Here is a 57,671-nt window from a genome sequence, read left to right on the forward strand (position 1 = left end):
GAGCTGGCAACGGTTGGCGCATTAGCGGCTACTCCGGGTGTTGAGGCACAACTGCTATCGCATACACGAGCAAGCATGCGGGTCGGCCTGACGGCATCACAGCTGCGCCAGCTTGCACAGGATCTGCGCGAACATGGCGAAAATGATGCTGCTTTACGCGCTGAAAAGGCGCTGCAACAGGCGCTCGCAAACAATTAGGAGTTGATTATGGAGCATGATCCCAACCGCAGAATGTTGATCACCGCGCTTGCCGGGCTCACGCTGGCGAACGTCTCCCTGGTATCAGCTGCTACCAAAAACGCAAACGTGCAGGGTAAAAGCCGTATGCTGGTGGCGTACTTTTCCCGCAGCGGTAACACTCAGGTGATTGCGGGTGTCATTCACCGCAGCCTGAACACCGATATGTTTAAAATCGAACCAGCCACACCTTATCCCGAAGACTATTTTCAGACCGTTGAACAGGCGAAAAATGAGCGTGAGCGGGGAGTAAAACCGGCATTAAAAAATAGCGTCGCAGATATCTCACGCTATGAGACCGTGTATTTAGGCTTTCCCATCTGGGGAACCAGCGTGCCGCCGGTAGTACAAACGTTTCTCAGCAGCCATAACCTTGCGGGCAAATTACTCATTCCCTTCATTACTCACGGCGGCTACGGTAAAGGGGACAGCGACGACATCCTCGCAAGTTTGGCCGCAACCGCCCGCCGGGAAAAACCACTGGTCATTGAATGCGATCAGGAGCGAAGAACCACAGAAACTGTCACCAGTTGGTTAGAAACCATACGCGGCTAATCGTCCGCATTCATGAGTTTGCCAAATAAGGGCAATCAGGGGTACTAAATAATTAACGCTGACAACTCAGATATGATTGAACGGCAAACATAAAAGAGGATGTATTCTTGAAGACGATCTTAAAAACGCTGGCCATTTGCGTGATGGCGGGTGGCCTGGTGGCTCAGTCGGTATATGCCGAGCCACTGGTTATTCAGGAACAAGGAAGCTTTTCCGCTGGCGGTACTATTATCACCGCACCAGGGAAATTTGACGCGAAAAAGCCGCTGGATTCTGCTGGCCAAACTTATCATGGCGATCATGCATCTGTGTTCTACCAAATCCCGGAAAATCCCCATAAATACCCTATTGTCATGCTGCACGGCGCAGGTCAGTTCTCCCGTACGTGGGAAAGCACTCCGGATGGTCGCGAAGGGTTCCAGAACATATTCCTGCGTCGTGGCTTCTCAACCTATCTTGTCGATCAGCCACGCCGGGGCAGCGCCGGGCGCACTACTGTAGAAGGTACTGTTTCGCCAAAACCCGATGAGCAGATGTGGTTTAACCAGTTCCGCGTAGGCGTGTGGCCAGAGCAGTTTAAAGGCGTTCAGTTCTCTCACGACAAAGAAGCGCTGAATCAGTACTTCCGTCAGATGACCCCGAATACCGGGCCGTTTGATATCAATGTTATCTCTGATGCGATGTCCGCCGTAGTGGACAAATCCGGCCCGGCTATCCTCTTCACCCACTCTCAGGGTGGCGGAGCGGGCTGGTATACGGCGATGAAAAACGACAAGATCAAAGCCATTGTCGCCTTCGAGCCTGGCAGCAGCTTTGTCTTCCCGGAAAAAGAACTCCCTGCCCCTATGCCAAGTGCGTTCGACACGCTGAAGGGTGAGCCTGTTCCGGTGGAGCAGTTTATGGCACTGACCAAAATCCCGATTCTGATTATTTACGGCGATAACATACCGGATAAACCTGTCGCCATGCCTGCGCAGGACAGCTGGCGCGTACGTCTGGCGATGGCTCGTGAGTGGCGTGACGTGGTGAACAAGCATGGCGGGGATGTGACTGTGACGCATCTGCCAGAGGTAGGGATCAAAGGTAATACCCACTTCCCGTTCTCTGATTTGAATAATGTGCAGATTGCTGATTTGGTGAGTAAATTCCTGAAGGAGAAAAATCTGCAGTAGGACGAGATAATAGCGAGCCTTCATTATTGAAGGCTCAATACAAAAACCATCTTTATAAAAAAAATAAAGTGGGCAAATCTGGCTGAAAAGCGTTGAATGTGACGGTCTGCTTCGCACATAAAGCAGACCGCCAGCCCCAAATTAATGAATACATCTAATAAACCCTAGCTAATTACTCCATCTAATCGAATAAATCACTCTGCGTTATGCTTTTCCTGGACAACAGTTGAAGGATAAAGACATGCAAACAGTAAAACTGAACAACGGTATTGAAATGCCCCTGCTGGGCTTTGGTGTCTTCCAGATGACGGACGCCGCAGAATGCGAGCGTGCCGTTATTGATGCCATTGAAATCGGTTATCGCCTGATTGATACCGCCGCGGCCTACCAGAACGAAACCCCGGTCGGGAACGCACTGAAACAGACCGGTATCGCCCGTAACGAACTCTTTGTAACAACCAAACTTTGGCTGCACGATACCCATTACGAAGGTGCTAAAGCACAGTTCGAACGCTCTCTGAATCGGCTGCAACTTGATTACGTTGACCTGTACCTGATTCACCAGCCTTACGGTGATGTTCATGGTGCCTGGCGTGCCATGGAAGAATTGCTGCAGGCAGGCAAAATTCGCGCCATTGGCGTCAGCAACTTCCATCCAGACAGACTGGCCGATCTTATCGCCTTCAACAAGGTTGCCCCTGCGGTAAACCAGATTGAAGTTAACCCCTTCAACCAGCAGCTGCATGCCGTTCCATGGAATCAAAGCCGTGGTATTCAGCCGGAAGCCTGGGCACCGTTTGCTGAGGGTAAAAATGGCCTGTTCCAGCATCCCGTGTTAACGGCAATTGGTCAGAAGTACGGCAAAAGCGTGGGCCAGGTTGTACTGCGTTGGATCTTCCAGCGAGGCATCGTTTCTCTGGCCAAATCGGTGCGAAAAGAACGAATGGAAGAGAACATCAACATTCTCGATTTTGAACTCAGTCCTGAGGATATGTTGCAGATTGCCGCCCTTGATACCGCAACCAGCGCCTTCTTCTCTCACCGCGACCCGGCGAGGGTGGAATGGCTGACTGGTCGCAAACTTGACGTTTAAACCGCGATAAAAGAGGTATTCATTCAATGCAAAAACGTTATCTGGGTAAATCCGGACTCGAAGTCTCCGCTCTTGGACTCGGTTGCATGGGGCTCAGTCACGGCTACGGCCCGGCGACCAATACCCGTCAGGCTATCGAACTCATTCGTGCTGCGGTTGAACGTGGCGTCACGTTCTTCGATACCGCCGAAGTGTATGGCCCCTTCCTTAATGAAGAGGTTGTCGGCGAAGCCTTAAAGCCCTTTCGCGACCGCGTGGTTATCGCCACCAAATTTGGTTTTACCTTCGGCGATGACAACAAGCAGCAGATTTTAAACAGCCGTCCGGAGCATATCCGTGAAGCCGTTGAAGGATCATTACGCCGTCTTAAAACAGACGTTATTGATCTGCTGTATCAGCACCGCGTCGATCCAGATGTGCCTGTTGAGGATGTTGCGGGGACGGTGAAAGATCTGATTGCAGAAGGCAAAGTTAAACATTTCGGTCTGTCCGAAGCTGGCGCACAAACCATTCGTCGTGCGCATGCTGTACAACCGGTCACTGCGCTGCAAAGCGAATACTCCATGTGGTGGCGCGAGCCTGAGCAGGAGATCCTGCCGTTGCTGGAGGAGCTGGGCATTGGTTTTGTCCCCTTCAGCCCATTAGGTAAAGGTTTCCTGACGGGGTCGATTAAACCAGGAACGACGTTTGGCAAGGATGATTACCGCAGCACAGTACCGCGTTTCGCCGCGCAAGCGATTGAAGCCAATGAAAAGCTGGTCTCTTTATTAGGTGAACTGGCTGCAGGGAAAGGTGTGACGTCTGCACAAATCGCACTGGCATGGCTGCTGGCACAAAAGCCGTGGATTGTTCCTATTCCGGGCACCACCAAACTGCACCGGCTGGAAGAAAACCTAGGCTCAGCCGACATCATGCTTTCGCAGGATGACTCGCAGCAGATAACCCAGGCGCTTGAAACGATTAAAATCGTCGGCGAACGTTACTCTCCTGAGCATCAGGCTCGCACAGGCCGTTAATACCCGGACGGGTCCGCTGCGATTGGCGGACCCTTTATTCCTGGTAGCGAAGTGCATCGATCATCAGCGCAAAAGCGGGCGGATGCTGCTCACGGCTGGGGTAGTAAAGATAATATCCGGGGAAAGACGGACACCAGTCCTGCAGAACCTGAATAAGCTCTCCTGACTTTATATAATCCTGCACCCTTTCTTCAGGTATACAGGCGATGCCAAAACCGGATAAAGCAGCATCAATCCTTTCCGCCTGCAGATTAAAAGTTACCTGCCCTTCCACTCTGACCCGTAACGGTTTCCCATCCTTCTCAAACTCCCAGTGGTAAAGTCCACCGGCAGTCGGCAGGCGCATATTGATACACCGATGGTTTTGTAGCTCGTGCGGTGTTTCGGGTACGGGGCTAGCGGCAAAATAGGACGGTGCTCCCACCACTGCCATTCGCATTTCCGGTCCAATCCTCACCGCGATCATATCCTTATCCACGCTTTCGCCCAGACGGATCCCGGCATTAAAACGCCCCTCAACAATATCGACAAAGCCGTTATCAACCACCAGTTCGAGATTAATTTCCGGATATTCCCTGAGGAAGGGTTTTAACTTCGGCCAAACCAAACTTCGCGCGGCATGCTCCCCGGCAGATAAACGGATATTGCCGGAGGCTGTACCGTTTAGTTGAACAAGCGATTCCAGCTCCTGTTCAAGATCGTCAATACGAGGTTCAAGGCAGGCAATAATCCTCTCACCGGCCTCTGTAGGGGCTACGCTTCGGGTCGTGCGGGTCAGAAGGCGGATGTTTAGTCTTTCCTCAAGTGCCTTCATCGCATGGCTGAGTGCAGACTGAGAAACACCCAGTTTGCCCGCCGCTTTGGTAAAACTTCGCTCCCTTGCCACCACAAGAAAGATTTGCAGTTCGTTGAAGTTTTCTTTGAGCATCGGCGATTTCCTTTTGGAGGTATTCCCTTCACCGCACACTCATGAAGGGTGTTCATAGACACAATCATTTTAGCCTCATTAATGACAATAATGATAATTGATATTCTGACTGTATCGAAAATAAGTCTGAATTATCAGAAGGTTTATCATGAGAATACTCGTTGCTGGGGCGACAGGAAGCATTGGCCTTCATGTCATAAATACCGCGATTGAAATGGGCCATCAGCCCGTAGCGCTCGTCAGAAATAAGCGCAAAGTAAAATTGCTTCCTCGTGGAGCGGATGTTTTTTACGGCGATGTTTCAATGCCTGAAACACTCACCGATTTGCCGAAAAATATTGATGCCATCATCTTCACTCTCGGTTCTGATTGCCTGGGTCGTATTGGTGCCAGAGCGATAGATTACGGCGGTGTGCGTAACATTTTACGAATATTCAAGAATACGCCTGTTCGCATCGGCTTAATGACCACGATTGGTGTGACTGAACGGCTCAGCACTTTGAATCAACGCACTAACGTTCATGACTGGAAAAGACGTTCCGAACGTCTGATCAGGGCGAGTGGTCATCCCTATACCATCGTCAGGCCCGGCTGGTTTGATTACAACAATGATGATGAGCACAGAATCGTTATGCTTCAGGGAGATCGTCGCCATGCGGGAACACCGGAAGATGGTGTGATATCCCGGGAGCAAATCGCCCAGGTTCTGGTCAGTGCCCTGACCAACGATGCGGCAAAAAATAAAACGTTTGAGCTGGTCGCTGAGCGAGGGGAAGCACAACTGGATTTTACACCTCTCTTTACGGACTTGCAGGCAGATAACCCTCAAAAAAATGATGGGGTTTTAGATTTGAACAACATGCCTTTCAGTGAAGAACCTGAGTGCATTATTAACGAGCTAAATCTGTTTTCGATACGCGTAAAATCCATCTAACCTGATCGTGTTCACGTGGTGTTAGTCCCAGATTAATTCAGTCAATAAAAGTATGACACTGACTACGTTAGAATGGGGCCTCCATCACATCATTACACTACGGTTCTCGTCGTCGATGGCGCCTTCATGCTATGTGAATAAACCGCGGCATTCGCACCGGAGAAGCAAAGCCGCAAAATGTGTTACTGCTTGTCGTTGTTGACGGTGTAGCGCAGCCAGACAGTGCCACCTTGACCAACTTCAGCGCTTTTCAGGGCAAACTCAACAGGGGCATGATCGGGCAGATAGTCGGATTTCGCGAACAGGGTGACCGAATCGTTCTCGCCATCGGCCAATGGTGCGATCACTAGGCTGAGTTCATCCACAACACCTGCCTGCAGGAACGACCAGTTGATGAAGCCGCCGCCAGAAAGCATAAGTGTCTCGATCTTGAAAAGGGATTTCAGTTTTTCTACGGTCAATCTGCAATCCAGATGATCCTTGCCCGCGATGATGTAGGATATTTTCATCTCACGAAGGAAGGCGCGATAGGCATTGCTCGCTCTTTCCGTCAGGACCTCGATGACGTGCGCGGGTGGGCGATCCTCGTATTGCAATGTATTGGTTTCCCAGCCGATTCTCCCCGAGGCATCGACCGAAATGTTGTGCATCCGTGCGTCGCTCACCGCACCGTAGTCGCCTTCCGGCACGGCGGCCGCACCGATGTTTTCCCAGATTGAAGGATGGCGCGATGAATCTGAGTCATCCTTACGCCTTCCCGCGAGGCCCTGGAAGGTGTGACAGTTGAATACTCAGAGATTCAGACCGGAGATCAGATTACTCATCAGTGTGCGTCACTGATTTTGAAAAACGACGACGCACCACCACGAAAAATACCGGCACGAAGAAGATCGCGAGCAGCGTGGCGGAAATCATCCCGCCCATCACGCCGGTACCGACGGCATTCTGTGCGCCGGAACCCGCACCGTTGCTGATCGCCAGCGGCAGAACCCCGAGAATAAACGCCAGTGAGGTCATCAGGATCGGGCGTAAACGCATCCGCACCGCCTCCAGCGTCGCTTCAATCAGCGGCTTGCCTTCTTTAAGCATCAGATCGTTGGCGAACTCGACGATCAGGATGGCGTTTTTGGCCGCCAGCCCGATTGTGGTCAGCAGCCCGACCACGAAGTACACGTCATTATTCAGCCCGCGCAGGCTGGTCGCCAGTAACGCACCGACCACGCCCAGCGGCACCACCAGCATGACCGAGAACGGGATCGACCAGCTCTCATACAATGCCGCCAGACAGAGGAAAACCACCACCAGCGAAATGGCATACAGCGCCGGTGCCTGTTCGCCGCTCATGCGTTCCTGATAGGACATCCCCGTCCAGTCATGGCTGATACCCGCTGGCAGTTGCGTCGCCAGTTCTTCCATCAGCGCCATCGCTTCGCCCGAGCTTTTCCCCGGTGCAGGTTGACCCAGGATCTCCAGAGAAGACAGGCCGTTATAGCGCTCCAGACGCGGTGAACCGTAAACCCATTTTGCGGTGGAGAAGCTGGCGAACGGTACCATTTTGCCGTTAGTGGCACGCACGAACCAGTCGTTGAGATCGTCGGGCATCATGCGGTACTGCGCATCGCTCATCACATAAACTTTCTTGACGCGGCCATTATCGACGAAGTCGTTAACATAACTGCCGCCCCACGCAGCGGACAGCGTTGTGTTGATATCCGCCAGTGACAGCCCCAGCGCTTTGGCTTTTTCCTGATCGATGGTCACTTTGTACTGTGGCGTATCTTCCATGCCGTTCGCACGCACTGCCATCAGCACGTCAGGATGCTGAGCCGCCAGCGCCAGCAGTTGGTTACGCGCTTCCAGCAGTTTCTCGTGCCCCAGATTGCCCCGGTCGATCAGCTCAAAATCAAAACCGGTGGCGTTACCGAGCGCGATAATCGGCGGCAGATTAAAGGCCACGACGGTGCCGTCGATGATTTTTGAAAACGTCGCATTGGCACGCTGCACAATCGCGGTGACTTTGTTGTCATCCCCTGGCCGCTCGCTCCAGTCTTTCAGGCCGACAAAGGCAATGCCGACGTTCTGCCCGCGTCCGGCAAATCCGTAACCGTTGACCGTCAGAACGTTAGCCACGTTGCTTTTTTCGTCATGCAGATAGTGATCGGTAATGGTATCGAGCACTTTCTGCGTCCGTTCCTGCGTTGCACCGGCCGGTAAAATGGCCTGAGTTGCCAGTACGCCCTGATCTTCTTCCGGCAGAAAAGACGTCGGCAGATGAACAAACATCGCCACCATGCCCGCGACGATCAGCAGATAAATCACGATATAGCGTCCGGAGCTTTGTAAAATCCGCGCGACCGAAGACGTGTAATGCTGCGTACTCTGGTCAAACTTGCGGTTGAACCAGCCAAAGAATCCGGTGGTTTTGCCGTGTTCGCCTTTTGTAACAGGTTTGAGCAACGTGACGCACAGCGCAGGCGTGAGGATCAGTGCAACAAACACCGACAGCGCCATTGCTGACACGATAGTGATGGAGAACTGACGGTAGATAACGCCGGTTGTGCCGCCGAAGAATGCCATTGGCACAAACACCGCCGAGAGCACCAGTGCAATGCCGACCAGCGCGCCCTGGATCTGCTCCATTGATTTACGCGTCGCCGCTTTTGGCGACAGCCCCTCCTCGGCCATTACGCGCTCGACGTTCTCCACCACCACAATGGCGTCATCAACCAGCAGGCCGATGGCCAGCACCATGCCAAACATGGTCAGGGTGTTGATGGTAAAACCACAGGCCGCCAGAATGCCGAAGGTGCCCAGCAGTACTACCGGTACGGCGATCGTCGGGATCAGCGTTGCGCGGAAGTTTTGCAGGAACAGGAACATCACCAGAAACACCAGCACAATGGCTTCGAACAGCGTTTTCACCACCTCATTAATCGAGATTTTGATAAACGGCGTCGTGTCGTACGGATACACCACCTGCAGGCCGTCCGGGAAGAACGGGCGCAGCTGTTCCAGTTCGGTGCGCACAGCCGCCGCGGTATCAAGCGCGTTAGCCCCGGTTGCCAGCTGGATCCCCAATGCTGATGCCGGTTGTCCGTTGATTTTCACCACAAACTGATAATCCTCACCGCCGCGCTCAATACGGGCGACATCATGCAACCGCACCTGAGAACCGTCGGCGTTCACTTTCAGCAAAATATCGCCGAATTCATCCGGTGAAATCAGGCGGGTTTGCGCAATCAGGGAAGCATTGAGCTGCTGCCCCGGCACCGGCGGTGCTCCGCCAATCTGCCCGGCGGCCACCTGCGCATTCTGGGTGTTCAGCTCGGCGATGACATCCACCGGCGTGAGCTGGAAATTGTTCAGCTTGTTCGGATCCAGCCAGATGCGCATAGCGTACTGCGAGCCGAAAATCTGCGTATCGCCGACGCCGTCAATGCGGCTAATCGGATCTTTGATATTCGAGCCCACGTAATCCGAAATATCCTGCTGAGTCATCGTGCCGTTGCTGTTCACAAAACCGACCACCATCATGAAGGTGCTGGACGATTTTCTGACGGTGATCCCCTGCTGCTGAACTTCAGAAGGCAACAGCGGCGTGGCAAGCTGCAATTTATTCTGCACCTGAACCTGCGCGATATCCGCATCGGTGCCGGTTTTGAACGACAGCGTGAGCTGCAACGTGCCCGAAGAGTCGCTGGTCGATGACATATACATCAGGCCATCGAGGCCATTCATGTTTTGTTCGATGACCTGCGTTACCGAGTTCTGCAAAGTCGTCGCATCCGCGCCGGGATACTGCGCGCGGATCTGCACCGCCGGGGGCGCAACGCTTGGATATTGTTCAACCGGCAGATTGAGGATGGAAATCGCGCCAGCGAGCATCACAATGATGGCAATCACCCAGGCAAAGATGGGGCGATCGATAAAGAATTTAGACATATTTCAGCGTTCCCTGATTAAGACTTTGCTGGCTGCTCATGAGGCTCGACGGCCTCTCCCGGCTTGATTTTCTGTACACCTGATACCACCACGCGATCGCCCGCCGACAGACCGGACAGCACCTGCCATTGGTCATCAAGCGCTTTGCCGGTGGTGATGTTTTTCAGCGCCACTTTGTTATCTGCACCGACCACCAGTGCGGTCGCCTCACCGCGTGGATTGCGGGTGACGGCCACCTGCGGCACCAACAATGCGGTCGGAATAACGCCCTCATCCAGCCGCGCACGGACAAACATGCCGGGCAGTAAACGGTGCTGAGGATTGGGGATCACCGCGCGCAGGGTAATAGAACCCGTGGTTTCATCGACGGTGACATCGGAGAATTCCAGCGCGCCTTTTGGCGCATAAACGCTGCCGTCAGAGAGCATCACGGTCACCTCGGCTTTACCGGCGGTTTGTTTAATTTCGCCGTCCGACATCGCCTGACGCAGGCGCAGGAATTCCTCCCCCGATTGGGTAACATCGACATACATTTGATCCAGCTGCTGAACGGTCGTCAGCGAGGAAGTCTGCGCGTTTTGCACCAGCGCCCCTTCTGTCACCGAAGAGCGTCCGATCCGCCCGGCAATCGGCGACGTGACGGTGGTGTATTGCAGATTAATACGGGCTAATTTCACCGCTGCTTTGGCTGCGACGACCGCGGCCTGAGCCTGTTGGGCAGTGGCCTGCGCCTGATCGAAATCCTGCTGGCTGATGTAATGCGTGCCGGTCAGCGTGCGGTAACGATTCACCGTGGTTACTGCGATCCGCGCGCTGGCCTCGGCTTGTGCGAGGTTTCCCAAAGCGCTGTCCAGAACGGCCTGATACGGCGCGGGGTCAATCTGGTACAGCGCCTGCCCTGCATTCACGTCGCTGCCTTCGGTGAATAACCGTTTTTGAATAATCCCGGACACCTGCGGACGCACCTCGGCAATACGCAGCGCAGACGTTCTTCCCGGTAATTCAGAGGTCATCTTCAGCGGCGCAGTGGTGAGTTTTATGACGTTAACGTCGGTTAATTTTTGCTGCGCAGAGGCGGTATTTCCGCTCTCATCACACCCGGTTAATACCCAACTCCCAGATAACAGACAAAAGGCTGCCAAAGGCTTTAAAAGCCCTAAATGATTCATGAATTCCCACCTCAAATAACAACGTAATGATTAATGCAAAAAAGCGCCCAATAAAAACTCAACATAATTACGCCGGATGTGACTGATGCATTCTCCTGTAGGCCTGTGGCGGTAAGCTGTATTTCCGGGAAAAAGTTCGCGAAAAAGACTGCTGTGAGTCATATCCGTATTTATATGAAATATCGACCACCGGATTTTTAGTATGAAGAAGCTCATCTGCGGCCAGCGCCAGCTTACGGTCACGGATATAATTCCCCAGCGTGTGGCCTGTCTCCTGCTGAAACATCCTCTGCAAGTGCCATTTGGAATAGCCGGATTTTTCAGCGACATCCCGAATTTTTAACGGCTTGTCGATATTTTCATCAATCCAGCCAATCAGAGAGTCAATAACATCTTTGTGCATCACAAGATACCTCTTGAAATAAAGTATTTGGTGCGCGATTCGAAATGGGATCACACGTGATTAACAATAAAATAACGACAGTCTGCACAACGGCAAGTGAACTGAAATCAGTGATAAGGAATGGCTAAGAGTAAAAGCGACAGAGTAGTCCAGAATCTTATACTGTGAGAATAGCATTCGTGAAAGGTCGTTATAAGGTCATGAATTACGGATGCCTTTATGAGTAAAATTCATTAATAAACCCAGCTCATAAAAATTACCCCATCAGCACCTGAGCGCTTGAGGTTTTTTCAACATATATCGGCGGTGCTTCTTCTTGCGCTAACGCATGTGTTAACGCGAATTCGTCCAACAGAATGCTGGATAGCAGTACGGAATTATTTAATATAAGCATCCAAATTATTCCCTTTAAATGTCAAAAATCACCCTGCTCTCAGTGCAAATAAAATCTTACCGGAGTCATCATGACAACAAGCTGACAACCTGCTGACAGTGCTGTCAGGAAAGGCTGTGGATATTTATTTTAATGCAAAGAAATGTATATTTTTGATTTATGACAATGATGTCATTTAACTGTCAGGCTCTGGTCAGGGTCAGCGGAATATACTTTCCTTGGTAGCCAAACATGGCTACTCATCGTGACCGTTAATACTTAAAAATTGAGGTGGATAATATGAAAGCAACTAAAATTGTCATAGCAGCAGCGCTAACCGGGCTTTTCTCTTTTAGTTCGCTGGCAGCAACTCAGGTTAGTTCAACTGAGGGTCTTACCAAGCTGGGAAGCGTATCAGCATCAGGCCCTACAACGCTTTCAGGGCTGGAAAAGAAATTAGCGAAAAAGGCAGACGAGGCCGGTGCAACGTCCTATAAAATAGTATCAGCGGGTGGAGAAAATAAACTCCATGGCGTGGCGATTATTTACAATTAATATGGATAACTCGATACAGGGTGTCATCCCCTGCTATGACCTGTTACTCTGACAATATTGTCAGAGTAACACCGAACGTATTGATGGCATTATTATTTCCAGAAACATTATCGTTAGTCTGGTTGGTCGCAAAGACCTCTCCTCGGTGCATTAACGCCACCGTTCGCACAATCGACGGCCTAAGCCCGTGATGTGTGTCACTTTGTGTACGCGAAGAGTCCACCCGATAGAAGCGTTCAAATAGCCGTGACAAATGTGTCTGCTCTATTAATTCCCTAACGTTGGCGACGGTGACCATCGGCATATGCTTCTCCTGCCTGAGCCTCACGGTCTGTGCCGTGCATGACGGGCGCTGTTTTCAAGCAGATTCGCCATAACGGTGAAACAGACGCCGCCCAATACGCTCCCTATTACCATGATATTCAGTTTTTTTCTGAAAAATGACAGTTCAAAGTACTCGGCAGTTCTCAGCGCTTCTTCATACAGGGACGCTTTAGTCAGCTGGGTCGCTGTTTTCCTACCTGTGTGTGAGAAGGAACGGCATGTCATTAACAATTGGTGTCATGCGTGCCAGTTCTTCTAGGTTGGGCTCGAGCAGACCTTCCAGTTCACTCCTTCCATGCCACAGGATAATCCCAGGTGTGCCGAATCAGATTGGGCTACGGGGTGTGGGGTAGTGATGTTATGAACGAAGTCCATCAACCCATTAGCACTGCGCATTTAAGAAGTAAACTTCCATTCAGCCCTTTGCGGGCTCACGCATAATAACGGCCAGGGCATCGCCGTTATTATTGATGCGCTATTTCCAGAGAAATGGCCCAAGGCAAATCAGCTTTGCGCAGGCAAATTCAAAAGACGACGTAATTCCGGCGCATTGGTGTTAGCCCTGAAGCCCGGCCCGCCTCGCTGGAAACGGGTCGCATCGGCCAGTTTACCGACCACCACGGGAATACAACCGGCATCAGTCACCAGTTGAACCGCGACCTGCACGGCTTTCGGGTCATCACCTGCAATCGGCACGCCAAGTTTGTTGCTGGTTCTGGCCGCAGAAGCCTCTACTGCTGTGGCATCGACAGCACTGAATGCGCGTATCACATTGGCCCCTGACAGATATTTAGCGGTTGTGACAGCATCCCCTTTGGCGTGGGCTTCCTGCGTCAGAGCATCAGAAGAAGACGCCGAAGAGTTGCAGGCATCGAGCACCACTTTGCCGCGAATTAACTCTGCCAGCTCACGTCCAAGTTGCGGAAGTGCAGCATACGGCACGGCGAATAACAGCACATCTCCAAATTCTGCTGCCTCGCGGATGGTGCCCACCGACGCGCGCTCGCCAAGTTTGCTGGTCATACTTTTTAATTCTTCCGGATGACGTGATGAAAACATGACCTCATGTCCGGCTTTTACCCAGACACTGCCCACCGTGCCACCCAGCCAGCCCGCGCCGATCACACCAATACGTTTGGGGCTGAAGGTCGGGTTTAGCGCGTCGGCCATGGCAGTGAATGAGATCATACCGTTCAGTAAACTGACGGAAACCATCGCTCCCGCTGCGCCAAGAACAGAACGTCGTGAGAATTTCATCTTAAATTTCCTCTGCTGAAAGTTGAGAACGGTTTCTACTGCCCAGCCACAGGCTGAGCATCAGCCACAATGCCGAAAGCGGCACGGCGACCAGAGATACGCCCGTCATGCTCAGGCCCAGCGCCGCCAGCCCGGCGTAACTCCACCCGGCGACCTGATCACCGATGCGGTATACCACCGTATCGATAAAATTTTTGGCTTTGTATCGATCTTCACGCGGCACCCGGGTGAACAAAACCTCCCGCGCTGGCCGTGCAAGACCAAAATTACTGACACGACGCGCCACCTGTATCACCACAAATACCGCCACCGTCGGCCATGCGGCCAAACAAGTAAATCCTGCAAGGCTGATGAATGGCAATGAACACAGCGTGGTCCCCACACCCAGCCAGCCGATCAATCTGCCGGTTAAAAACAATTGAAGCGCGAGCGTGAGGCTGTTGACCCAAAAATCAATCCCCGCGAAGAAAGCAATGCGTGCAGCGCTGTCAGAAAAAGCATTTTCAGCAATCGCTGCCTGCTGAAAATACAAAAAAGTGGACGTCATACTGTAAAGCAGCATAAATCCGGCAATTCCCATCAAACGCGGTGAGCGAAAGGTATGAGTCATTCCGCTGAATATTCCACCGCCGAGAGCCTGATTATCGGCTTCCCGTTGCAAAGGACTGTGGAACACATCGCTGTGACGGGCAAGCCCGCGTGATGCCCTTACTGCAACTTCAAGCAGGCCAACAGCAATCAGCAACAACCCTTGCTGACCGATAAACTCCACCAGACTAAGAGTCAGCACAGAACCGGCAATGCCTCCCAGCGTCGCACCGGCGGCCAGAACGCCAAACAAACGCTTTCCCTGCTCCTGCTCGAAAACGTCGACAACAAATGACCAGAACACCGATACTACAAAGAGGTTAAAGACCGAGACCCAGATGAAAAACGCTCGACCCACCCAGACAAGCTGCGCCCCGGTGGCGACGGTCATCAATGCTATAAACGCCAGCAGATTGAGCATAAAGAAACGGTAGGTTACGGTGATAAATCGCTCGCGTGACCAGCGACGCACTGCAGCGGCAAACAGCGGATTAATTGCCAGCATCGCAAGCAACGTCCCGGTAAATAGCCACGGCAGATGTCTTACGCCACCCGCAACTCCCAGCTCATCACGTACCGGTCGCAATACGTAATAGGCCAGAAATAGTGAGAAAATATATAATCCCGCCCAGACCAGCGCCCTTCCTTCTCCGCGGTGTACATTTAACAGACGCATCAGAATATTTCCCGGGTGCGACTCCTGAGCCTGCGTTTCCGTGTTGCTTGTCGGCATGATGTTTTCTTCTGGAAGCCATCGGACACCCTACTGGCTGGCGACTGACGTTTAAATCCTAATGAGTCAAGAATTTAGCCGGAAGCGGCGCGGAGAGTAAGCCCCTGAGTGAGGATAAGCTTATGAACACCACTCATTAATCAAAAGGGTATGCCCGCATGTTTTTAAGGATGGTTAGCTTTTTCGGACCGCCTCATATCGCTTCTGCGCGTGCAGTTCCTGCAAAAATGGGCCAGTGATATTCCCTAACTGTTCTTGAGCGTTGACATATCTATGACGAAGCAGTATTTCACAGAGCCCGCCTCAAGACGGTGGTAGGCTGCTTTTATATCCTTAATATCAATAACTTCCACATCTTAAGTAATGTTGTGTTTGCCACAAAAATCAAGCATCTCTTGCATTTCAGCAATCCCGCCAATCAGCGAGCCGGAAAGGCTACGGCCACCGAAAATAAGGCTATAGGCAGAAATATCATTTTTCTCGGCCGACGCGCCGACGAGGGTGAGATTTCCTTCCGGATGCAGGAGGTTCAGATAAAGATTTAAGTCATGGGGGCTGAAACTGTATCGAGAATAAAATCGAATGTGTTGATATGCGATTGCATTTCTTCTGCATTATATGACACAAGCACTTCATGTGCTCCAACGCGTAAGGCATCTTCTTTTTTCTTCGGTGATGTCGTAAAAAGAACGACGTGAGCACCCAGGGCACGGGCAAACTTTACCCCCATGTGACCTAATCCTCCCAGCCCAACAATACCCACTTTTTGCCCCGGACCTACTTTCCAGCGGCGGATCGGTGAATAGGCTTTGATACCTGCACACACAAGCGGAGCCACACCGGCAAGGTCTAGTTTTCCAGGCACTCGCAGAACGAATCGCTCGTTAACAACAATACTTTTCGCATAGCCTCCGTATGTAACGGGCGTGGTAAGATATTCATCCGGACCATTATAAGTAAGCACTTTTGTCGGAGAGTATTGCTCACGGTTCGCACGACAATGAGGACACTTGGGGTCAGCATCGACCAGGCAGCCTACAGCAACAATATCGCCTATTTTATACTGACAGACGGAAGCACCGACGGATGCCACACGGCCGACAATTTCATGCCCCGGGACTATCGGGTAAACCGTAGGCATCGCACTTCCAAATTCATCGCGGACATGGTGAATGTCAGAATGGCATACACCACAAAACAAAATATCAATCTGTACGTCATGCTCACCGGGAGTTCGTCGTGGAATTGCCAGAGGTGAAAGCGGGGAGCAGGTCAGTAGATTGCCCAGCTTTATTAGCGCTGCAACTGCTTCTCTTGTCCCTTTGGATATCTCAAATTGGACAAAGTTACCGGTTTTCTGTTGCAACACCGTTGCTCTACTTTAAACAGAACTGCCATATGCAACATCTGATATTTTGAGTTTAATCAGATCACAGCCCCGTAGCTTAATGACCAAAGCTAGATCGCGTGTTTTACATTCCGGCTCAAGTCTAATCCGGATCTCCCAGATATGAGATATCTGAAGTGGCCTTTTTTGACAGATGATACGGCCTTTGTTCCACGGTGACGTTTTCATACTCAAATCTCCTGGAATGTGGGAGATTTGAGTATGGTTGTACCTCAAGAGCGAAGAGCAGAAATTGTAGCCCACTGACCCTGATCTGGAATGCAGTTGCGCTTCTTAATTTGCAGAGAAAATGTTCGGAAAAAAGTTGTATGGAAGGGGTATTCGGCTCGGCTTTTCACGCTATTAAGTAAGTTGATTAACAGGCGTTCGTCGAACACCAAAAACAACAGTAAAGAAAAGCAGACCTATGCTGGTGAGTGCAAAACCCGCCCATATTGCTGAAATAAGTCCCAATCCCGCGTTAATCGTCGCCCCTCCGATAGAGGCACCGAGCGCATTGGCAACGTTAAATGCTGCCATATTCATCGCGCCCATCAATGTCGGTGCTTCAGGAGCCATATGCATCATTCTGACCGGGATAGTGGGCACCGCTATCATCAACGTAGCCCCAACAAAAAATAACGTTAACATCAATATCAAGGGTATCTGGCCATATAAAGCCATAGTGGCCAACATAAGTAGTGTGAATGCAAAACCTAACAACATTCCTTTAAATTCATATCGATCAGCAAGAATACCGCCCAATGGGTTACCCACCGCCATACCCAGACCAAAAACAGCTAGCCCTACAGGAATAAACGTTGGTGAAAGGTTGGCTAAATCAGTGATATACGGACCAATAAAGGTATAAACGGAAAACGTACTGGCCACGCAAAGTGACGCTATGATCATCATGGCCCAAATTTTCCACTTTAGGAAAGCGGTTAGCTCGCGGGAAACGGGATTACCATCCAATGCTGGCGTTTTGGGTAACCAGACAAACATGCAACCTAGAGCCAAAATATTATAGATGGCAAAGCCCGAATAGGCTGTTCGCCATCCGAAATATTGCCCAACCAGCGTACCCATTGGTGCACCAATGATAGTCGCGAGTGTCATGCCCGATACAACGATAGCAAATGCTTTACCTGCACGTGCTTGCCCCACAATATGTGTAGCGACAACGGCACCGGCACCAAAAAAAACTCCTTGAGGCAATCCACTGATGAAGCGACCGATGCTCAATGTTTCCAGACTGTATGCAGCTGAAGAAATAATGTTACCGACGGCTAACACCAACATCAATACCAGCAGTAGTGAACGCCGGTTGATACGTGCCGCAGCTAATGTAAGTAATGGAGCACCGACAACAACACCGATTGCGTAAGCAGTAATGGCCTGTGTCGCATCGGATATATTGATAGAGAGATCAACTGAAAATAAGGGGAGAACACCCATGCTAGAAAATTCAGACGTGCCTATACCAAATGCACCAACAGCAAGGGAAACAAGAGCAAGTTTGTCGTGCTTCAAATTTTTCATAGTTACCAGATAATATAGCAAGCAATCTATATTTTAAAAAATGTGCCGAAGTAAAAACCCTCCGACACAAAGTGCGATTATTTAAGCGTGCTCATATCGATAACAAATCGATATTTAACATCCCCTTTTTCAAGGCGTTCAAAAGCTTCATTAACTTTATCTGCATCGATAATTTCCACATCAGCAGTGATTTTGTGATGAGCACAAAACTCCAGCATCTCCTGTGTCTCTTTAATTCCACCAATATTGGAACCGGCGAAACTACGACGACCTTTAATAACGTTAAATGCCCCAATGGAAATTGGCTCTACAGGTAAACCGACTAATACCACTGCACCATCAATAGCCAGTAATTTTAAATAGGCATTGACGTCATGTGTTGCAGAGACCGTATCAATAATTAAATCGATTTTACCGGCATGGGCCTTCATCTGCTCAGCATCGCTCGTCAGAATAGCTTCATGCGCACCCAAACGTTGGGCATCTTCAACTTTTTCCGGAGATGTTGTCAGTACCACAACGTGTGCGCCCATGGCTTTAGCAATGCGGATGGCAACATGACCAAGACCGCCAATACCCAAAATTCCCACCACTTTACCTGGACCTGCCTGCCAATGCTTTAAGGGCGAGTACACGGTAATGCCGGCACACAGAAGCGGTGCTGCGGCGGCCATATCATCAAAATTAGGCATATTAAGCATGTAGTTTTCGCGGCAGACATAAGTCTGAGAAAACCCGCCGTAAGTCATACCGCCGAGATGCTTATCCGGTGTGTTGAAAGAAAGCGTGGTACCGTTATCACAAAACTGTTCCAGATCGCGGGCGCAGGCTGGGCATTCACCGCAGGAATCGACAATACAACCCACCGCAGCGTGATCGCCCACTTTGAATTTGGTGACATTAGCACCGACAGCAGTAACCTTGCCAACGATTTCATGTCCTGGCACCACCGGATAATGGGTTCCGCCAAAATCATTTTTAATTTGATGCAGATCGGAGTGACAGATGCCGCAATAGAGAATTTTCATTTCTACATCATCTGGCAGCAATCCACGACGTTTGATAGTGACTTTTTTTAGTGGGTTAGTTGATGAGTCAGTGCCCAATGCTTTGATGTTTGTATACATTACTTAGCTCCAATTTTGATGATTAATGCCTGCTTCACGAGAGAGTAAATCGAGAGGGCTAATTCAGAATCCACACGCGAACGGCAAATTTCCAACGAGGGTTAATTAAGATTACAACCCCAATTATGGTGCGTATAGTGCTTAATCCGGCTTACAGAATTCTCAATTATGATATAATCGGTGAGGACAATTTAAGACACTTCAAACAATAATCGGGATGCTCGATAAATTGGATGCCCTGAAAATACTTTGTGTTGCTGCTGAAACCTTAAGGCTTCGTGAAACCACACTGCGGTTCGGTATTGCGCCACAAATAGTCACCCGTGGCATTGCAGAACTGGAAAAGCAACTGGGTGAAATGTTGTTCCAGAGAAATACCCACCACATGAAACTTACCCCGTTTGGTGAACAATTCTGGCCGCAAGCGGAGCAACTTTTGGCAGACAGTGATTAACTATTTCAGCAAGTAAAGACGAAACACTCAGGCGATATTTCTGGTGTCGTGCGCATCAGATTGCCGCCCTTTTTAGAAAATAATGAAATTGTCGTCAACTTGTTACATCAGATAGTTGATTATCCTCAGCTATATGTTGAATGGCGTGTCACGGATGAGCACCTAAACATTATTGACGAGCAAATCGATATTGGCGTAAGGGTTGCATCGTTCCTGATAACAGGTTCATTGTCAGGATAATACGTCCCGTGGTAGTTAACGTTGTTGCATCACCTGATTTAATACAACGATGTTCTTTACCCATAGATCTGAAAGATTTGCTAAAAAACTTCCCGCTCAGTGTTTTACGTAATAGTAATACTGGCCACGTGTGGCCATGGCAGTTTGCTGATGGTCTACACTTCTTTCCAAAATAACCCTTGTTTATCGCTTCTGATGTAGCCAGAGAATTAAGCGCAGTACTTGCAGTGCCGAACCTTCTGTCAATTAGCTGACATCACCGTAAGACAGTATGTTAGACGAGGAAAATTGATCACTGTATTAACTGAAAATGATGCCAAACTTTGGCTTTAGACCACATAAACCCGTATTGCCGAAGCGTGTCTGTTTTTTTGACCTTCTCACCAAAATTATGCAAGAGATATTCAAAGAAAGTTAACAGAATGCTTAAGGGCGACTAATGTCGATGCTTTTATGAATATATTGGTTGTCTGTCGTAGAAATTTTGCAAATATAATCCGCGAAACTGAGGCGAGAGACAGAACGCTCCTTAAATGGCTCGACTTTGTGCGTAATATCATAATCAACCGTGTTAGCGTTGGTGAACCAACCCGGCCGTAATATTGTGTAGTCTAAACCAGAGCGGCTGAATCTCGATAGGGATCAAGAATACTTTGGTAACTCTCATCCGGCACTTTATCATAAATCCCCATTGAACTGATAAAAATCAGCCTTTTATACCACCATATGCATCGCTTTTAAAATACTCAGTGTCTGGTTTTTCATGTCACCGGCCAGATTTGTATAAACAACGTCGATACCTTGTAACGTATTAATTAAAGAGGATGTATCTTCCACATCGCCTTCTATAATACTGATGCAATCACTTATTTCGTGTTTCAGGCGATTTGCGCGATGCAAATATAATGTCAGTTCAGCATCACTATTTTCAATCAGATACCAAGTAGCAACTCGGGCCAGCTATCCGGCGGTGCCCAAGATAAGAATTTTTGTCATTAATTTTATATTCGATGTTTAAGGAGGATTTACTCCTCCTTAAATTTATATTCGATGAATGAGCATTAACCTGGCGTCTGAAGTTTACCCGCGCGCATCGCAGCAATGACGCCACCGTCGATGAGCAAATCACTACCGGTAATAAATCCGGCATCGGTACCGAGCAAGAATGACGCAGTTACCGCAATTTCTTCAGGAGGTGCCATTCGTTTTATTGGCGATGCCTCGACCATTGCGCGGTAGATATCACCGATTTCTGAATTAAGTTCATGTAGAGCCAGCGGCGTGACGATGATACCTGGACTGATGGAGTTAACTCGGGCACCTTTATCGCCCCACGTAATAGCAGAAGCTTGTACTCTCAAATGGTTAGCACGCTTCGCCATCATATAGGCCACCAGGGTATTAGGAATGGCATCTGGTTGTAAAAATGGTAGATTGAGTAATTCTTCCGTTGGTGTGTAAGCCAACGCATGATCTTGCTCAGGTGTTAACGCTGGCATCATATGCCCTGCCATACTGGAAATAATCAGCCCCGCACCGCCCGGCGCAATAACTTTTTCAAACTCTTCAAATACAACGGCTGCGCCATACAAATCAACTTCCAGCACTTTTTCGACCGGAGCCATATTCGGCGACAGGCCCGCCGTATTGACGACCTGCATCACATTGCCCAGCGATGCTGCGTAAACGGCCAGTGACGCAACGGAAGTCCGGGAGGCGACATCCACAGGACAGGTTTGAACGTGATATCCCGCATCGCTCAATTGCTTAGCCGCATTTTGCATTGTGTGTTCGTTGAAATCAGCTAACAGCACGGTTTTGCCGAAGCCCTGACGCCGTGCGATAGCCATGCCGATACCGCCAGCACCAATGATAACCACGATATCTTTAGACATTTTAAACTCCAGAATTTTGTAGAGTGCTAACACTTGAGGTGAATCTTCATGTGCGTGTACCACCGGTTATACTTCATGTGTTTCCAGCGATGATGAAAGTTTATCTTGGCTGCATTCAGATGATAAGATGCTTAATAATTAATGCACCTATATCTGGAATTTATTAATGCTGCGTGATGAACTCGGCGATCTGGCTGCCTTTTTAGTGGTTGCTGAGGAGCGTAGTTTTACTCGTGCTGCCGCTCGCCTCTCCACTTCTCAACCTTCGTTAAGCCAGACAGTGCGACGTCTTGAGGAGCGATTAGGCGTGCGGTTGTTAATTAGGAATACACGCAACGTTTCCGTCACCGAAGCGGGCGAGCAACTGGTCAATACACTGCGTCCCGCGTTAAGCGATATCAATAACCGTTTACAAGCCTTGAGCCAGTTTCGCGAAAAGCCAGCCGGACTGGTACGAGTCACTACCGGTCAACACGCGGCAGATACTCTTATTTGGCCTGCGGTAGCAGAAACATTGCACGCCTATCCGGATATCAAAATCGAGTTATCACTGGATTCATCACTGACCGATATCGTCAGTGAACGTTTTGATGCAGGTATCAGGCTCGGTGAACAGATTGCACAGGATATGATAGCACTACGTATCGGCCCCGATATTCGTATGGCGGTGGTGTGCTCGCCAGATTACCTGGCAAAAAATCCCTTGCCTCAGACGCCACAGGATTTAACCCGACATTCATGCATCAATATGCGCATGCCAAGCGCTGGCGGAATTTACCCATGGGAGTTTAGTCAGGGGGAGCGAGAGCTTCATGTGCGGGTCGACGGGCAATTTATTGTTAATAATATTGTAGCCGCAGCAAAAGCCGCTGAAGAAGGTCTCGGGTTGGCTATTGTGATGGAGGATCAAGTGATTACGCAAATTGCAGAAGGAAGACTCATACGCGTGCTGGATGATTGGTGTCAGCCTTTCCGTGGCTATCATATTTACTATCCAAGCCGTCGCTTACTTTCACCGGCCTTTCAAACGTTTCTGCAAACATTGAGGCAACGCTACGCGGCGCTAACTACTGAAGGGCACTGAATACCTTCCATTATTTAGCGCTGAATGCTTATTTTACTGGCTTGAGATCGCCGTACCAATATGACGTTGTTACACCATCATCCATCAGGAAATCACTGCCTGTAATAAAGCTGCCTTCCGGTCCCATAAGCAGTGCAGCTACAGCAGCGACTTCACCCGGTGATCCGCCACGCCCAACAGGAGAGCGCTCCAGCATATTTCGGTAGCCCGCACCGCGTGGCCCTGAGAGTTCATCATTAGCCAACGGGATGTAAATAATACCCAGACTAATAGTATTAAAGCGTGCACAACGTTTTCCTCATTTCAGGGCTTCAGCCATGACACGCAGCGCATTACCACGTTTAGAATACTGGTACGCGAGCAATGAATCAGTGATGTGGTTTTTTTGCAGGAATGGCAGGTCAAGGAGTTCTTCGCTCGGCGTTGTCGCCAGCGCTTCATTTTACTCAACAGAAAGCGGTGGCAAACGAAGCCCAGAATGAGAGGCGATCACAACTCCCGATCTGTCCTTTGCGATAAACTGACCAAATTCTTACAGTACTACTGGCCGTACCTTACAGGTCAACTTGCATAATGGTTTCGGGCGAAGCCTGTGAAGGTGATGATCCCCTCCCAATATCGGTGCCAGGATAAATCAGAGATCCGGGCCTGTTTGCAGGCTTCGGACAAATTCTTCCGGAATCTGGTTATTTAACGAAGAATGTGGCCGGTACTGGTTATATTCCTGCCCCTAGGGGAGTGTTTATCATGCCGGAATTCTGTTTCTGAATGGAGCAGGATTTTTGGTCAGTGTCATAATATAAAGCTGTTCAGATAACCTGCCATTCAATTAAAACCCCACAAATTTCATAAAATATTTTCATATAGTTACTGAAGGTGCTTAATAAATAAAAATTGTAAGATAATTAAATTATTCTCTCTTAGCTAACTCCTGCTTATACACACTTCAATCGATAAGAATGTCCACTTCGCTGACATTCTTATGCTCTGAATTATGTCTGCTTCTAGCATTTAGCCGTCTATCAGATCTGACTATCCTGTAAATGATTCTCTGTAGCTGTCACTTCTGGAACAGTGTGCTCCATTCCTTTTTCTAATCGCTATATTCCGAGATACTCGAAGATCCTTATCTTCATTTTATATAAGTCTGAAACCGCTTCTGTGTTCCGATATTGACATCTCGAACGTCGACGCGCGCAATGTTATCCGCCTGCCCGCCTTTTACTTAGATCATTTTTTTTAATGAAAAGCGTAGCGGCAGAAGCAGAAAGGTGCTTATCATAATGCGTGTACTGCACGCAGTACTCATCCATAAAACCAGGGGTAGAATTCAGTTCTTTCAAATTTTTTGTAATTTTGTAATGTCTTCAAACACTACTTGGATTTACGATTTTTGCAACTATCCTATTCAAAGCGAACAACATGATAGGAGAGGATATTATGTTAAAAAATTAAGAAAGATGAGGTGACAAAGTGATGAAAACTATCACCTCAGTATTTTATAATGGAAAATATTTCGAACTAAGTTAGATGGACTTTCTTCTCCAAATATAGTTCCCTCTGTTTTTTATTTTGAAAAAAAGCAATGGTAAAATCCAAGCGAGTAATACTAAAGGCACAGCTGAAACTATAGACAAGTAAAATAATTTAGTATTTTGGTATAGAAATAAGATTAAGACACCTGAAATAAAAGTTAGAGCGATTTGTAAATATAGGATTAACTTCCTCGTAGCTCTGTCAATATAGGTGGTAATTAACTCAGCTCCACAATAGGAGCATGTGGTACTATTTTCCTTTAAAATACAATTACAGAATCCACATGCATAATTATCATCAACAGGATTACTTTTCACTTAAGCCTCTCACTCTTTTTTTTCGCTGTGTGTAATTTTTCTAAATTATCGATGCTTTTAACTAGTTATATTTATTCCCGAGTACTTTACATAATTACTTTTGGAAATTGCAAGATATTTTTTTGCAATTCATTATGGGCCGTGTAAGATTTTTTTACTTTTTTGACTGTGATGATTTAGTCTAGGATGATTCTTATTATTACAAACTTACATTCTATCCTTGTGATCCCTTCCCAATATCGGTGCTAGGATAAATCCGAGGTCTGGGCCTGTTTGCAGGATTCGGACAAATTCTGCCGGAGTCTGGTTATTTAGCGAGGAATGTTGCCGGTACAGGTTATATTACTGCCGCCAGTGCTCGATCTTATCCTAAGCATCTTCCAGTGACAGAAACCAGTGCACGTTCAGACATTCATCACGCAGGCTGCCGTTAAATGACTCAACCAGGGCGTTATCTGTGGGCTTTCCGGGGTGTGAGAAGTCCATCGTTACCCGGTTTTCAAACACACAGCGATCCAGCGTTTTCGAGATAAATTCGCTGCCGTTTTACGTCTGTAGCCGCTGTGGTACACGCTGCTGTGTCTGCCTGATCCGTTCCATCACGGCGACCACATCGTCACCGCGAAGTCCATGGACTACCTCGATCGCCACGCATTATCGACTACAGTTAGGGCAAGGAACCGGCGTCCGTTGAACAGATTATCAGCAACGAAATCCATGACCCAGCACTGATCCATAGCGGTCACGGCCGAGCAGATACGCCTGTGCCTGGCCGTCACATGCCGCAGCTGGCGTTTTGACCGCAGGTTCAGCCCTTCCAGACAGTAAATCCGATGGGTTTTCTTGTGGTTAGCCAGCCAGCCATCGCGCCGCAGCTGGTATTCGACCGCCTCGCGTTTCTGCACCGGCCTCAGAACTTTTTTCGGATGACGTCCTGCAGCATTTCCTTGTCCAGACTGAGATCGGCGACCAGCCGTTTCAGGCGGTGATTCTCTTCCTCCAGTTGGCGCAGTTCCGTCACGCCCATGCCGCCAAACTTCTTCTTCCAATTGTAAAAAGTAGCCTCAGAAATCCCCATCGTTCTGCACATTTCCTCCACCCGAGTGCCGGTTTCGGCCTGTTTAAGGGCAAAGGCTATCTGTTCTTCGGTATAGCGGGTCTTTTTCATGGTTGATATGCCTCTCAGTGAGATGAAAGAAAGACCGGATACTTCAGTTTAGACTGGCACTGTTTTCAGTGAGGAGATTACATTATGAGTTATGAGTTATGAGTTATGTAATCACAATTCATATTGCATTGGTATGAATTATGATTGCAATCCAAACCACCAAATAAAAGTAATAATTAACACTTCATAATTAATTGTTATTGCTTGCACTCTGAATGAACCATATATAGAGGAAATCGCCTTTCCCCCTCCCACTTGTTTTTTACAAAGATGCAGCAACTGAGAGTTTCGTACTACTTATACAACAAGAAGTGTGAAGTAATATTTATTATTTAACGGCATGTTACCTTGCTTGTTATGTCTTAACTTGCGACAAGAAAAAATCATACTTAACATTTCACAAATAAGATTTAAGCTGTGAGCGAACAACACTAAGTACTAGTATGAATTAGCACTTAGCACTTAGCATCTAATAATTGTTAAATCCACTGAGTAATTGACCCGATATCTTGGGTCTGAGAATGAACCCAAAACGTTGCGAACAATCGATGAAAGTTGGGGAGGGGAGTAGTGAGGAATAAGGTGGCTAAGTATATTTATGATAACGGTGAAAACGGCATTCGTAGCATCCTGGTAACCAATGCCGCTTAATATCAAACCTTTTTAAGGTAAGTATCCAGAGCATCACGGATGATTGCACTTACGCTTTTAGGGCTAATACCACTACGCTTATTATGCAAGGCAAGATCTTCAATCTCACGCAGCGTGTTCTGAGGTAAAGAAATTGTTGTCCTGGTCAGAATTTCCTGCGCAGGTTCAGTAAAAACTTTCTCATCACCATAAGGGCGGTCAGCAAGTCGGTTGGCCAGTGCATCTGCTTCAGCTTCAGTAACGACACGTCGATTTGAAAAAGGGGTTTTTTTTAGGGCCATTAAAATACCTCATTCATTAACGCCAGAACTTCTGCTTTGGCTTTTTCGTTAGATGTTTCGAGCACAGATTTACCTTCTGACATCACATCGCGGTAAACCTTTCGGTAACACGCAGTGGCAATAAGAGGAATAAGCCCTTCAAACTCACGCACATATTCAAGGAACTCATGTCGTTCATTGCCCTGCAGCAATGGGTTAGTAGTCGCCATACTCTGATAGCAATAGGCCTTTAGCTCAGGGTTCAAATCGCGCATGCTTTCCAACTGTTGTTGCAATTCTACCATAGTATCCAGGTCTAACTGTGAACACTGGTGAGGTGCAATTATTTGGTGTGCAACCGTCCCCCCTGTGATCAGCTCGCGGCTGTTGCGTCCGGCGACGTCAACGATCACATGAGCAAATTTCTCATCCAGGCTTCTCAGCGTTTGAGAAATGTTATCTCGCTTCTCAATCAAGGTAATGGATGGAGTGATCCCTGCAGCTTCACGCTCCGCATACCACCTTGAAGCGGAACGCTGAACGTCAGCATCGACGAGACAAACGTCCTCCCCACGAAGAGCAAGGCCAACCGCCAGATTGATGGCCGTTGTTGTTTTGGCAGCCCCGCCTTTATTGCATCCAATTATCGTGATCATTTGTCACCTGTGATATCGAAAGTAGTATTTCCTACATCATAACCCATAAAAGATATATGTGAAGTATTATCGAATAATTATCATGTGTGAAGTATTACTTTTCAATGGAATTTGTAACCCTATAAACAACAGTTACGGCGTAAATATTGAACTCAGTTTATTTTTAGTCTTTATAAACAGATGCTTAACAAAAAATGAATTGTCATTTTTAGCACTAACCGCCTACTGTGGGCTTATAGTAAATTCTAGGCGGTTTTAGTGATTTTTACCGGAACTATACCGGGAAGAGAATCATTCCCAGCGTCAGGCTTGACCTTAACCCCGTTGATTAGTACACCCCGATATTAGTAATGTCTTCATAAGCCACATGAGGACATCCCCATGAAGAAGCGTTTTTCCGACCAACAGATCATCAGTATTCTCCGCGAGGCCGAAGCCGGAGTATCCGCCCGTGAACTCTGCCGCAAGCACGCCATTTCCGATGCCACGTTTACACCTGGCGTAAGAAGTATGGTGGTATGGAGGTGCCTGAGGTTAAGCGCCTGAAGTCGCTTGAAGAAGAGAACGCCAGACTCAAGAAGCTGCTTGCCGAAGCCATGCTGGATAAGGAGGCGCTTCAGGTGGCTCTGGTGCGAAAGTACTGACGACAGACCAGAAGCGGGAAGCCGTGGTATTGATGTGTGATGCGACCGGTCTGTCGCAACGTCGTGCCTGCAGACTCACAGGTTTATCCCTGTCGACCTGCCGCTATGAGGCTCAGCGTCCGGCTGCAGATGCACATTTATCAGGGCGTATCACTGAGCTGGCACTGGAGCGCAGGCGTTTTAGCTACCGTCGCATCTGGCAGTTGCTGCGCCGTGAAGGGCTTCGTGTTAATCATAAGCGCGTGTACCGGCTTTATCACCTCAGTGACCTGGGCGTAAAACGCAGAAGACGTCGTAAAGGGCTGGCAACAGAACGTCTGCCGCTGCTCCGTCCGGCGGCGCCCAATCTGACCTGGTCGATGGATTTCGTCATGGATGCGTATTCTGGCGAAGATGAACGGTCGTTCCGGCTGAACGTGAATGCGTTATTTCCTAACGCGCCCTAACTTCTTTTTATTACACCGACCGTTCACTTTTAGTCAACCTGTGCCAGTCGTTTTCTCATCGATTCACCTTTCATTTCCAGACGGTGCGAGTTATGCATCAGACGATCAAGGATCGCGTCCGCCAATGTGTTATCTCCAACGCAACCGTACCACTCATCCGTTGGCAGCTGGCTTATCATGACCGTGGCGTTCTTACCGTACCTGTCGTCCATCAGTTCCAGCAGATCGTTACGTTGCGCTGGTAGTAACGGTTCGAGACCCCAGTCATCCAGGATAAGCAACTGCGTTTTGGACAGTTGAGCAAGTTGTTTCCGGTAACTGCCGTCTGCCCGGCTGTGGGTCAGTTCAACCAGCAACCGGCTCAGTCGCCAGTACTGTACGCTGTAACCCTGCTGGCAGGCGTTGTTGCCCAGCGCACAGCCTACATAGGTTTTACCGCAGCCGCAGGGACCCGTTATCAGCAGGTTCTGCCCCCTGACCACCCACTCGTTCTGGCTTAACTGAGCGATCCGCGAACGCTCCAGGTTTCTCACCGGCTGATAGTCGATGTCGTGAACCGAGGCTTCAAGCCTCAGCCGGGCCTTTTGCAACAGGCGTTTCTGTTTGCGCTGATCCCTTTCCAGAGATTCACGCGTCACCAGCAACGCCAGCCTTTCCCTGAAGGAGAGCTCTTCGTAAGTGCCGGGTTGTTCCATCTGTGAGGACAGCGCGGCTGCCATTCCCATCAGTTTCATTTCAGTCAGCTGTTTCATCAGCGTATGTGGCATTATCGAGTTCCCTGTTTCAGTGGAAGTGGCGTGAGCCACGGATGTTTTCATGTTCCTGAGGAAGTTCCTGAGACGGATGCAGATCGCCGTCCGCCGGAACAAGGTCGCGATTATTTTTCAGTATCGATTTTATCTGCTTCAGTCGGGTTAGCCCCTCAGCATTAGCCAGCCGGCAGCTGTTGTTGACGCGCTCAGAAGGATACTCGCGCGTCAGGCTCAGTAACCCCAGACACAGGCGGTAGGCCTGCTCCGAATGCGCTTTTTCCACCAGACGCTCACTGACCCACTTGAGCGTGTCGGAGCCCACGCCTGCCGCCCAGTTTTTCAACCGCTCTGGCGTCCACTGCTGATGGTGGCGATGACGCTCCGGCATATGCTCTGCTGCGGTGCTGTTACCGGGATGAAGACGCCGCGGGTGACTGGTGATCATCAGGCCCTCAGCCCAGACCTCCAGCAGGTTGTCGAAGGCATGAAGTTCCACCGTTTTGCCGACGTACTGATGCGGCACAGAGTAATGGTGCTGTTCATATTCAACGTGATAATCGATATTCACTTTCGCTTTTTTGATGTGCCGGTAGCGCCACGGCTGTACCGGTAACGGCCTGAGCGCAGGTTTGTCCAGCCTGTCGAAGGCTTCCCGGCGGTTGCCGGGCAGTTTTTTAAAGGGGCGTTCGTTGAGATCCGTAACCAGCGTACGGATACAGTGGTTCAGTTCTGCCAGCGAGAAGAAGACCTGATGCCGCAGTCGGGCCAGGATCCAGCGCTCAACGATCTGAACGCCAACTTCCACCTTCGGCTTGTCTCTGGGTTTTCGGGGGCGGGCCGGTATTACCGCGACCTGATAGTGCTCCGCCAGTTGCTGGTAGGACGGATTCAGTTCGGGATCGTAGCGACAGGCTTTATTAACCCCGCTTTTGAGGTTATCAGGGACCAGGATTTCGGGAACGCCGCCGAAGAACTCCAGCATCCTGACGTGGCTGAGAAGCCAGTCCGGTAGCGACTGTGTATACGTGGCCTCCGCGAAGGTATAGTTTGATGCCCCCAACACCGCCACAAAGATCTGAGCCTGCCGGCACTCACCGGTTTCGGGTGAGATAACCGCCACCGTGGGCCCACAGTAGTCGATAAAGCATTTTTCACCAGCGAGATGCTGTTGGCGCATGGAGCGCTTCTGTGACTGGGACCAGGTCTGGTAGCGGCAGCAGAACTGTGAGTAGCTGTACGCCCGGATCGGCATCCGCTGACAATACTCTTCCCACAGAAGGTGGCGGGTGACGCCTTTCTTACGCAACTCCATATGGATTTTAGCCCAGTCAGGATCTTCCAGCGCACCGGGACGACTGTCAGAGTCCGGATACAGCATGCTGGCAAGCCTGGGCTCTGACATCCCCTCTGGTAACGGCCAGGAGATCCCGGAGGCCTCAAGGCGTTTGAGCATTTTCTGGATGGCACCTGTGCTGACATCGGCGCACTGGCTTATCTGACGGAATGACAGGCCGACCTCAAAACGCAGCCTTAAAATTTCATGGATTTTACGCATTGCGATTCTCTTGTTTGGCATATATCACCCCCTGTAATGAAAGGGATAGATATAGCAGCAAAAATCAATGCGTTAAGAATGATTCTGGAAACGTGAACAGCAATTCCGGTCAGGTGAACACCGATTCTGGCAAAATGAACAGTGATTCTGGCCATGGTGCAAAATCGTGGTATTTTCCGTCGGAATACGCGTTCACGCGAAACCAGAAAGTGCGTTCACGTTCTGCCAGAATGAGTGTTCACGATAGGCCAGAATATGCACTGCCGAAATACCATGACATCAATGATTAACCGGAGACCATCGTGCCTGGGCCCGGAGTCCCCAAGAGTGAGGCTATCCCTATGACCGAACCTACTCAGTTTCCCGTCCTGCAGGGGCAGTTTCAGACGGTAGCCGCTGTGCCTATGCCGGCGACGATTGATTACCCGGCCGCGTTGGCCCTGCGCCGCATGGCCCAGGCCCACGGCGACATGCCGGAGTACCTGCTGGCCGTGGAGGTGGGCGCACTGCTGCATTATCTGCCGGATCTGTACCAGCAGACCTGTGTCGATACGTTGTGGAACACCGGCGCGCGCATTAACGAGGGGCTGGCACTGACGCGGGCGGATTTTACCCTCACGCCGCCGTATCCCTACGTATCGCTGGCCACGCTGAAGCAGCGGCAGGAAAAGGCCGCGCGCGGACCGGGCGCGCCGTCGAAAAAGATCGTGCCACACCGGCTGGTCCCGCTGTCCGATAACCAGTATCTCAACCGGCTCAACAGCATGATTGCCACACTGCGCATTCCGCTCGAGCGCAAAAACAAGCGCACCGGCCGCATGGAGCCGGCGCGGATCTGGGAGGTGACCGACCGCACGGTGCGCACCTGGCTGAACGACGCGGTGGCCCGCGCCGCCGGTGACGGCGTCACGTTCTCGGTACCGGTCACGCCGCACACGCTGCGGCACAGCTACGCCATGCACATGCTGTACTCCGGGGTGCCGCTGAAGGTGCTGCAGGGGCTGATGGGGCACAAAAGCATGAAGTCCACCGAGGTCTATACGCGGATATTTGCGCTGGACGTGGCGGCGCGCCACCGGGTGCAGTTCTCCATGCCCGGCGCCGACGCGGTGGCCATGCTTAGGCAGACGTAATGATGACGTTGCTCAGCATCCTTTCCAGAAAAACGCGGTTCCTTTGCCGACGAAGAGAGACATAATCATATCGTTACAGCTGGGATCCGATCAGAAGAATAACTGTGAGCAATTAACACGAAGTAGTTTGTGGCAAATGCGGGGCAGAAACGACAGGAATAAATCGGTGATCGGTCAGGATGTGGATTGGGGAAATAACGAAATGTGCGTAAAAATCAAAATGGCGGCGGCATCCGCAACGCGCCCGGAACGGTGCCGCCGCCGGCCGCAAGGTATGCAAGCCCGCAGCCCACGGGGATTATAGCGGATAGGACGGGCGAATACAGGCCATTGGGGAGAATCACGGAAATCCCCAAACGGGTAAGGGAGGCCCGAGCGTTTGCCTTAGTCGTAAAGAATCAGTAAAAAAAATGTTTCCCACCAGGAAACACATGCTATACTGTTTCCTATAAAGAAACAGGAACCCATTAACGTGATAAAAAGCTGGAAGCACAAAGGGCTGCAAAAACTCTATGAAAAAGGGGACGTAAGCGGTGTGCAAGCTAAAGATGCTGAACGCATTAAACTCCGCTTACTCGTACTTGATGAGGCAACAACCACCGACGACTTTAGGCTTTATCCAAACTTTAAATTACATCCACTAAAGGGTGATAAACAAAATCTGTATTCGATAACTGTTCGTGCGAACTGGCGGATCACCTTCGAATTTAGAGACGGGGATGCCTACATACTTAATTTAGAGGATTACCATTAATGGCCATGTTCAATCCACCGCACCCAGGCGGATTAATAACGGAATATCTTGAAGATTATAATATCACGCTGCGTTCACTGGCCCGAGATTTAGGCATTTCACCATCGGCTTTGAGCAAGGTAGCAGCAGGTAAAACGGCGATCAGTCCAGAGATGGCGGTACGACTGGAGGCTGGTTTAGGTATAGCCGCCCGCCTTTGGCTTGCTATGCAGGCAACTTACGATCTTAGCAAAGCGCGTGAAACTGTGGATATTTCGCATGTTGTTCCATCCCCACATGCACAAACTCCGCTAATACATTAAATGAGCCTCGCTTAAGCGAGGTTCATTTTCCTGGCTTTTTCAGTGCGGCAAGAAATGCATGGGCTAACGCATGGCTTGAGACATCAATATCTTTTGCTCTGTTGTTAATGGCGCTTTGAATGTCGGGTGTTTTTGTGATCTCTCTCTTTATAGACAGAGATACAGTGTTTTTTTTAACGGGTAATGAAAACGCTCCAATTAATTGTTTATTTACATACAACATAACTTCACTTTCACTATTTCTTCTGATACGGATATTCGTTCCAACGGCACGTAAATCAATATCCAATTGGCGTATGGCGAGTTTATGGGACTTAATTATGAGAGGGATTTCAACGGTTTTAAATATTAAAGAGACCAATAACTCATCCAGTGAGATAAGCTTAAGAGTTAAGACCTTTACCTTAATAAGTGATGTGTCATCCAAATGCCTGAGCAGTTCCCCATCATTTTCTTTTATCAAAGAGGATAAATCATAGTGATAATTCATTTTCTCTTGGGATTTATTGATGGAAAGTATCTTTTTTCTATAAACAACACTTCCATTATATCGCAACTCACCATTTTTATCTTTGGTCAGCAAAAGACGAGAGTCTGTCCCATTTTCAGTCATAAAGCTTTTTATGAGAAAGACAGAAGTACTTTTATTACGAATGCTATTAATAAATGTCTGATTCCGTCTGAATTTAATATCTTGCGATACTACGGTTATGCGTTCTCCTTTATACATTCCTTTCAGGATAAGGTGATCGTCTTCTGAATGTGTGGTTGTTATAATTAAAAAATAGTCTTCATATTCTTCTGCTCGTACTAACTTATCCGTTTGTGGATCTAAGTCAAATCGACAACCTGTTTTTTTTCCGAAAAAATATAAATTAATGTTATCATTTATATTATTACAACAAATATATGGTGTATCTTGAATGCTAAAATGCACATCCATTACTTTGTTTAATATATGGTAAGTATAGTCTTTTTGACCAAATTTAAATTTTAACGTTGTGTTAACTTCATCCCTATTGAGAGAAACGTCATAATTTATAATAGGTGAGTCCAGATCATCATTACTTTCTGCATAGAACTTCACCTTTTCATGTTTTTTTAATTCATCAAAGTGAGTCTGGTACATTTTTTTTCCATTATGTACCTGCACTGAAGAACGTTTTCTAGGATTAATAAAGCATAACATTGTGCAAATAGCATCAGGTGAACATTTAAAGCGCAAGAAGGTACTGGCATCGAATTCAAAGCGTATGATTTTGTCCCCATCACAAGCCTGGATCCGTATTCCTCCACCTGATAGATTTATAGCCTTCTGTATTATAACGGGATGCCAGCCCTCCTCTTTTTTAGGGATGTTTAGTACATTCGGCTTATCCTGTGCAGCCAGATAGCAGGGATGCACTGGCCAGGGAGGACCTAGGAAATCGAACAATACCCGAGCTCCATTTTGGTTTTCATAGTAAAAAACATACATCCCGCACTCATTACATTTAACATTTGGAACTACAAAAGAAGTCAGCGAGTCATAGCGTCTATTTTTTACATCATACTTAGGGGTGCGATTTTCATGTTGATACTGTCTCTCTGAATCAATGACATCATCAACGGTAATAGGTCGTACTACGCCGCCTATTCTGCGAAATATTAGCTTGCTCACAGTCACCCCTCGAAACATTATTTATTAGGTTTCAACGCCAAATTTTTGGACATTTCCGGCGAAGAATTCTTTAATGAATTTCCGGAACGTCAATAATACCATCTGCAATACCCTGCTCCAGAAAGCTTCATCAATGATGGTAAAGTAAAATCCTCCGGATCATATTAGATATAGAAATTATATTTTTTTATTTTTTCTATACTCTTCTTGCTGTTTTTTTTATTACATCTTCTTCACTATCACGCTTAATTTTTTACCGCATTGTGACGTAAAAATACTAAGCAAGAAATAGAAAAGAGGAAAAAAACGAACATATAAAACTCAAATATACCGTACATGTACAACCTCCCTATTAAATTTCTACGTTTGAGATTCGTATTCCCCTATCACTTTCTTTATTGCGTTACTTCCGTAAGGCGATAGCGGATCGCAATTAAATTATCATCTATAATGATGGTGAAAAGGATGCCGGTTCCATTGAAATTGGAAAACATTCTTCATCTGAAAATTTAGGTGTTTATGTAGATACTCATAACTTAATTTTACGTCACTGTGGTATTTTAGGCTCAACCGGTAGCGGGAAGTCAAATACTACCGTCAGTATTTTGAAATCTATTCTACATGGTTATGTTGGCTCAAGAATTATATTGGTTGACCCACACGGTGAATATGCTTCTGCATTTCCTGATGCCAAAGTACTTCGAATTAACGAAGTAGCATCCCCATTGGTGATACCATTTTGGCTTATGACCTTTGAAGAACTTGCCTATTTTCTTGTAGGTGCTGATCATCGCGATGAACAAAGAATAGAATATCGTTTACTGAGAGATCTTGTAACAAAGCTTAAGAAAGAAAACTTAAATTTAAAAGCTGGGATTGTTAATGAAAATCTTATCACAGCCGACTCACCTATTCCATTTAGCGCTAGGCAGCTATGGTATGAGATGAATTGGTTACTTAATGCATCATTTTCTTCTGCAAAGAAAGATGAACAAACTAGAGATACAGCAAATGAACTGGCTGCTGGGGATGCAGAAACATTGACTCCGGCAACCTTTGAAGCATATGTAATGGGCAATATAGCTCCATATAAATCTCAACACGCAGAGTATTTTTCTTATGAAAAGAAATTACTTTCTCGACTCAGAGATACCCGATACGATTTTCTGTTCAATCCAGGTGATTACAAAACAGCAGATTCAGAAAAAGATTTGCATGATTTACTAGCTGACTGGATAGGCTGTGAGCAGCGATTAACAATACTAGATCTTAGCGGTGTACCATTTGAGGTGTTAGATATAACCATAGGCTTGATTACAAGATTTGTTTACGACAGCATGTTCTGGGGCGTAAAGAGTCATATACCGGTAAGCAAAGGCCACTACTCTTAGCATTCGAGGAAGCTCATACGTATTTAGGGAAAAATGACAAGAGTAATTATTCAAAATCCGCAGTTGAAAAAATATTTAAAGAGGGGAGAAAATTTGGCGTAGGAGCGCTAGTCATTTCTCAACGCCCCTCAGAGTTGTCAGAGACTATAATTTCCCAAATTGGCACGTTGATAGCTCTTAGGCTTACCAATTCAAGTGATCAATCTATAGTGAAATCATCAGCCCCCGATAATCTAAATAGTCTTATGGATCTTCTTTCATCTTTGCGTATAGGTGAGGCAGTTATTTCAGGTGAGGCTATAAAAATTCCATCTAGAGTTCGATTGAAATTGAATCACCCAAGACCAACCAGTGAAGATCCAAAGTTAATTGAATGTTGGACAAAAACATTTCCTCTCGATGCTGATAATTATAAAATTGTTGTAACTAAAATACGTGAACAGAAAATATAACCAAAGGAGTGTAAAATGGAACGAAGAGGTATTTCATCAAGCATGATTCGGAGTATCGGGTACGACGAATCTATTTCTACATTAGAAATTGAATTTAATAGTGGTGCTGTCTGGAACTACTATGATTTCTCGCTTACAAGTTGGTACGAGTTTGATGGGGCAGAATCACACGGTAAATTTTTCCATAGCTTCATAAAGAATAATTATCGTGAGTCTCAAGTAGGATAACTTATAAATGAACTGCCACCGAATCATAACAGTGGTCGGTGGTAGTCACTGATTGCATCTTATTATGATAGAACAACCAATTGTTTAATAAGGTTTTTATTTTATTTCCTGTCGCTTAGCGTAGGTTTTCGCCCCATTGGCCCTCAAACCCCTAAAGCTGGGATACTTACAGTGAGTTGGTCGATAGGAACACGCCCGGACGCAAAACTGGTGAATGGCATGCTCGACGACGCGCTCGATACGCTCAGAGAAAATGAAAAACCGGTGATACATAGCGACAGAGGCGGCCATTATCGATGGCCGGGTTGGTTGGATCGTATCAATGCATCGGGTCTTAAAAGGTCCATGTCGCGCAAAGGTTGCTCATCGGATAACGCGGCGTGTGAAGGCTTCTTCGGGCGGGTCAAAAATGAAATGTACTATGGCAGAAACTGGGCGAGCACGACGCAGGAAGAATTTATCTGCTTCCTGGATAGGCACATACGCTGGTATAACGAGAAGCGAATTAAAATATCATTGGGTGCAATGAGTCCAGAGAAGTATCGGCAACACCTTGGGATCACAACATAACGAGTCCAACAAAACATCCGCATCTCCTAAGCGGACATCTCAATTTAGCTACTACAAATTTTGTTTAGGCTGGTTTTAAATGTCCGCCTTTTGGCTAAGTTAAAATGTCCGTCTGATAAAGCACCGTCTGGTTTAGCCAGGTTTGCCAAAGATGGATTCTGACTGCGTTTGTAACTGCGTCAAAGCTTCCAGAATGTCGTCCTGATTCAGCGAGCGCTGAGACTTCTTGCCCGGTGATTTTTTTCTTCTCGATGCTTCTCCATCCTGACGTGGCAGTGCCTGCGAGCGCGTGTTGTCCCGCTGTTCCTGCACCAGTTTTATCATCTGCAGCGTCCGGCCCAGCCGCTTGTTGTCCACGATGGCTCCCTCATCAATGTCCCCCAGCCGGTCATAAGTGGTAAAGGGTAGGGAAGTCCCGTTTGCCCGCAGCTCAATCGTGCCATTCGGGTATTGCCAGACCTCTGCGTATTTTCCCTGTAAACGACGGCTTAGTTCGTTATCCTCTAACAAATACAATACCTTATCATATTGTAATGTCAGGCTTTTTGAGATGCGGCGCGGTTCACGCCATGTGAAGATAGCATCCAGATCATCCTCCATTTCCAGCGGCCGGTGAACGTCAAAGTCATGCCGCGGCGGTTTGGCAAAACGCCGGTTATAGTCGGCCATATATTCATCGGCAAAGGCATTGGCGGCTTCCGGTGTGCTGATATTCCTCAAACGCAGCTCCTTCACCAACCGATCCTGCAACGTAAGATGTGCACGTTCAACGCGCCCCTTGGCCTGGCTGCTGTTGGCACAAATCCCCGTAATGTTCAGTGTCTCCAAAGCCCGACCGAACTGAGTCTGGCCGCTGCCACCGTGAGCGTGAGGGTTGTTAATGCGAAAAACGCTGGCCTTGTCGCTGTAAAATGCCAGGGGACGTCCATGACGTTCAAGATAGGCGCGGGTGGCGTTGAAATAGGTGAACGTGGACTCGCTGTGGACAAAGCTAAGCATCATCAGCCGGCTGGTTGCGTCATCGACATACACCAGCAGCGTGCATGCAGGGCCGCGATCCTCGAACCAGTGATGATCGCAGCCATCAATCTGAACCAGTTCACCGGTGCAGGCGCGCCGATAACGGGGCTGATGGATTTTAGGCGCCCGAAGCTTACGTGGGATCCATAATCCTGACTGAGTCATGAGCCTGCGGACAGTCTCTTTAGCGAGAACCAGATCATGCAGTTCAGCCAGCTTCTCGCAGGCCAGCGTGGGGCCAAAATCAGCGTAGCGTTCACGAATGATGGACAGCGCAAGCTCAGCAACCCCAGGCTGCAGCTGATGATTACCACGCATGCCGCGGCGGCGGTTAGTGATCGAAAGCGGGCCTGACCGTCGGTAACGTTCGAGAAGACGACGGCAGTGACGGTCGGTGAGTTCGAGGAGGCGTGCAGCTTCACGCTGCAGCAGAGTGTGATCGTGAACGCGCTGAATGATGCCGAGCCGGTATAGATCTTTATCTGTCATGGTCACCAACATAAAGTCTGCATCCTGAGCTGAGACTGGGAGATTTAAGACTAGTTCAGGGACGACATCTGTGAATTGTTAGACACGACATTAGCGCTTTGGAGTAACATTGGAGTAACAAATTTAGTTCGGATAATACTTGTTATGTTAAATGAGAAGTGTGCTTTTGGTTTTAATCTTTACCTTAGCCATACATCCCCCAAGGAGCATTTTTGTACTGCTTGGGGTTAATACTCAACTGTGACTCGTTTGGATTGTCTCAAGAAATACCATCAGTTCGTTAGCTATGGCTTTAAGATGCCTCAAAATCTACACAGTGTGACTGGCTGAAACTTTTCCATAGAAATCCCACGAAGCTTCCAGTGATTTACCCTGAACCGTCTTAAAACCAAAACGGTTTAATGTAGCTTCCAGCGCAGCGAGAGTTTGCAGCACACAATCTTTTCGGGCGTTATAACCCATGGTGCCAATTCGCCACACTTTCCCTTTTAATGGGCCAAATGAGGTGCCGATTTCGATGCCAAAATCATTTAACATGCACTCCCTGACTTGCAGATCATGCAGGCCTTCAGGAATGTTAATGCCCAGCACGTTATTCATTTTATGAATGGGATCACCGAAGACCTCCAGTCCCATCGCTTCAATGCCAGCACGTAATGCATCGCCATGCAGTTGGTGTCGTGCAACACCTTCATTAATCCCTTCGTTCAATATTAACCGAGCACATTCGCGAGCCCCATACAGGGCCGAGGTCGCCTCTGTATGGTGATTGAGACGTTCACTGCCCCAGTAATCCATGACCATTGCGAGATCAAAATAGTTGGACGAAATTATCTGTTCATCTCCGTCATCATGACTGGCATCGCGAATGCCCTGCTCCACATGGCGCCGTCGTTGAATCGTGTCTGCCATGGCTTCACTTAACGTAATGGGGGATGTTCCAGCTGAACCACCAAGGCACTTTTGCATTCCGGCAGAGACGGCATCTAATCCCCAGGCGTCGGTTTCAAACACATTACCGCCGAGACTCGCGGTGGCGTCGGTATAAAATAACACGCCGTACTGCTGACAGATGCCCCCTAACTCGTCCAGCGGTTGCAGCATGGTCGTAGAAGTATCACCATGAACAGTGAGCAACAGTGCTGGCCGAATGCGTTTAATCGCATCTTCAATCTGATCAGGGGCAAACACCGTTCCCCAGGGCGTTTCGATGGTATGTACTTCAGCCTGACAACGCCGTGCGATTTCACACAATAAGTGGCCAAAACGGCCAAAAATCGGTATCAGGACTTTGTCACCTGGCCGGATCGCGGAGACCAGAATGGCTTCAATACCAGCACGTGAAGTGCCGTCGACCAAGAGCGTCCATGGGTTGTCAGTGCGGAAAACGGAACGATATAGCATCATGACGTCATTCATATACGCTGTCATCGCAGGGTCATATTGTCCAATAAGCGGAGCCGACATAGCGCGTAACACGCGAGGATCTGCATTGATCGGACCGGGCCCCATCAAAAGCCGCTGCGGAGGATTTATCTGACTGAAAACATGCTTGTTCAAAGAATATTCCTGCTGTTAATGACGTAAAATTTTACTGACGAACTGGCGAGTGCGTTCATGGGTAGGCGCATCAAACATCTGTCGTGGTGATCCGGTTTCAACTACCTGGCCATCAGCCATGAACACCACCTTCGATGAAACCTCACGGACAAAACTCATTTCATGGGAAACGATGAACAGGGTGATCCCTTCAGAAGCAAGCTCACGGATGGTATCAAGCACTTCGTTCACCATCTCCGGGTCAAGCGCTGCCGTCACCTCATCCAGTAGCAATATCGTGGGCTTCAACGCAAGAGCACGCGCAATCGCCACGCGCTGTTGTTGGCCTCCAGAAAGCTGGTCCGGGTAAGCATCAATACGATGCGACAGCCCTACACGTTCCAGTAAACGACGCGCGTCCTGTTCCACCTGCTTTTTTGGCCAGCCTTTAATTTTGGTCGGGGTGATCATGACGTTTTCCAGCACCGTCATATTCTGAAAAAGGTTGTATTGCTGAAATACGATAGCAATCGACTCACGTAACTGACGCAGCTCACTTTTGCTGGTGTAATTTACGGGTTTATCTTTCAGCAGAACCTGGCCCTCTTTTGGCAGCAGTAATCCCATAAGCACGCGCAGTAGCGTACTTTTGCCGGAGCCAGAAGGGCCAATCAGACTGACAATATCGCCCTTCTCAACGGATAAGGTGACGTTCTCCAGTACCGGCTGATCGTTATACGCGGCCTTTAAATTAATGATGTCGAGCTGTGGCAATTTTTCTCTCCAGACGCTTACCCAGACGCGATAATGGATAAGACACAATAAAATAAAGTATAAGAACCACGGCATACACCAGCGTGGCGGAATAGCCCTTGTCGGACAGGATTTTACTGGCGGAGGTCAGTTCCATTACGCCAATCTGCGAAGCCAACGTTGTGTCTTTGATATACATAACGAAGAAGCTAAAGGTAGGTGCAATAACCACGATCATGGATTGAGGAATGATGACGTGGCGTAGCATCTGCAGGTACGAAAAATTCAGGGTAACTGCAGCTTCCCACTGATTAGGGTGCACCGACTCCAGTCCGCTTCGGATGATCTCTCCCAGATACGCTGCTGCAATAATACAGACGCTGATCAACGCGACGGTAAAGGTAGAGAAACGGAGTCCGGAGTACTGGCTGATGAAAAACACCAGAAATAACGTCACCAGAAAGGGAATGCGTCGAAAAATAAAGAAGTAAACGTGAACCACGCTGCGTATCGGTCCAAGGATGGCCGCTTTCGTGTTAATGACTACCGCCAGTACAAAGCCTGCCAGAAAACCAATCAGGCATCCAAATGCCGACAGCGCCAGGGTGATACCCAGCCCCTTAAATAACAGCAGCAGGTTGTAGTACGAGAACAGTCCCGTGATTTCAGCCCAGTTGATGTAACCCATCAAAATACTCCCGTCCTGACACGGAACAGATAACGTCCCATAACGGCTAAAGCAAACGTCGCGAGAATAGTTATCGCGATATAAATTACCGCTGCAACTGAGAAGGATTCCACTGACAAATAGGTTTGTGAACTCAGGTTATAGGTACGACCGGTGAGCTCTTCAACGCCAAACATGGAGGCCATTGAGGTCCCCAGCGTCATGACGATGAACTGGTTGGAGAGTGGACGGAACATCACTTTAATAACATGGGGAAGAATGACGTATCGAATGACCTGGATACGAGAGAAACCCAATACTTCCGCTGCTTCAATTTCCAGACGCCGTACCGAGTCAAACCCGGCGCGTTGAATTTCACACAAATAGGCACCAGCATTGAAGGTGGCGCCAATCAGTACAGCCGTAAAGGGCGACAACAAAATCCCCACTTCCGGTAGCGCAAAGAACAGAAAATAGATCTGCACAAGCTGAGGGGTGTTAGTAGCAAAAATCACGTAACCATTAATGCACTTTCCTGTCACCTTTGGACCATAGCGGAGGATGCTGGTACAGAACATCGCAATTATCATACCCAGCGCGAAAGCCAGCACCGCAAGTTGCAGGCTTATCCAGGCTCCTCCTAACAGGTATGGTAACTGGTTAAGAATGGGAAAAAAATTCAGATTCATCAGCACGGCGCTCAAGCAAGGGCGTCCCGGAATGCGGACGCCCGATGTAATTGAAACGAAACTCAGTATTTCGTTGGCGAGGCGGTCGGATCATGCAACATGGCGTGACCAAACCATTTATTCCAGCTGGAGCCGATAAACCCAGACTGATGAAGTGCGGCAATCTCAGTGTTTAGTTTTTCGCGGAGTGCTGTATTGCCTTTGCTGACTGCGATGCAGTCATAATCCACTTCGATAGGCTCATCGACGACGTGCCATTTAGTAGGGTATTTTTTGGTGTAATCCAGCATGAAATCGAGCACATCAATCAGAGCATCTGCGCGCCCTTGCGAAATGGCCCGCACCGCATCCGGGTAGTTATCGAGGATCAACAGCTGTGCCTTAGGGATATTATCCTGAATATATTTGATTGGGGTTGTGCCGCGGACCTGCACCATTTTCACGGATGGGTCATTTAAATCCTGCCATTTTTTAAACGGTTTTTTTTCGGTAGTGAGAATGCCCAGCACTTCGGTATTGACCGGATTGGTAAAATCCACCACTTTCATGCGATCGTCATTACGCGTCATTCCGCCCATCACCGCATCGATTTTATCCGACATGATAAAGGGCACACGGTCGTTCGATCCCACAGCAACCAGCTCCAGTTTGACACCCATTGCATCGGCAATTTTTTTGGCCACTGTCGCATCGAAACCTGAAATCTGATTCTTATCGTCATACACCCCCAGCGGCGGCAAATTCGGGTTAACGCCGACGATGAGTGTTTTAGATTTCATGATTTCTTCCAGCGGTCTTGCGTTGGCCGGTGTTGCGCTCATCAATGCGCTGGCAATGCAACCTGCCAAAGCCAGCCTTCCCAACATGCTAATTTTATTCATTATTTAACTCCTGAGATTAACTGATTGCTTACCCTAGTGTTGGCAAATTACCAACGATATAAGTTTCGTATGCTTTACATATACGATTAATATACGATACCATGCGTTCCATCTTGTCAAGCCTCAATGAGCAGTTGTCGACCAGAAAGGAAGACTTTATGCAGCACATTTCAGGAAAAAACGTTCAGTTCGTTTTCAACAATCAGGGATATATGGCGTTACCAGGCCAGAGTATTGCCGCCGCGCTTTTTTCCAGCGGCGTCAGAACGTTGCGCTTTAGTCCTCATCTACATCAGCCTCGAGGAATGTTTTGCCTGATGGGTTCGTGTCAGGAGTGTCTGGTCATGGTGGAGGGTAAGCGGGTTTTAGCTTGCAAAACTGAGGCCAGGGCGGACCTGATTGTTTATTCAGTGCTGGAAATTGATCCTTATGAATCATTATGACCTGATTGTGCTAGGCGCCGGCCCGGCAGGGGTATCCGCCGCGTTAATGGCTGCAGCAAAAGGACTGCGTGTCGCATTGTTTGATGAAAATGAGGCCGCAGGCGGACAGGTTTACCGTGCGCCAATCTTGTCTGACCAAAAAATGGATGGCTCTGAAGTCAGGACCGGCGAAAACCTGCGTGATGCTTTATCGCGAAGCAATGTCCGCTCCTTTTTGGGGCATGTCGTGTGGGCGGTAACGGGTGACTACCGTGTGGATGCACTTGGACCGGAAGGTTCTGTTTCTTGCACTACCCACATGCTGCTGGTGGCTACCGGCACCACAGAGCGTGTGGTGCCGTTTGAAGGATGGACGCTGCCGGGAGTGATAGGACTGGCAGCCGCAACGATCTTACTCAAATCACAACGTACCCTGCCGGGTAAAACCACGCTTGTAGCGGGCTGCGGCCCCTTGCTGGCGGCGGTAGCAGGCGGAACCCTTAAGGCGGGTGGAGTGGTAAAAGCGATTGTCGATATTTCGTCACGCAGCGAGTGGCTTAAAAACGCGTCTGCGCTACTGAGCCGCCCAGCCATATTTAAGCAAAGCCTGAATTACAGCCTGCCTGTCCTACGGGCCAGAACCCCGATCTATTCACGCCATACGCTGGTAAAAGTGACCGCGCAGGGTGAGCAGTTACTGGCCGAATTTGCCCCCTGTGATGCCTCGGCACGCCCTGTCACCGGCCGACATATTGAGATTCTGGTGGATTGTGTTGTCGTGGGACACGGCCTGACGCCCTCTTCCGATGTCACGCGCTTACTGCACGCAAAACATCACTATTCTCGTGCCGCAGGTGGCTGGATTGCGCAGACCGATGAAAACGGTCAGACCACTCGTGAACGGTTGTTCGTTGCGGGTGATAGTGCGGGGATTCGGGGTGCCGCTGCAGCGACAGAACAGGGTAAGCGAGTCGGCCTAGCCTGTGCCGCTTTGCTTCGCGGTGATGACTCCCCCGCTTCTGAAGCACAGACCATCAATAAAGCCTGGCAGCAGGCCGCGGCTTTTGGTCAGAAAATGGCGGCGATGATGGCGTTACGTGAGGGGCACGTCACCGCTATTCCGCCGGATACGGTGGTATGCCGCTGTGAAGACGTGACGCGTGCTGAGATTGAACAGGCTGGAGAGGCGGGAGCGCATGATGTTAACCAGTTGAAAGCCTGGACACGCTGCGGGATGGGCCCATGCCAGGGAAGAACCTGTGGTGATATTGCCGCCGAAATTTTAGCAACAAAACTGGGCGTGACGCGTGAAACCGTCGGGATTTTCTCGCCCCGCACGCCGCTGCGCCCGCTGACCATCAGTGATATGACCGGCGAGTACGACTACGCGGATATTCCTATTCCTAAGGCGGCGCCACTGTGAGCGGACTTTTCTCTTCTTCACACTTTGATGTGTGTATCGTCGGTGGCGGCGTGATGGGGTGCTCAACCGCCTTGTTTCTTGCGAAAGCCGGGATGCGCGTGGCGGTTTTGGAGCGCAATGCCCTGTGCCGGGGCGCATCTGGCGTGAATGCCGGAACGTTAACCCTGCATATGACCCGGGCAGCACTGGTGCCTTACGCAATGAAAGCCTGGGAAATGTGGATGCGGCCGGAAACATGGCTGGGTCAGGGGGTGTTGGCAACGCCTGTGCCTGGCTTATCCCTCGCCTTTACGGATGCCGAAGTGGCGATGCTGGAGGAACGAGCCGCCGCACGTCGTGAATTTGGTGCAGATATCTCTGTGATTTCACCGCAGGCAGCAATCAAGGTCGACCCCAACATCAACGGTTCGATAAAGGCCGCCGCCTTTTGTGAGATTGACGGCTTCGCCAGCGCTTACCTCACGGGTCGTGCGTTTCACTCGGCGCTGCGCGACGCCGGTGTGACCATCATTGAACAGTTCTCGGTCGGCCATATTGAACAGCAAAAAGTGGGCTACCGCGTTTCAACTGAAGATCGTAGCCAGAGCATCAATGCTTCTCGGTTAGTGCTGGCGGGCGGCGTGTGGCTGGAACCTATGCTGGCGATGATGGACATCACGATACCGGTCAAGACACTGATAAATCAGCTGATCGTTACCGAAAGAATGCCCCCTGTTATGCGCTCTGTATTGAGTATCGCTAACGGACTGCTCTCTATGAAGCAATTTGCCAATGGCACTGTGGTCATTGGTGGTGGCTGGCAAGGCATCGGTTCCCGTGAGTTGGGCGGGAGAGAAACCATCCCTGAGAACCTGATCGGCAACTTGAGGCTGGGGCAACACGCCGTCCCGGCGCTGGCTGCCGCCAGGGTCTCACGCATCTGGCTGGGGCTGGAATCAGAAACGGCCGATGCCATGCCGATGATAGGTTCAATTGCACAGCATCCGGAATTGTATGTGATTGGTTGCGTTCACTCCGGTTATACCAGCGGACCTTATATGGGCAAGCTGCTGGCACAACAGATTTTAGGTCAGCAGCCAGAAATGCCGCTGTTTGATCCCTCACGACTCCTGCCCAATGTTGACAACGTGGTCGCTTAATAATCCAGAGGCTAATAATAAAATGAAAGAGTTACACCACTACCAGGGTGTGTATGCAGCCACGGTCTGTCCAATGGATGAATCTGGCCGTCACATAGATGAAACGAACCTCATCGCGCATTTACAGCAGATTTCGCGGGTGCCCGGCATACGTGGCCTGTTAATTAACGGCCATGCGGGTGAGAACTTTGCACTTACCCTGGAGGAAAAACGTCGGGTAATCACACTGGCCCGGCAGGTATGCCCACCGGAGACTCTGCTGGTCGCCGGTCTTAACGCTGAAGACAGCTATGACGCCCAGGCGCAGGCAGACGATGCCAAAGCTGCCGGCGCTGATGCCCTGCTGCTTTTCCCGCCCTACTCCTGGACGCTCTCTACGGATGATAAAACGGTACTTAACCATCATCGAATCGCCAACGAGAACGCCAGTCTACCGATGATGCTTTACCAGGCCGGCGTCGGTTGCGGCGGGATGGCTTATCCACCCGCTTTACTCAAACAGTTGGTGTGCTTGCCCCATGTCGTCGCAGTTAAAGAAGGAAGCTGGGAAACGGCAACCTATGAGGCAAACCTGCGGCTGGTTCGTGAAGTTGCGCCACACGTGGCGGTGATGGCTTCTGGCGATGAACATCTCCTGACCTGTTTTACCCTGGGTACTGACGGCAGCCTGGTCAGTCTTGCTGCTGTGGTGCCGGAACTGGTGGTAGCGCTCTATAACGCGGTGCAGGAGAAAAATCTGGCCGAAGCACAGCGCCTGCATCAGTTCGTCTATCCGCTGGCGAAAGAGATTTACGGCACGTGGCCCGGAACCCATGCAAATGCACGCCTGAAAGCCTGCTTATATCTCGCCGGACATCTTCCCCATGCGATGCCACGTCCACCTGTGCCACCTGTTGATGACGCACAGCGCGAACGGTTAGCGGCAGCGCTGGCCTTTGCACAATCCTTTACCGTTACCTCTTAAGCATAAGCGGAGAACTACATGACCAGCACTCTGATTCGCGGTGGGCGGATTATCACGGCAGTGGATGACTATCACGCCGATATTCTCATCGAAAATGAAAAGATCGTCAGTATTGGACTGAACCTGCAACCTGTCGCAGGCTGCCATGTCATTGAAGCAGCCGGCATGATGCTGTTCCCGGGCGGCGTGGACTGCCATACCCACATGGAAAACACTTTCGGCCCCTCGGTGACGGCGGATAATTTCAAATCCGGGACTCGATCAGCCGCCTATGGAGGCACGACGACCATTATCGATTTCGCCTTACAGGAGCATGGCACCAGCCCATTACAAGCCATTGAACGTGCGCAGGCGAAAGCAGATAACGTCGCCAGCATTGATTATGGTTTCCACGTCATTATTACTGAGGTGGATAAGCAGGTACTGGAGGATATGCGCTATGCCATCCGTCATGAGGGCGTCTCCAGTTTTAAAATGTTTATGGCATATCCGGGTACGGTGATGTCCGACGACGCCGCTATCTTCCAGGCTATGCGTCTGGTCGGTCAGCATGGCGGAATGGTGGCGCTGCATGCTGAAAACGGCACCATCGTGGAGTTACTTATTCAGGAAGCACTGGCGCAGGGACACACCTCCCCGCGCCATCATGCCCTTACGCGCCCCGCACTGCTGGAAGGGGAAGCGACACATCGCGGGATCAAGCTGGCTGAGCTGGCGGAAGCGCCGGTCTATTTTGTTCACCTTTCAGCCAAGGAAGCGTTGAAGCATGTAGTGGAAGCGCGTGACCTGGGTATCCCGGTGTTTGCGGAAACCTGTCCACACTACTTATTCTTTGATGAGTCTTCTTATGCAGACAGCGATGAAGCCGACAGCTTTGACGGGGCACGCTTTGTTATGAGCCCCCCATTGCGTTCCAAAGAAGCGCAAAACGCTCTGTGGACGGCACTGAAGACCGATGATCTCCAGCTGATTTCGACAGATCACTGTCCCTATTGTATGAAAGAGGGGCACTTAGGAAAAATTAATCAGAAACCGCTGGGCGCGAATAATTTCTCTAAAATTCCCAATGGCGTACCGGGCGTAGAGACAAGGATGACCGTCGTGTACGACGGCGGAGTTCGTAGTGGTCGAATCTCGTTAAACCGTTTTGTTGAACTGATGTCTACTGCGCCGGCGAAGCTGTTTGGTCTGTTCCCCCAGAAAGGCACGATTGCCGTGGGAAGTGATGCCGACATCGTGATCTTCGATCCCAATGAAAAACACACCATTAGTGCAGCAACGCAACACAGCGATGTCGATTTCACGTTGTTCGAAGGGCATCAGGTGCAGGGAAAAGTGAAAAAAGTAATGTTGCGTGGTGAGCTGTTGGTCAGTGATGAACAATGGGTGGGTAAAACCGGACAGGGCCGCTTTATAGCGCGCGGTGAAGTGGGCAAATGGTAGGAGAATACGATGCCTTATTATGACTATCTCTGTACAGACTGCGGCACATTTGAACTGTGCCGTTCAGTTGCTGTGCGTGATGAACCAGCGCCCTGCCCGATCTGCCAGAAGAACGCCGATCGCAAGCTCAGCTTTCAGTCGGTGTTATTGCGCAGCAAACCCGGGGCCCAGGTGCGTAACCCGTTACATGTTGAGGGTTGCCCCTGCTGTCCCGGGCAAATCAAATAATAGGTAATGAAGGGTATGCACTGCGGCATACCCTTATGCAATTAATTGCCTTCAGTCAGCCTTTTCATCACGAAAGCCGACAGGTTTCGGAGGTGCGTCCTGACGGCCTGGCTGGCCAGCGAGGGATCACCACTTTTCCAGGCATTAAGAATCGCAAGGTGTTCTTCCCGATCTTCTTCGATGCGGTTAAACGGTGTGATCAGTTCAAACATACGGCTCTGAGTGCGGGCATGCTCAATCATTCGGGCCAGTACCGCATTGCCTGAGTGCTGAGCGAACAGTGTGTGAACCTTATCGTCAACCTCCCAGTAGGCTTGCTCAGGCTGGCCTGCCGCAAGTGACTGAACCTGGACGATAAGTTGTCCAATGACTTCCGGTCCTATCTTGCTTAGGGAAAGGGTAATAGCTTCCGTTTCCAGTAGTTCACGTACCTTCATGGTCTGAAAATATTCCTGTGCGCTGATAAAGCGAACGGAATAAGAACGACCGCTACCCCGGACAAGTAAACCTTCACCTTCAAGTCTCAGGAGTGCTTCTCGCAAAGGGGTACGTGAAATGTTGAGTTCTTCAACCAGTCTTCCCTCCACCACTGCACCACCACTACGAAGGGTTTTTTCGAGGATCATTCGTCGCAATGTCTGATAGGCCAGTTCGCCTAACTTATCTACGGAGGATTGTTTGACTGCGGTCACGTAACGCTCATTGATGATGAAGGAATTTAGTGAAAGTATACATTACATATACGAAGGGAAAAAGTATAAAAATCTGAGAATTAACATTGCGACTAATCGATCTTTTTTGGTCAATTAACGGTAACAAAACTGGCAACTTAGGGCTTCAACCCGATATTACCCACTGAATGTTAAACCACATGCATTGCAACGAATGTTCGCTGAAGGGATGAATTTTCTCCCGTAGATTAGATTTGATAGGACTACTCAACATCATCATTATGTTAAATTCCAATCATTCAACTGCATGTTCTTTTTCCTCAAAAAATTCCAGTACAGGCTTTCCTCTCCTCTGGAACTCTCATCTAAATAGCTGTTCCAAATAGTAGATCACCAGAAGGGAACTCAGTCCGATTTAAGCGATCTGATCAATCGCTGAATATCCCAAATCACCAACCGGACTGAGTCATGCCGATCATAGCACCGATACCCAACGCCGAAAGGCGTCTGATGCAAAAAACCATCCATAAAACATGTGATAAAAACCATGCCCGCAGACTCACCGCGCTGTTGATGCTTCATCGTGGGGACAAGATAAGTGACGTTGCCAAAACGCTTTGCTGCGCACGTTCATCGCTGGGACGCTGGATTAATTGGTTCACAATTAACGGGCTGGAAGGCCTGAAATCATTACCCTCAGGCCGTGGGCGACGCTGGCCGTTTGAGCACATTTGTGTGCTGTTGCGTCAACTGATTAAGCATTCGCCGGAAGATTTTGGTTATCAGCGTTCTCGCTGGAGTACTGAACTGTTAGCAATAAAAATCAACGAAATAACCGGGTGCCGTTTGCATGCTTCAACCGTTCGCCGCTGGCTTCCCTCTGCCGGACTTGTCTGGCGAAGAGCGGCCCCCACGCTGCGTATTCGCGACCCGCATAAAGAAGAGAAAATGGCCGCTATCGCAGAGGCGCTAAGCGAGTGTAGCGTCGAACATCCCGTGCTTTACGGGGATGAGGTCGATATCCATCTCAACCCCAAAATAGGTGCTGACTGGCAGCTACGTGGTCAACAAAAGCGAGTTATTACGCCAGGGAAAAACGAAAAATATTATCTGGCTGGCGCGTTGCACAGCGGCACAGGAAAAGTCAGTTACGTCGGCAGTAGCAGTAAAAACTCTGGGTTATTTATCAGCTTGTTAAAACATCTAAAAAGCACGTACCGGCGGGCAAAAACGATCACGCTGATCGTTGATAACTACATCATCCATAAAAGTCGTGAAACGCTTCGTTGGCTGAAGAAGAACCCAAAATTTATTGTTATTTATCAACCAATCTACTCACCGTGGGTGAACCACGTAGAACGGTTATGGCAGGCATTACACGACACAATAACCAGAAATCATAGCTGTCTATCGATGTGGCAATTACTGAACAAAGTACGGCACTTTATGAAAACGGTAAGCCCATTCCCTGGCATGAAGCACGGTCAGGCAAAAGTGTAGCGATATTAGGATCAGCTATTTAGTAACCCGTGGCGTTATGTCGAAGTAGAAAGTACTAAGCAGAGTGATTTTTAGCACTTAAATTCGTAAGTAATTAATGCCATGTAAATACTTATAGTAATGACAATATGATTAATGATATATATAGTAAAAAAGACTATGTTGGTGAGGTTTTATGGACTTAAAAAAATTGACTGTCACTGAACTTATACAGATAAACCAGCATACATTAGATGAGCTGGAACGGAGATCAATTTTAAAGATAAGAAGTAATCCGATAACCGAATATACATTTTGGTTAGTTAAAAATAAAATGAATATGGCTCTTAAACCTTCTTTTGGTGAAGGATACGACTTCAAAACATCCGATGGTCGCAAGATTCAAGTAATGGCTAAAAGAAATCAATTAAAAAATAACGCAACAATGATTGGTGTAATCAGTGAACGTGAATTAAGACAGATAGATGATTTTTTGATTGTAATTTTTAATGGTGATATGAGTATTGATCTCGCATTGATGATTCAGAATAAAGCAATAATGAAATTTGGGGTGTACAACAAATTTCACAAAGGTTACACACTTAGAATTAACACGGCTTTAATTAATGACGAGAGTGTACGAGATATAAAATTAGTGTTATGTGATAAATCAAGTTGTAATGTATACATTGAAAGATTTAAATCAGAAAGTATTGTTCGTGATCTTAAAATAGTGGGTAAACGAACATTTGTAGAATACTATCAGTACTTTCTTGATGAAGTGGATGTGAATTATATAATTGAAATTATGCTTATCGAAAATATTAACTGGAAGCAAGTTACCGCTCGCACGAAAGCTAACAAAATGAAAAGTATCTTCAAAAACAATGATTGTTGTGAAGTACTAAGAGTAATAATCGATTCGATCAATCCACTAGTGACTCAATCGACAAAGCAAAAAGCGAAAGTATTGCTAGAAAAAACTACGGAATTGAATGAGATTAACTAAAATATCATTTAATAGTCTGTTACACATAACAACAGCATCATCTTATGTGGTTGTAACCTAAGAAGGTTTGGTCATGATTACACTAGATTCAATTTTGAAAATACAAAATGATTATGAATATAAAGTACATTTTGCTGTATATAACGGTGATGAACAACCTCTAGATGTGTTTGTTCGTGATAAAGAAGAATGGCAGAATTGGAACGAGTATAGAGATGGTAAGAACGTCTTCAATAGAAAATTTATTTTCAGTTTAATAAGATTTTATCCTCAACAAAACAGATGGCTATTTGGTGGTATATATGAAGTTATCAATACTCATGTCGATGGATATGAACTGAAATTACAAGTACTACATAGTGATTTAATTGGCAGGCTTCTTATTAAACACGCAGGGCCAGGAGCAAGAGGTAGATCATTCTTCTTCGAAAAACACTATACAAATATGGAAGTTGCCGAGATATTTGAATATGAGTACTCAGGAGAAACATTCTGCGGTTTTGATAAGATTGAACATTCTTTTGATAAGATAGAACACATCATAAGAAATCAACGCCTAGATTGGAAAACTACCTTACTGAATGTTAAGGGTGTGTATCTTATTGTTGATAAATCAAATGGCCGAAAGTATGTCGGTTCTGCCTATGGTGATTCGGGTATATGGTCACGATGGGAATGTTATGTTTATACAGGACACGGATGGAATGAAGGCATAAAACAAGTAATAGAAGATGCTGGTATTGAGTATGCTAGACAGAACTTCCAATTCTCTCTATTAGAGTTTTATTCTATGAGAACGGATGATCAATTAATTATTGATAGGGAACAGTACTGGAAACGTGTTCTATGCTCTAATACATTTGGTTATAATCGTAATTGAATAATGAAAGTACTAATATTGCCATCAGATATTAGTACTTTTATATTTTAATTACATCCGAATTGGTTACATGAATGTGAATACGATTGACCCTGTGAGTTAGTACCACTAACAACGTAATTGCCTCCCCCTAACTCTGTACAATTTTCTGTCCAAGCCGCACCATTAGATGCCTGACCTGTTGTACGAGTCATATTACCCATAGTTGTTGTGTTCTGTGACCAAGTTGAGCCTGTTGAAGAATTTGATCCCTGTACGTTTGTAGTGTTGCCATAACGTTGTACGTTGTAGTTATTTCCGTTGTTATCGGTACAAGTTGAAAAAATATTTGAACCCATACACTGTGCGGTTGCTGCCGTAGAAACACTCAATAGTAGTAAAAATAAGATGATTCTTATGTTCATTTGTCATTTTCGTGAAATTGTAGTTAAGTGTCCACTATTACCCAACGCTAAGAAATTTACAATGGCAGACAGCAGCTTTATTTGATGGTTATATTATTGTAGAAATTATTAGCGTGATATCAATTATTGAAAAGTACTAAATCATTCCTGTAGGGCAAGAATAAGATTACGATGCGTTATTATAACCTGACTATGATAAAACCTTTCAAATGATGGAAAATAACTATATTATAACGTTGTTGTACAAGTAGTTGCCTCATGAATACGGGGCGTTGAAGTGAGGCAACTACTTATTAAAACAACTATTTTGTGTCAGGTTATAGTTTTTTTTCAATTATCATTTTTGTCAATAACTGTCTCATCGACAAAGAACACTGTTCAATGTACATATCTGCCTCTTCGATATTCACTTGTTTGATTCTGTTATCAAGTTCATCTAAGAATTCAGTAGATTGTACAAGCTCAAGTACTGATCCGGTGAATTTTTGTTTTCTAGACTGAGGCAATGAAACTGGCAATGCCGAGAGCATGGCTAGGCGAGAAGCGTTCAGTTCTGGTTGTGTCAGGTTTTTTGAAGAATTTTTTAATATTTCTTCTTCAGTTCCATTTTTTTTCTTTTTATGAAAGCTTTCTTTCATTTTTATGAATGTACTTCTGAATAATTCAACAACGGATTCAACCACTGCTTCCTTTTGTTTAGGAGTTAGGGTTTTATATATATTTAAGATATAAACCAATATTTTAAAGATTGACATGATGTGTCTCAAAGATGTGACGGTAGTTGTTGAGTTTATAATTTGTCAAACAAAACATCAAGCTTTTATCTAATAATGACAAATAAACCCTATGGCCGAGGGTAACGATAAATACAATTGTTAGTACGCCATCATATAACGCTCTCAGACGCACTGTAAGCCAATCAATCAAAAGACGAATTATATCAATATATATAAATAATGCCGTACAGAGCGTTATAGAACGCTGTAGGTACTCCGGCGGGGGACTATTGATCGCGTATTTTAACGACACTTTAATTATTTTAAGTATGAAGAATTTAGTACCTACAAAACATAATAATAAGTACTGGAAAGGATTCCAATGAAAACTACTCGAACGAATAAATCTAAGCTTACTGTGAGCTATTCAGAACTTTCACGTCGATATGGATATGACGTTTCAATTATCAGCCGTGAGTGGGTTGAGCGTGGACTCGATTGCTCAAAGACGGATGCTGAAATTAATCAGTGGATTCTTGATAATGTAATGTCTCCCTTGAGACACACTAATACAAAAGAACAAATTGAAAAAGAACGATTTGCTAAACTAACATCCGAAAGGCAGTTAATAGAAATAGAACTTGCTGAGAAGATGGAAACAGTTGTCAGTACTGAATATATAGAGCAAGTACTTACCGCGTATCTACATAAGATTAAAACTTCAATCCGTTCAGTACCAAATAAAGTCTATCTAGAATTATTCGCACAGGAAGATGCGAAAGATCTACGTGATCTATTAAAAGAAGAAATAGACAGGACGCTATACCAATTGGGCAATATGGAATTTGAATTGCCTGAAGATAAGGATATCTTAAATGAACAGCAACAAGGACAAGACGACACGCCTATTAAAGCAAGTACAGAAGACGATACAACCGCCGAAGATTCAGAAAACCAGTGAATAGTTAAAAGAAGGTATCGTTAAATTTGTCGATGGATCAAATGCCGGTCAGAATTGGACGTTATTCAATTTTCAAGAAGAACCCGTAAACCTTGCTCAGGAACGTAGTACGAAGAAGATTGTACTCCAATCATGTTCCCAGTTATTAAAAACCGTGGTACTCCAATCTATTGCTTTCAATATCATTTCCAATGATCCCGCTAACTTTGCCTTCGCTTCAAGTTCTGGAACAGAAATTAAGAAATTCAAATCGGGAAAGTGGGATCCTGCTATAGAAGCATTCTCAGCCTTAATCACAGATAAGAATGATAAAGCAGCAGCGCACAATCAAAGCCAAACGCAAATGATCAACGGTACTTTCATCTATTGGTTGAATTTAAATGTACCTACTAATCAACGGGGAGCAGGTCACAAGCGACCCATCTCTTTAGATGGGTGAAGCACAACCGTTCGAAGAGTATCGCTATGCTTTAAAATTGTTCAATAGAAGAGTAACCTTTATTAATAACCATTAATTTTGTGTGGTTATTGGATTTCTAATCAACATTCAGAGGGCTCGTAATGGACATCAGCAACCTGCTTCTAGATTTTAGAATAACCTCACACTGCAATCTAGGATGTGACCTGTGTTTCCGTAACCCCGGCATCAAGGACTCTTCTCTCTCCAGTGCCCTTAATGTCATTGAACGCATGTATAAAATGGGTTTCCGTCGTATCGGCTTTACGGGTGGTGAACCTACATCCAGAGACGATTTCATTAACATGATTGAGTATGCCAAGCAGATGGGTTTTATGACTTATCTGTCCACAGTCGGACATCGTTTCACAATGGATCATGAACGGTTAAATTCGATTCTGGACTGGGTGGGAATGCCAATTGACGGGATTGATAGGCACGTCAATTCGGAGATTCGCAGTGACAAAATGAGTAACCAGCACAGAGTTATCAAAAATATATTAACGTGGCTTCCAGATAATAATAACCGCATTAACATCAAACTCACTACAGTGGTCTCACAGTCAAATATAAATATGTTGAGTGATATTGTCAGTTGGGTTGAAGCTCTTCCCTATAAAATCCAAGCATGGCGTTTTTATCAGTTCTGCCCATTAGGCGTAGGGAAAGAGAAAAGAGATAAACTAGAAATTAATACTGATTTATTTACATATAAAATGAAAATCCTGAAAGAACAACATCCAGGCATGCCCATCAGTTGGGCCACCTTCGAAGAGAGAGATAAAGCGAATGTTGTTATGGAGCCGAATTTTGATATTATTATTCCCGATGGTGAAAACTATACTCTGCTGGGCAACATGCTAACAAATTCACCAGAAGAGATTATCAATGCAATTTTCGGGAATAATGAAATCATGCAGAAATGTGAAAATAACCGTTTCTGGCTGGATGAAAGGGAGTTCATTGTATGAGATATAACTATCTTTATATGGACCCTTGGTCAGCAGATAAAAAAGAGAGCAACATCGAGAGAAAACCGTTATATGTATGCCTGTCTGGAAATTCAGGAGTAGGGAAAAGCACTCTTCTCAGACGACTGTCAACATCTTTATTTAAGGTCGAACCGCATACTATCGCTATAGACGAAAAAAGCGTCCACCATTCTCTCCTTCCTTATCTGTTTGATGACACAAGCAACTATGGATATCTTATCCAGCTCAACTTTATGATACAACGCGCGTTGATCATTAAATCCTGGCTGGACAAGGGGTTTAATCTGGTGATGGAACGGTCTCATCTTGAGGATGTCATATTTATCAATTTTATGTTGAGCTCTGAATATATTAGTAAGGCGCAACATGACTCCTACATAAATCTATGGAATAGTGTTAACGAATTGCTACCGGAGCCTGATATTATTGTTTTTATTGATTATAGTGTAGAGCATTCACTCACCCATCTCGATGATGATGAAGAACATGGTGTCCGACCAAAGGAATTTCCAAATGAGGAGATGAAGATTAAATGGATAAAAGGATGGTATGCGGAATATCAGCATTTTACCGATAATCTTCCGAAACATCTTCGTCAGCGAGTTATGATTTGTAATCATCCGGGTGAAATTGACACCTTTTCTGATAGGGTAATTCAGAAAGCAATGATGTTAAGGAGATAAAATGCGCCAGAGAGTAATCGTGTGCCCTGTGATACAAAATGACGGTGAGTATCTGCTTTGTAAAATGGCTTCCGATCGTGGGGTTTTTCCGGGGCAGTGGGCTCTGCCTGGCGGGGGAATGGAACCCGGCGAAATGATGGAAACGGCTCTAAGGCGCGAAATCATGGAAGAACTAGGTGAGGAACTTCGTATCACTGATGTTAAGCCGTGGGCATTTCGTGATGATATCCGGACTAAAATGTATCCAGATGGAAGCACCGAAGAAATTTACATGATTTA

53 protein-coding genes and 7 pseudogenes (2 of these 60 running past the window's edge) are annotated in these 57,671 nt (G+C 47.7%); 31 read left to right on the forward strand and 29 right to left on the reverse strand.

From position 1 onward, the window contains the following. The 5 genes from ACM5QY_RS26070 to ACM5QY_RS26090 all read left to right on the forward strand — a co-directional run. Nucleotides 1-198, forward strand: the final stretch of a protein-coding gene (locus tag ACM5QY_RS26070; protein WP_416123518.1) for a carboxymuconolactone decarboxylase family protein. Its footprint begins 564 nt before the window's first position; the window shows 198 of its 762 coding nt (coding positions 565-762); the start codon falls outside the window, past its left edge; it ends in the stop codon at nucleotides 196-198. Between the two features lie 9 nt (nucleotides 199-207). Continuing rightward, a complete protein-coding gene (locus ACM5QY_RS26075; RefSeq protein WP_416123519.1) occupies nucleotides 208-792 on the forward strand; it encodes a flavodoxin in 585 nt (194 codons plus the stop codon). Nucleotides 793-899: 107 nt separating this feature from the next. After that, nucleotides 900-1,964, forward strand: a complete 1,065-nt coding sequence (locus ACM5QY_RS26080) for an alpha/beta hydrolase (protein WP_416123520.1) — start codon at nucleotides 900-902, stop codon at nucleotides 1,962-1,964. A gap of 241 nt (nucleotides 1,965-2,205) precedes the next feature. Next, nucleotides 2,206-3,057: an aldo/keto reductase gene (locus ACM5QY_RS26085; protein ID WP_416123521.1), complete on the forward strand. Its 852-nt coding sequence runs from the start codon at nucleotides 2,206-2,208 to the stop codon at nucleotides 3,055-3,057. Between the two features lie 26 nt (nucleotides 3,058-3,083). Continuing rightward, the gene (locus ACM5QY_RS26090) at nucleotides 3,084-4,073 is read left to right on the forward strand and encodes an aldo/keto reductase (protein ID WP_416123522.1); all 990 of its coding nucleotides are present in this window, start codon (nucleotides 3,084-3,086) and stop codon (nucleotides 4,071-4,073) included. Between the two features lie 34 nt (nucleotides 4,074-4,107). On the opposite strand, the gene ACM5QY_RS26095 is transcribed toward ACM5QY_RS26090, so the two are convergent. Then, complete coding sequence (locus ACM5QY_RS26095; RefSeq protein ID WP_416123523.1) at nucleotides 4,108-5,001, reverse strand: LysR family transcriptional regulator; 894 nt, start codon at nucleotides 4,999-5,001, stop codon at nucleotides 4,108-4,110. 148 nt (nucleotides 5,002-5,149) lie between these two features. Between ACM5QY_RS26095 and ACM5QY_RS26100 the strand changes: the two genes are divergently transcribed. Continuing rightward, nucleotides 5,150-5,935 (forward strand): SDR family oxidoreductase, encoded by a 786-nt coding sequence (locus tag ACM5QY_RS26100; protein ID WP_416123524.1) that lies wholly within the window; start codon nucleotides 5,150-5,152, stop codon nucleotides 5,933-5,935. A 182-nt stretch (nucleotides 5,936-6,117) separates the two neighbouring features. Here ACM5QY_RS26100 and ACM5QY_RS26105 read toward each other — a convergent pair whose 3' ends face one another. The 4 genes from ACM5QY_RS26105 to ACM5QY_RS26120 form a co-directional block, all read right to left on the reverse strand. After that, nucleotides 6,118-6,624 (reverse strand): dihydrofolate reductase family protein, encoded by a 507-nt coding sequence (locus ACM5QY_RS26105; protein ID WP_416123525.1) that lies wholly within the window; start codon nucleotides 6,622-6,624, stop codon nucleotides 6,118-6,120. A gap of 127 nt (nucleotides 6,625-6,751) precedes the next feature. Then, nucleotides 6,752-9,877 carry an efflux RND transporter permease subunit gene (locus tag ACM5QY_RS26110; RefSeq protein WP_416123526.1) on the reverse strand — a complete coding sequence of 1,042 codons (3,126 nt, stop codon included), beginning with the start codon at nucleotides 9,875-9,877 and terminating at the stop codon, nucleotides 6,752-6,754. Nucleotides 9,878-9,894: 17 nt separating this feature from the next. Then, the gene (locus ACM5QY_RS26115; RefSeq protein ID WP_416123527.1) at nucleotides 9,895-11,046 is read right to left on the reverse strand and encodes an efflux RND transporter periplasmic adaptor subunit; all 1,152 of its coding nucleotides are present in this window, start codon (nucleotides 11,044-11,046) and stop codon (nucleotides 9,895-9,897) included. A 67-nt stretch (nucleotides 11,047-11,113) separates the two neighbouring features. Next, nucleotides 11,114-11,449, reverse strand: a complete 336-nt coding sequence (locus ACM5QY_RS26120) for a helix-turn-helix domain-containing protein (protein WP_416123528.1) — start codon at nucleotides 11,447-11,449, stop codon at nucleotides 11,114-11,116. Between the two features lie 673 nt (nucleotides 11,450-12,122). Between ACM5QY_RS26120 and bhsA the strand changes: the two genes are divergently transcribed. After that, nucleotides 12,123-12,377, forward strand: coding sequence for a multiple stress resistance protein BhsA (gene bhsA, locus ACM5QY_RS26125; protein ID WP_416123529.1), 255 nt, complete (start codon nucleotides 12,123-12,125; stop codon nucleotides 12,375-12,377). Between the two features lie 43 nt (nucleotides 12,378-12,420). On the opposite strand, the pseudogene ACM5QY_RS26130 reads toward bhsA, so the two are convergent. From ACM5QY_RS26130 to ACM5QY_RS26160, 7 genes and pseudogenes are all read right to left on the reverse strand, one after another. Further along, nucleotides 12,421-12,711 (reverse strand): annotated as a pseudogene (locus ACM5QY_RS26130) (hypothetical protein); the annotation flags it as partial. Nucleotides 12,712-13,205: 494 nt separating this feature from the next. Continuing rightward, nucleotides 13,206-13,958 (reverse strand): NADPH-dependent F420 reductase, encoded by a 753-nt coding sequence (locus ACM5QY_RS26135; protein ID WP_416123530.1) that lies wholly within the window; start codon nucleotides 13,956-13,958, stop codon nucleotides 13,206-13,208. 1 nt (nucleotide 13,959) lies between these two features. After that, nucleotides 13,960-15,279 carry an NTP/NDP exchange transporter gene (locus ACM5QY_RS26140; protein WP_416123531.1) on the reverse strand — a complete coding sequence of 440 codons (1,320 nt, stop codon included), beginning with the start codon at nucleotides 15,277-15,279 and terminating at the stop codon, nucleotides 13,960-13,962. 245 nt (nucleotides 15,280-15,524) lie between these two features. Then, nucleotides 15,525-16,573, reverse strand: a pseudogene (locus ACM5QY_RS26145) (NAD(P)-dependent alcohol dehydrogenase). Then, nucleotides 16,556-16,855: pseudogene (locus tag ACM5QY_RS26150) on the reverse strand (site-specific integrase); the annotation flags it as partial. The pseudogenes ACM5QY_RS26150 and ACM5QY_RS26145, both read right to left, overlap by 18 nt. Nucleotides 16,856-17,029: 174 nt before the next feature. Next, nucleotides 17,030-18,208 carry an MFS transporter gene (locus ACM5QY_RS26155; protein ID WP_416123532.1) on the reverse strand — a complete coding sequence of 393 codons (1,179 nt, stop codon included), beginning with the start codon at nucleotides 18,206-18,208 and terminating at the stop codon, nucleotides 17,030-17,032. A gap of 77 nt (nucleotides 18,209-18,285) precedes the next feature. Further along, complete coding sequence (locus tag ACM5QY_RS26160; RefSeq protein WP_416123533.1) at nucleotides 18,286-19,335, reverse strand: NAD(P)-dependent alcohol dehydrogenase; 1,050 nt, start codon at nucleotides 19,333-19,335, stop codon at nucleotides 18,286-18,288. Between the two features lie 217 nt (nucleotides 19,336-19,552). On the opposite strand from ACM5QY_RS26160, the gene ACM5QY_RS26165 reads away from it, so the two are divergent. After that, the gene (locus ACM5QY_RS26165) at nucleotides 19,553-19,789 is read left to right on the forward strand and encodes a LysR family transcriptional regulator (protein ID WP_416123534.1); all 237 of its coding nucleotides are present in this window, start codon (nucleotides 19,553-19,555) and stop codon (nucleotides 19,787-19,789) included. A gap of 666 nt (nucleotides 19,790-20,455) precedes the next feature. Here ACM5QY_RS26165 and ACM5QY_RS26170 read toward each other — a convergent pair. Both ACM5QY_RS26170 and ACM5QY_RS26175 read right to left on the reverse strand, forming a co-directional pair. Next, nucleotides 20,456-20,989, reverse strand: a pseudogene (locus ACM5QY_RS26170) (NAD(P)H-binding protein). A gap of 101 nt (nucleotides 20,990-21,090) precedes the next feature. After that, complete coding sequence (locus ACM5QY_RS26175) at nucleotides 21,091-21,924, reverse strand: SDR family oxidoreductase (RefSeq protein ID WP_416123535.1); 834 nt, start codon at nucleotides 21,922-21,924, stop codon at nucleotides 21,091-21,093. 166 nt (nucleotides 21,925-22,090) lie between these two features. On the opposite strand from ACM5QY_RS26175, the gene ACM5QY_RS26180 reads away from it, so the two are divergent. After that, complete coding sequence (locus ACM5QY_RS26180) at nucleotides 22,091-23,008, forward strand: LysR family transcriptional regulator (RefSeq protein ID WP_416123536.1); 918 nt, start codon at nucleotides 22,091-22,093, stop codon at nucleotides 23,006-23,008. Between the two features lie 28 nt (nucleotides 23,009-23,036). Here the strand turns inward: ACM5QY_RS26180 and ACM5QY_RS26185 are convergent, their stop codons facing one another. The 4 genes and pseudogenes from ACM5QY_RS26185 to ACM5QY_RS26200 form a co-directional block, all read right to left on the reverse strand. After that, a complete protein-coding gene (locus ACM5QY_RS26185; RefSeq protein WP_416123537.1) occupies nucleotides 23,037-23,252 on the reverse strand; it encodes an SDR family oxidoreductase in 216 nt (71 codons plus the stop codon). Between the two features lie 1,816 nt (nucleotides 23,253-25,068). Next, nucleotides 25,069-26,029, reverse strand: a pseudogene (locus ACM5QY_RS26190) (IS3 family transposase). A gap of 653 nt (nucleotides 26,030-26,682) precedes the next feature. Continuing rightward, nucleotides 26,683-26,961: a ribbon-helix-helix protein, CopG family gene (locus ACM5QY_RS26195; RefSeq protein WP_416123538.1), complete on the reverse strand. Its 279-nt coding sequence runs from the start codon at nucleotides 26,959-26,961 to the stop codon at nucleotides 26,683-26,685. Beyond that, nucleotides 26,961-27,596, reverse strand: a complete 636-nt coding sequence (locus tag ACM5QY_RS26200) for an AAA family ATPase (protein ID WP_416123539.1) — start codon at nucleotides 27,594-27,596, stop codon at nucleotides 26,961-26,963. The genes ACM5QY_RS26195 and ACM5QY_RS26200 overlap by 1 nt, the downstream gene beginning before the upstream one ends. 381 nt (nucleotides 27,597-27,977) lie before the next feature. Between ACM5QY_RS26200 and ACM5QY_RS26205 the strand changes: the two are divergent. After that, nucleotides 27,978-28,620, forward strand: a pseudogene (locus tag ACM5QY_RS26205) (transposase); the annotation flags it as partial. 95 nt (nucleotides 28,621-28,715) lie between these two features. Here ACM5QY_RS26205 and istB read toward each other — a convergent pair. Further along, the gene (gene istB / locus ACM5QY_RS26210; protein ID WP_416122809.1) at nucleotides 28,716-29,456 is read right to left on the reverse strand and encodes an IS21-like element helper ATPase IstB; all 741 of its coding nucleotides are present in this window, start codon (nucleotides 29,454-29,456) and stop codon (nucleotides 28,716-28,718) included. A gap of 13 nt (nucleotides 29,457-29,469) precedes the next feature. Then, nucleotides 29,470-31,014 (reverse strand): IS21 family transposase, encoded by a 1,545-nt coding sequence (gene istA / locus ACM5QY_RS26215; protein ID WP_416121155.1) that lies wholly within the window; start codon nucleotides 31,012-31,014, stop codon nucleotides 29,470-29,472. A 383-nt stretch (nucleotides 31,015-31,397) separates the two neighbouring features. On the opposite strand from istA, the gene ACM5QY_RS26220 reads away from it, so the two are divergent. From ACM5QY_RS26220 to ACM5QY_RS26230, 3 genes are all read left to right on the forward strand, one after another. After that, a complete protein-coding gene (locus tag ACM5QY_RS26220; protein WP_416123581.1) occupies nucleotides 31,398-32,126 on the forward strand; it encodes a tyrosine-type recombinase/integrase in 729 nt (242 codons plus the stop codon). A 472-nt stretch (nucleotides 32,127-32,598) separates the two neighbouring features. Further along, on the forward strand, nucleotides 32,599-32,880 hold the full coding sequence (locus tag ACM5QY_RS26225) for a type II toxin-antitoxin system RelE/ParE family toxin (protein ID WP_416123540.1): 282 nt from the start codon (nucleotides 32,599-32,601) through the stop codon (nucleotides 32,878-32,880). Further along, nucleotides 32,880-33,182: a HigA family addiction module antitoxin gene (locus tag ACM5QY_RS26230; RefSeq protein WP_416123541.1), complete on the forward strand. Its 303-nt coding sequence runs from the start codon at nucleotides 32,880-32,882 to the stop codon at nucleotides 33,180-33,182. The genes ACM5QY_RS26225 and ACM5QY_RS26230 overlap by 1 nt, the downstream gene beginning before the upstream one ends. 22 nt (nucleotides 33,183-33,204) lie before the next feature. On the opposite strand, the gene ACM5QY_RS26235 is transcribed toward ACM5QY_RS26230, so the two are convergent. Continuing rightward, entirely contained in the window at nucleotides 33,205-34,842 is a 1,638-nt protein-coding gene (locus ACM5QY_RS26235; protein ID WP_416123542.1) for a hypothetical protein, read from the reverse strand. A gap of 482 nt (nucleotides 34,843-35,324) precedes the next feature. Here ACM5QY_RS26235 and ACM5QY_RS26240 point away from each other — a divergent pair, with 482 nt between their 5' ends. From ACM5QY_RS26240 to ACM5QY_RS26255, 4 genes and pseudogenes are all read left to right on the forward strand, one after another. Further along, nucleotides 35,325-36,233, forward strand: coding sequence for an ATP-binding protein (locus ACM5QY_RS26240; RefSeq protein WP_416123582.1), 909 nt, complete (start codon nucleotides 35,325-35,327; stop codon nucleotides 36,231-36,233). Continuing rightward, entirely contained in the window at nucleotides 36,185-36,685 is a 501-nt protein-coding gene (locus ACM5QY_RS26245; RefSeq protein ID WP_416123583.1) for an ATP-binding protein, read from the forward strand. Before ACM5QY_RS26240 ends, ACM5QY_RS26245 begins: the two co-directional genes overlap by 49 nt. Before the next feature lie 15 nt (nucleotides 36,686-36,700). After that, nucleotides 36,701-36,913: a KTSC domain-containing protein gene (locus ACM5QY_RS26250; protein ID WP_414068369.1), complete on the forward strand. Its 213-nt coding sequence runs from the start codon at nucleotides 36,701-36,703 to the stop codon at nucleotides 36,911-36,913. A 165-nt stretch (nucleotides 36,914-37,078) separates the two neighbouring features. Then, a pseudogene (locus ACM5QY_RS26255) lies at nucleotides 37,079-37,483 on the forward strand (transposase); the annotation flags it as partial. A 132-nt stretch (nucleotides 37,484-37,615) separates the two neighbouring features. On the opposite strand, the gene ACM5QY_RS26260 reads toward ACM5QY_RS26255, so the two are convergent. From ACM5QY_RS26260 to ACM5QY_RS26285, 6 genes are all read right to left on the reverse strand, one after another. Continuing rightward, nucleotides 37,616-39,004, reverse strand: coding sequence for an ISNCY family transposase (locus tag ACM5QY_RS26260; RefSeq protein ID WP_416123543.1), 1,389 nt, complete (start codon nucleotides 39,002-39,004; stop codon nucleotides 37,616-37,618). Nucleotides 39,005-39,301: 297 nt separating this feature from the next. Next, nucleotides 39,302-40,504: a pyridoxal-phosphate-dependent aminotransferase family protein gene (locus tag ACM5QY_RS26265; protein WP_416123584.1), complete on the reverse strand. Its 1,203-nt coding sequence runs from the start codon at nucleotides 40,502-40,504 to the stop codon at nucleotides 39,302-39,304. Between the two features lie 63 nt (nucleotides 40,505-40,567). Further along, nucleotides 40,568-41,305, reverse strand: coding sequence for an amino acid ABC transporter ATP-binding protein (locus ACM5QY_RS26270; protein WP_416123544.1), 738 nt, complete (start codon nucleotides 41,303-41,305; stop codon nucleotides 40,568-40,570). Then, on the reverse strand, nucleotides 41,283-41,972 hold the full coding sequence (locus ACM5QY_RS26275; RefSeq protein WP_416123545.1) for an amino acid ABC transporter permease: 690 nt from the start codon (nucleotides 41,970-41,972) through the stop codon (nucleotides 41,283-41,285). The genes ACM5QY_RS26270 and ACM5QY_RS26275 overlap by 23 nt, the downstream gene beginning before the upstream one ends. Continuing rightward, nucleotides 41,972-42,646, reverse strand: a complete 675-nt coding sequence (locus ACM5QY_RS26280; RefSeq protein ID WP_416123585.1) for an amino acid ABC transporter permease — start codon at nucleotides 42,644-42,646, stop codon at nucleotides 41,972-41,974. The genes ACM5QY_RS26275 and ACM5QY_RS26280 overlap by 1 nt, the downstream gene beginning before the upstream one ends. 56 nt (nucleotides 42,647-42,702) lie before the next feature. Continuing rightward, the gene (locus tag ACM5QY_RS26285; RefSeq protein ID WP_416123546.1) at nucleotides 42,703-43,521 is read right to left on the reverse strand and encodes a transporter substrate-binding domain-containing protein; all 819 of its coding nucleotides are present in this window, start codon (nucleotides 43,519-43,521) and stop codon (nucleotides 42,703-42,705) included. 158 nt (nucleotides 43,522-43,679) lie between these two features. Here ACM5QY_RS26285 and ACM5QY_RS26290 point away from each other — a divergent pair, with 158 nt between their 5' ends. The 6 genes from ACM5QY_RS26290 to ACM5QY_RS26315 are packed head-to-tail and all read left to right on the forward strand — an operon-like array spanning nucleotide 43,680 to nucleotide 49,140. Next, a complete protein-coding gene (locus ACM5QY_RS26290; RefSeq protein ID WP_416123547.1) occupies nucleotides 43,680-43,964 on the forward strand; it encodes a (2Fe-2S)-binding protein in 285 nt (94 codons plus the stop codon). Then, complete coding sequence (locus ACM5QY_RS26295) at nucleotides 43,951-45,366, forward strand: FAD-dependent oxidoreductase (RefSeq protein ID WP_416123548.1); 1,416 nt, start codon at nucleotides 43,951-43,953, stop codon at nucleotides 45,364-45,366. Before ACM5QY_RS26290 ends, ACM5QY_RS26295 begins: the two co-directional genes overlap by 14 nt. Further along, a complete protein-coding gene (locus ACM5QY_RS26300; RefSeq protein WP_416123549.1) occupies nucleotides 45,363-46,505 on the forward strand; it encodes an NAD(P)/FAD-dependent oxidoreductase in 1,143 nt (380 codons plus the stop codon). Before ACM5QY_RS26295 ends, ACM5QY_RS26300 begins: the two co-directional genes overlap by 4 nt. Nucleotides 46,506-46,527: 22 nt before the next feature. Continuing rightward, the gene (locus ACM5QY_RS26305; RefSeq protein ID WP_416123550.1) at nucleotides 46,528-47,469 is read left to right on the forward strand and encodes a dihydrodipicolinate synthase family protein; all 942 of its coding nucleotides are present in this window, start codon (nucleotides 46,528-46,530) and stop codon (nucleotides 47,467-47,469) included. A gap of 18 nt (nucleotides 47,470-47,487) precedes the next feature. After that, on the forward strand, nucleotides 47,488-48,912 hold the full coding sequence (gene hydA / locus ACM5QY_RS26310; RefSeq protein ID WP_416123551.1) for a dihydropyrimidinase: 1,425 nt from the start codon (nucleotides 47,488-47,490) through the stop codon (nucleotides 48,910-48,912). 9 nt (nucleotides 48,913-48,921) lie between these two features. Then, nucleotides 48,922-49,140, forward strand: coding sequence for an FmdB family zinc ribbon protein (locus tag ACM5QY_RS26315; protein ID WP_416123552.1), 219 nt, complete (start codon nucleotides 48,922-48,924; stop codon nucleotides 49,138-49,140). A 41-nt stretch (nucleotides 49,141-49,181) separates the two neighbouring features. Here ACM5QY_RS26315 and ACM5QY_RS26320 read toward each other — a convergent pair whose 3' ends face one another. Next, nucleotides 49,182-49,832: a GntR family transcriptional regulator gene (locus ACM5QY_RS26320; RefSeq protein WP_416123553.1), complete on the reverse strand. Its 651-nt coding sequence runs from the start codon at nucleotides 49,830-49,832 to the stop codon at nucleotides 49,182-49,184. Nucleotides 49,833-50,279: 447 nt separating this feature from the next. On the opposite strand from ACM5QY_RS26320, the gene ACM5QY_RS26325 reads away from it, so the two are divergent. From ACM5QY_RS26325 to ACM5QY_RS26335, 3 genes are all read left to right on the forward strand, one after another. Then, nucleotides 50,280-51,311 carry an IS630 family transposase gene (locus tag ACM5QY_RS26325; protein WP_416123554.1) on the forward strand — a complete coding sequence of 344 codons (1,032 nt, stop codon included), beginning with the start codon at nucleotides 50,280-50,282 and terminating at the stop codon, nucleotides 51,309-51,311. A gap of 175 nt (nucleotides 51,312-51,486) precedes the next feature. Continuing rightward, nucleotides 51,487-52,299, forward strand: a complete 813-nt coding sequence (locus ACM5QY_RS26330; RefSeq protein ID WP_416123555.1) for a hypothetical protein — start codon at nucleotides 51,487-51,489, stop codon at nucleotides 52,297-52,299. A 73-nt stretch (nucleotides 52,300-52,372) separates the two neighbouring features. Next, complete coding sequence (locus ACM5QY_RS26335) at nucleotides 52,373-53,179, forward strand: GIY-YIG nuclease family protein (RefSeq protein ID WP_416123556.1); 807 nt, start codon at nucleotides 52,373-52,375, stop codon at nucleotides 53,177-53,179. 721 nt (nucleotides 53,180-53,900) lie between these two features. On the opposite strand, the gene ACM5QY_RS26340 is transcribed toward ACM5QY_RS26335, so the two are convergent. Next, nucleotides 53,901-54,338, reverse strand: a complete 438-nt coding sequence (locus tag ACM5QY_RS26340) for a hypothetical protein (RefSeq protein WP_416123557.1) — start codon at nucleotides 54,336-54,338, stop codon at nucleotides 53,901-53,903. 343 nt (nucleotides 54,339-54,681) lie between these two features. Here ACM5QY_RS26340 and ACM5QY_RS26345 point away from each other — a divergent pair, with 343 nt between their 5' ends. The 5 genes from ACM5QY_RS26345 to nudI form a co-directional block, all read left to right on the forward strand. Next, nucleotides 54,682-55,260 carry a hypothetical protein gene (locus tag ACM5QY_RS26345; RefSeq protein WP_416123558.1) on the forward strand — a complete coding sequence of 193 codons (579 nt, stop codon included), beginning with the start codon at nucleotides 54,682-54,684 and terminating at the stop codon, nucleotides 55,258-55,260. Between the two features lie 16 nt (nucleotides 55,261-55,276). Continuing rightward, complete coding sequence (locus ACM5QY_RS26350) at nucleotides 55,277-55,699, forward strand: phage terminase large subunit family protein (protein WP_416123586.1); 423 nt, start codon at nucleotides 55,277-55,279, stop codon at nucleotides 55,697-55,699. Between the two features lie 122 nt (nucleotides 55,700-55,821). Continuing rightward, nucleotides 55,822-56,688, forward strand: coding sequence for a radical SAM protein (locus tag ACM5QY_RS26355; RefSeq protein ID WP_416123559.1), 867 nt, complete (start codon nucleotides 55,822-55,824; stop codon nucleotides 56,686-56,688). Continuing rightward, complete coding sequence (locus ACM5QY_RS26360) at nucleotides 56,685-57,392, forward strand: deoxynucleoside kinase (RefSeq protein ID WP_416123560.1); 708 nt, start codon at nucleotides 56,685-56,687, stop codon at nucleotides 57,390-57,392. The genes ACM5QY_RS26355 and ACM5QY_RS26360 overlap by 4 nt, the downstream gene beginning before the upstream one ends. A 1-nt stretch (nucleotide 57,393) precedes the next feature. Continuing rightward, on the forward strand, nucleotides 57,394-57,671 hold the 5' portion of the coding sequence (gene nudI / locus ACM5QY_RS26365; protein ID WP_416123561.1) for a nucleoside triphosphatase NudI. Its footprint extends 148 nt past the window's final position; 278 of the gene's 426 nt are visible here — the first part of the coding sequence; it begins with the start codon at nucleotides 57,394-57,396; the stop codon falls past the right edge of the window.

The sequence above is a fragment of the Rahnella sp. PCH160 genome (genome assembly GCF_047784855.1).
Lineage (GTDB): Bacteria > Pseudomonadota > Gammaproteobacteria > Enterobacterales > Enterobacteriaceae > Rahnella.

Bases quoted from the DNA above. Each gene is read 5' to 3' on its own strand.
- ACM5QY_RS26175 (WP_416123535.1), bottom strand. From the start codon at position 21,924: ATGTCTAAAGATATCGTGGTTATCATTGGTGCTGGCGGTATCGGCATG.
- ACM5QY_RS26120 (WP_416123528.1), bottom strand. From the start codon at position 11,449: ATGCACAAAGATGTTATTGACTCTCTGATTGGCTGGATTGATGAAAAT.
- ACM5QY_RS26165 (WP_416123534.1), top strand. From the start codon at position 19,553: ATGCTCGATAAATTGGATGCCCTGAAAATACTTTGTGTTGCTGCTGAA.
- ACM5QY_RS26260 (WP_416123543.1), bottom strand. From the start codon at position 39,004: ATGTTGGTGACCATGACAGATAAAGATCTATACCGGCTCGGCATCATT.
- ACM5QY_RS26160 (WP_416123533.1), bottom strand. From the start codon at position 19,335: ATGTATACAAACATCAAAGCATTGGGCACTGACTCATCAACTAACCCA.
- ACM5QY_RS26315 (WP_416123552.1), top strand. From the start codon at position 48,922: ATGCCTTATTATGACTATCTCTGTACAGACTGCGGCACATTTGAACTG.
- ACM5QY_RS26075 (WP_416123519.1), top strand. From the start codon at position 208: ATGGAGCATGATCCCAACCGCAGAATGTTGATCACCGCGCTTGCCGGG.
- ACM5QY_RS26340 (WP_416123557.1), bottom strand. From the start codon at position 54,338: ATGTCAATCTTTAAAATATTGGTTTATATCTTAAATATATATAAAACC.
- ACM5QY_RS26140 (WP_416123531.1), bottom strand. From the start codon at position 15,279: ATGCCGACAAGCAACACGGAAACGCAGGCTCAGGAGTCGCACCCGGGA.
- bhsA (WP_416123529.1), top strand. From the start codon at position 12,123: ATGAAAGCAACTAAAATTGTCATAGCAGCAGCGCTAACCGGGCTTTTC.
- ACM5QY_RS26110 (WP_416123526.1), bottom strand. From the start codon at position 9,877: ATGTCTAAATTCTTTATCGATCGCCCCATCTTTGCCTGGGTGATTGCC.
- ACM5QY_RS26085 (WP_416123521.1), top strand. From the start codon at position 2,206: ATGCAAACAGTAAAACTGAACAACGGTATTGAAATGCCCCTGCTGGGC.
- ACM5QY_RS26275 (WP_416123545.1), bottom strand. From the start codon at position 41,972: ATGGGTTACATCAACTGGGCTGAAATCACGGGACTGTTCTCGTACTAC.
- ACM5QY_RS26335 (WP_416123556.1), top strand. From the start codon at position 52,373: ATGATTACACTAGATTCAATTTTGAAAATACAAAATGATTATGAATAT.
- ACM5QY_RS26305 (WP_416123550.1), top strand. From the start codon at position 46,528: ATGAAAGAGTTACACCACTACCAGGGTGTGTATGCAGCCACGGTCTGT.
- ACM5QY_RS26250 (WP_414068369.1), top strand. From the start codon at position 36,701: ATGGAACGAAGAGGTATTTCATCAAGCATGATTCGGAGTATCGGGTAC.
- ACM5QY_RS26115 (WP_416123527.1), bottom strand. From the start codon at position 11,046: ATGAATCATTTAGGGCTTTTAAAGCCTTTGGCAGCCTTTTGTCTGTTA.
- ACM5QY_RS26325 (WP_416123554.1), top strand. From the start codon at position 50,280: ATGCCGATCATAGCACCGATACCCAACGCCGAAAGGCGTCTGATGCAA.
- ACM5QY_RS26295 (WP_416123548.1), top strand. From the start codon at position 43,951: ATGAATCATTATGACCTGATTGTGCTAGGCGCCGGCCCGGCAGGGGTA.
- ACM5QY_RS26100 (WP_416123524.1), top strand. From the start codon at position 5,150: ATGAGAATACTCGTTGCTGGGGCGACAGGAAGCATTGGCCTTCATGTC.
- ACM5QY_RS26345 (WP_416123558.1), top strand. From the start codon at position 54,682: ATGAAAACTACTCGAACGAATAAATCTAAGCTTACTGTGAGCTATTCA.
- ACM5QY_RS26195 (WP_416123538.1), bottom strand. From the start codon at position 26,961: ATGGCCCTAAAAAAAACCCCTTTTTCAAATCGACGTGTCGTTACTGAA.
- ACM5QY_RS26200 (WP_416123539.1), bottom strand. From the start codon at position 27,596: ATGATCACGATAATTGGATGCAATAAAGGCGGGGCTGCCAAAACAACA.
- ACM5QY_RS26230 (WP_416123541.1), top strand. From the start codon at position 32,880: ATGGCCATGTTCAATCCACCGCACCCAGGCGGATTAATAACGGAATAT.
- ACM5QY_RS26220 (WP_416123581.1), top strand. From the start codon at position 31,398: ATGCCGGCGACGATTGATTACCCGGCCGCGTTGGCCCTGCGCCGCATG.
- istA (WP_416121155.1), bottom strand. From the start codon at position 31,014: ATGCCAAACAAGAGAATCGCAATGCGTAAAATCCATGAAATTTTAAGG.
- ACM5QY_RS26155 (WP_416123532.1), bottom strand. From the start codon at position 18,208: ATGAAAAATTTGAAGCACGACAAACTTGCTCTTGTTTCCCTTGCTGTT.
- hydA (WP_416123551.1), top strand. From the start codon at position 47,488: ATGACCAGCACTCTGATTCGCGGTGGGCGGATTATCACGGCAGTGGAT.
- ACM5QY_RS26135 (WP_416123530.1), bottom strand. From the start codon at position 13,958: ATGAAATTCTCACGACGTTCTGTTCTTGGCGCAGCGGGAGCGATGGTT.
- ACM5QY_RS26285 (WP_416123546.1), bottom strand. From the start codon at position 43,521: ATGAATAAAATTAGCATGTTGGGAAGGCTGGCTTTGGCAGGTTGCATT.
- ACM5QY_RS26090 (WP_416123522.1), top strand. From the start codon at position 3,084: ATGCAAAAACGTTATCTGGGTAAATCCGGACTCGAAGTCTCCGCTCTT.
- ACM5QY_RS26360 (WP_416123560.1), top strand. From the start codon at position 56,685: ATGAGATATAACTATCTTTATATGGACCCTTGGTCAGCAGATAAAAAA.
- ACM5QY_RS26180 (WP_416123536.1), top strand. From the start codon at position 22,091: ATGCTGCGTGATGAACTCGGCGATCTGGCTGCCTTTTTAGTGGTTGCT.
- ACM5QY_RS26095 (WP_416123523.1), bottom strand. From the start codon at position 5,001: ATGCTCAAAGAAAACTTCAACGAACTGCAAATCTTTCTTGTGGTGGCA.
- ACM5QY_RS26265 (WP_416123584.1), bottom strand. From the start codon at position 40,504: ATGGGGCCCGGTCCGATCAATGCAGATCCTCGCGTGTTACGCGCTATG.
- ACM5QY_RS26290 (WP_416123547.1), top strand. From the start codon at position 43,680: ATGCAGCACATTTCAGGAAAAAACGTTCAGTTCGTTTTCAACAATCAG.
- ACM5QY_RS26355 (WP_416123559.1), top strand. From the start codon at position 55,822: ATGGACATCAGCAACCTGCTTCTAGATTTTAGAATAACCTCACACTGC.
- ACM5QY_RS26330 (WP_416123555.1), top strand. From the start codon at position 51,487: ATGGACTTAAAAAAATTGACTGTCACTGAACTTATACAGATAAACCAG.